Annotated in this window: 54 protein-coding genes; 45 read left to right on the top strand and 9 right to left on the bottom strand. The window is 58.3% G+C overall.

Annotation, left to right across the window (positions count from 1 at the left end; translation table 11 throughout):
• Positions 1–44 precede the first annotated feature (44 nt).
• The 9 genes from IC232_RS04120 to IC232_RS04080 all read left to right on the top strand — a co-directional run bounded on the left by IC232_RS04120 (position 45) and on the right by IC232_RS04080 (position 4,822).
• The gene (locus tag IC232_RS04120) at positions 45–458 is read left to right on the top strand and encodes a hypothetical protein (protein WP_190843651.1); all 414 of its coding nucleotides are present in this window, start codon (positions 45–47) and stop codon (positions 456–458) included.
• Positions 459–1,036: 578 nt separating this feature from the next.
• Positions 1,037–1,699 (top strand): hypothetical protein, encoded by a 663-nt coding sequence (locus tag IC232_RS04115; RefSeq protein ID WP_190843650.1) that lies wholly within the window; start codon positions 1,037–1,039, stop codon positions 1,697–1,699.
• Positions 1,700–1,792: 93 nt separating this feature from the next.
• Positions 1,793–2,215: a hypothetical protein gene (locus IC232_RS04110; protein WP_190843649.1), complete on the top strand. Its 423-nt coding sequence runs from the start codon at positions 1,793–1,795 to the stop codon at positions 2,213–2,215.
• Between the two features lie 44 nt (positions 2,216–2,259).
• Positions 2,260–2,649, top strand: a complete 390-nt coding sequence (locus IC232_RS04105) for a hypothetical protein (protein ID WP_190843648.1) — start codon at positions 2,260–2,262, stop codon at positions 2,647–2,649.
• An 84-nt stretch (positions 2,650–2,733) separates the two neighbouring features.
• On the top strand, positions 2,734–3,069 hold the full coding sequence (locus IC232_RS04100; protein WP_190843647.1) for a hypothetical protein: 336 nt from the start codon (positions 2,734–2,736) through the stop codon (positions 3,067–3,069).
• A gap of 11 nt (positions 3,070–3,080) precedes the next feature.
• The gene (locus IC232_RS04095) at positions 3,081–3,512 is read left to right on the top strand and encodes a hypothetical protein (protein WP_190843646.1); all 432 of its coding nucleotides are present in this window, start codon (positions 3,081–3,083) and stop codon (positions 3,510–3,512) included.
• 69 nt (positions 3,513–3,581) lie between these two features.
• Positions 3,582–3,836: a hypothetical protein gene (locus IC232_RS04090; protein ID WP_190843645.1), complete on the top strand. Its 255-nt coding sequence runs from the start codon at positions 3,582–3,584 to the stop codon at positions 3,834–3,836.
• Between the two features lie 140 nt (positions 3,837–3,976).
• A complete protein-coding gene (locus tag IC232_RS04085; protein ID WP_190843644.1) occupies positions 3,977–4,420 on the top strand; it encodes a hypothetical protein in 444 nt (147 codons plus the stop codon).
• 45 nt (positions 4,421–4,465) lie between these two features.
• Positions 4,466–4,822 (top strand): hypothetical protein, encoded by a 357-nt coding sequence (locus IC232_RS04080; RefSeq protein WP_190843643.1) that lies wholly within the window; start codon positions 4,466–4,468, stop codon positions 4,820–4,822.
• A 198-nt stretch (positions 4,823–5,020) separates the two neighbouring features.
• Here IC232_RS04080 and IC232_RS04075 read toward each other — a convergent pair whose 3' ends face one another.
• Complete coding sequence (locus IC232_RS04075) at positions 5,021–6,007, bottom strand: hypothetical protein (protein WP_190843642.1); 987 nt, start codon at positions 6,005–6,007, stop codon at positions 5,021–5,023.
• A gap of 2,220 nt (positions 6,008–8,227) precedes the next feature.
• Here IC232_RS04075 and IC232_RS04070 point away from each other — a divergent pair.
• Entirely contained in the window at positions 8,228–8,455 is a 228-nt protein-coding gene (locus tag IC232_RS04070; RefSeq protein WP_190843641.1) for a hypothetical protein, read from the top strand.
• A 78-nt stretch (positions 8,456–8,533) separates the two neighbouring features.
• A complete protein-coding gene (locus IC232_RS04065; RefSeq protein ID WP_312895102.1) occupies positions 8,534–9,022 on the top strand; it encodes a DUF2867 domain-containing protein in 489 nt (162 codons plus the stop codon).
• A 63-nt stretch (positions 9,023–9,085) separates the two neighbouring features.
• On the opposite strand, the gene IC232_RS04060 is transcribed toward IC232_RS04065, so the two are convergent.
• Complete coding sequence (locus IC232_RS04060; protein WP_190843640.1) at positions 9,086–9,793, bottom strand: LysM peptidoglycan-binding domain-containing protein; 708 nt, start codon at positions 9,791–9,793, stop codon at positions 9,086–9,088.
• A gap of 646 nt (positions 9,794–10,439) precedes the next feature.
• Here IC232_RS04060 and IC232_RS04055 point away from each other — a divergent pair.
• Positions 10,440–11,072: a cell wall hydrolase gene (locus tag IC232_RS04055; protein WP_190843639.1), complete on the top strand. Its 633-nt coding sequence runs from the start codon at positions 10,440–10,442 to the stop codon at positions 11,070–11,072.
• 83 nt (positions 11,073–11,155) lie between these two features.
• Here the strand turns inward: IC232_RS04055 and IC232_RS04050 are convergent, their stop codons facing one another.
• Positions 11,156–11,743: a hypothetical protein gene (locus IC232_RS04050; RefSeq protein ID WP_190843638.1), complete on the bottom strand. Its 588-nt coding sequence runs from the start codon at positions 11,741–11,743 to the stop codon at positions 11,156–11,158.
• Between the two features lie 272 nt (positions 11,744–12,015).
• On the opposite strand from IC232_RS04050, the gene IC232_RS04045 reads away from it, so the two are divergent.
• The 18 genes from IC232_RS04045 to IC232_RS03960 all read left to right on the top strand — a co-directional run bounded on the left by IC232_RS04045 (position 12,016) and on the right by IC232_RS03960 (position 32,047).
• A complete protein-coding gene (locus IC232_RS04045; protein ID WP_190843637.1) occupies positions 12,016–14,541 on the top strand; it encodes a MobA/MobL family protein in 2,526 nt (841 codons plus the stop codon).
• A 93-nt stretch (positions 14,542–14,634) separates the two neighbouring features.
• Complete coding sequence (locus tag IC232_RS04040; protein WP_190843636.1) at positions 14,635–15,420, top strand: hypothetical protein; 786 nt, start codon at positions 14,635–14,637, stop codon at positions 15,418–15,420.
• Between the two features lie 328 nt (positions 15,421–15,748).
• A complete protein-coding gene (locus IC232_RS04035; RefSeq protein WP_190843635.1) occupies positions 15,749–16,642 on the top strand; it encodes a DnaB-like helicase C-terminal domain-containing protein in 894 nt (297 codons plus the stop codon).
• 21 nt (positions 16,643–16,663) lie between these two features.
• The gene (locus IC232_RS33200; RefSeq protein WP_190843634.1) at positions 16,664–16,879 is read left to right on the top strand and encodes a helix-turn-helix domain-containing protein; all 216 of its coding nucleotides are present in this window, start codon (positions 16,664–16,666) and stop codon (positions 16,877–16,879) included.
• A 93-nt stretch (positions 16,880–16,972) separates the two neighbouring features.
• Positions 16,973–17,329 carry a TrbC/VirB2 family protein gene (locus tag IC232_RS04025; protein ID WP_190843633.1) on the top strand — a complete coding sequence of 119 codons (357 nt, stop codon included), beginning with the start codon at positions 16,973–16,975 and terminating at the stop codon, positions 17,327–17,329.
• Between the two features lie 158 nt (positions 17,330–17,487).
• Positions 17,488–17,787, top strand: coding sequence for a VirB3 family type IV secretion system protein (locus IC232_RS04020; RefSeq protein ID WP_190843632.1), 300 nt, complete (start codon positions 17,488–17,490; stop codon positions 17,785–17,787).
• Between the two features lie 41 nt (positions 17,788–17,828).
• On the top strand, positions 17,829–20,279 hold the full coding sequence (locus tag IC232_RS04015; RefSeq protein WP_190843631.1) for a hypothetical protein: 2,451 nt from the start codon (positions 17,829–17,831) through the stop codon (positions 20,277–20,279).
• Between the two features lie 29 nt (positions 20,280–20,308).
• Positions 20,309–21,133 carry a hypothetical protein gene (locus tag IC232_RS04010; RefSeq protein ID WP_190843630.1) on the top strand — a complete coding sequence of 275 codons (825 nt, stop codon included), beginning with the start codon at positions 20,309–20,311 and terminating at the stop codon, positions 21,131–21,133.
• A gap of 36 nt (positions 21,134–21,169) precedes the next feature.
• Entirely contained in the window at positions 21,170–22,468 is a 1,299-nt protein-coding gene (locus tag IC232_RS04005) for a hypothetical protein (RefSeq protein ID WP_190843629.1), read from the top strand.
• A gap of 148 nt (positions 22,469–22,616) precedes the next feature.
• Positions 22,617–22,793, top strand: a complete 177-nt coding sequence (locus IC232_RS04000) for a hypothetical protein (RefSeq protein ID WP_190843628.1) — start codon at positions 22,617–22,619, stop codon at positions 22,791–22,793.
• 31 nt (positions 22,794–22,824) lie between these two features.
• Positions 22,825–23,637 carry a VirB8/TrbF family protein gene (locus IC232_RS03995; protein ID WP_190843627.1) on the top strand — a complete coding sequence of 271 codons (813 nt, stop codon included), beginning with the start codon at positions 22,825–22,827 and terminating at the stop codon, positions 23,635–23,637.
• 41 nt (positions 23,638–23,678) lie between these two features.
• A complete protein-coding gene (locus IC232_RS03990; RefSeq protein ID WP_190843626.1) occupies positions 23,679–25,358 on the top strand; it encodes a TrbG/VirB9 family P-type conjugative transfer protein in 1,680 nt (559 codons plus the stop codon).
• 11 nt (positions 25,359–25,369) lie between these two features.
• Positions 25,370–27,124, top strand: a complete 1,755-nt coding sequence (locus IC232_RS03985; RefSeq protein ID WP_190843625.1) for a TrbI/VirB10 family protein — start codon at positions 25,370–25,372, stop codon at positions 27,122–27,124.
• 11 nt (positions 27,125–27,135) lie between these two features.
• Entirely contained in the window at positions 27,136–28,158 is a 1,023-nt protein-coding gene (locus tag IC232_RS03980) for an ATPase, T2SS/T4P/T4SS family (protein ID WP_190843624.1), read from the top strand.
• Between the two features lie 12 nt (positions 28,159–28,170).
• Positions 28,171–28,476, top strand: coding sequence for a hypothetical protein (locus IC232_RS03975; protein ID WP_190843623.1), 306 nt, complete (start codon positions 28,171–28,173; stop codon positions 28,474–28,476).
• 70 nt (positions 28,477–28,546) lie between these two features.
• Positions 28,547–28,993: a hypothetical protein gene (locus tag IC232_RS03970; protein ID WP_190843622.1), complete on the top strand. Its 447-nt coding sequence runs from the start codon at positions 28,547–28,549 to the stop codon at positions 28,991–28,993.
• Between the two features lie 510 nt (positions 28,994–29,503).
• Positions 29,504–31,429: a type IV secretory system conjugative DNA transfer family protein gene (locus IC232_RS03965; RefSeq protein WP_190843621.1), complete on the top strand. Its 1,926-nt coding sequence runs from the start codon at positions 29,504–29,506 to the stop codon at positions 31,427–31,429.
• A gap of 294 nt (positions 31,430–31,723) precedes the next feature.
• Positions 31,724–32,047: a hypothetical protein gene (locus IC232_RS03960; protein ID WP_246812029.1), complete on the top strand. Its 324-nt coding sequence runs from the start codon at positions 31,724–31,726 to the stop codon at positions 32,045–32,047.
• A 79-nt stretch (positions 32,048–32,126) separates the two neighbouring features.
• On the opposite strand, the gene IC232_RS03955 is transcribed toward IC232_RS03960, so the two are convergent.
• Both IC232_RS03955 and IC232_RS03950 read right to left on the bottom strand, forming a co-directional pair.
• On the bottom strand, positions 32,127–32,939 hold the full coding sequence (locus IC232_RS03955) for a hypothetical protein (RefSeq protein WP_190843620.1): 813 nt from the start codon (positions 32,937–32,939) through the stop codon (positions 32,127–32,129).
• 1,150 nt (positions 32,940–34,089) lie between these two features.
• Positions 34,090–34,491, bottom strand: coding sequence for a hypothetical protein (locus IC232_RS03950; RefSeq protein ID WP_190843619.1), 402 nt, complete (start codon positions 34,489–34,491; stop codon positions 34,090–34,092).
• A gap of 215 nt (positions 34,492–34,706) precedes the next feature.
• On the opposite strand from IC232_RS03950, the gene IC232_RS03945 reads away from it, so the two are divergent.
• Both IC232_RS03945 and IC232_RS03940 read left to right on the top strand, forming a co-directional pair.
• Positions 34,707–36,608 carry an ATP-dependent helicase gene (locus IC232_RS03945; RefSeq protein ID WP_190843618.1) on the top strand — a complete coding sequence of 634 codons (1,902 nt, stop codon included), beginning with the start codon at positions 34,707–34,709 and terminating at the stop codon, positions 36,606–36,608.
• A 32-nt stretch (positions 36,609–36,640) separates the two neighbouring features.
• On the top strand, positions 36,641–37,234 hold the full coding sequence (locus IC232_RS03940) for a VUT family protein (RefSeq protein WP_190843617.1): 594 nt from the start codon (positions 36,641–36,643) through the stop codon (positions 37,232–37,234).
• Between the two features lie 300 nt (positions 37,235–37,534).
• Here the strand turns inward: IC232_RS03940 and IC232_RS03935 are convergent, their stop codons facing one another.
• Entirely contained in the window at positions 37,535–39,082 is a 1,548-nt protein-coding gene (locus IC232_RS03935) for a hypothetical protein (protein WP_190843616.1), read from the bottom strand.
• A 456-nt stretch (positions 39,083–39,538) separates the two neighbouring features.
• Positions 39,539–40,690: a hypothetical protein gene (locus IC232_RS03930; RefSeq protein ID WP_190843615.1), complete on the bottom strand. Its 1,152-nt coding sequence runs from the start codon at positions 40,688–40,690 to the stop codon at positions 39,539–39,541.
• A gap of 166 nt (positions 40,691–40,856) precedes the next feature.
• On the opposite strand from IC232_RS03930, the gene IC232_RS03925 reads away from it, so the two are divergent.
• The 13 genes from IC232_RS03925 to IC232_RS03865 all read left to right on the top strand — a co-directional run bounded on the left by IC232_RS03925 (position 40,857) and on the right by IC232_RS03865 (position 55,544).
• A complete protein-coding gene (locus IC232_RS03925) occupies positions 40,857–41,765 on the top strand; it encodes a hypothetical protein (protein ID WP_190843614.1) in 909 nt (302 codons plus the stop codon).
• A 45-nt stretch (positions 41,766–41,810) separates the two neighbouring features.
• Positions 41,811–42,887: a Rad52/Rad22 family DNA repair protein gene (locus tag IC232_RS03920; protein WP_190843613.1), complete on the top strand. Its 1,077-nt coding sequence runs from the start codon at positions 41,811–41,813 to the stop codon at positions 42,885–42,887.
• A 106-nt stretch (positions 42,888–42,993) separates the two neighbouring features.
• Positions 42,994–43,989, top strand: coding sequence for a hypothetical protein (locus IC232_RS03915; RefSeq protein ID WP_190843612.1), 996 nt, complete (start codon positions 42,994–42,996; stop codon positions 43,987–43,989).
• A 113-nt stretch (positions 43,990–44,102) separates the two neighbouring features.
• Positions 44,103–47,459: a hypothetical protein gene (locus IC232_RS03910; protein WP_190843611.1), complete on the top strand. Its 3,357-nt coding sequence runs from the start codon at positions 44,103–44,105 to the stop codon at positions 47,457–47,459.
• Positions 47,460–47,533: 74 nt separating this feature from the next.
• Positions 47,534–47,962 (top strand): hypothetical protein, encoded by a 429-nt coding sequence (locus IC232_RS03905; RefSeq protein ID WP_190843610.1) that lies wholly within the window; start codon positions 47,534–47,536, stop codon positions 47,960–47,962.
• Positions 47,963–48,099: 137 nt separating this feature from the next.
• A complete protein-coding gene (locus tag IC232_RS03900) occupies positions 48,100–48,513 on the top strand; it encodes a single-stranded DNA-binding protein (protein WP_190843609.1) in 414 nt (137 codons plus the stop codon).
• On the top strand, positions 48,510–48,986 hold the full coding sequence (locus tag IC232_RS03895) for a hypothetical protein (RefSeq protein ID WP_190843608.1): 477 nt from the start codon (positions 48,510–48,512) through the stop codon (positions 48,984–48,986). The genes IC232_RS03900 and IC232_RS03895 overlap by 4 nt, the downstream gene beginning before the upstream one ends.
• 3 nt (positions 48,987–48,989) lie before the next feature.
• Positions 48,990–49,310, top strand: coding sequence for a hypothetical protein (locus IC232_RS03890; RefSeq protein WP_190843607.1), 321 nt, complete (start codon positions 48,990–48,992; stop codon positions 49,308–49,310).
• A gap of 14 nt (positions 49,311–49,324) precedes the next feature.
• On the top strand, positions 49,325–51,478 hold the full coding sequence (locus IC232_RS03885) for an ATP-dependent helicase (protein ID WP_190843606.1): 2,154 nt from the start codon (positions 49,325–49,327) through the stop codon (positions 51,476–51,478).
• A 75-nt stretch (positions 51,479–51,553) separates the two neighbouring features.
• Positions 51,554–52,111: a hypothetical protein gene (locus IC232_RS03880; RefSeq protein ID WP_190843605.1), complete on the top strand. Its 558-nt coding sequence runs from the start codon at positions 51,554–51,556 to the stop codon at positions 52,109–52,111.
• 103 nt (positions 52,112–52,214) lie between these two features.
• Entirely contained in the window at positions 52,215–54,143 is a 1,929-nt protein-coding gene (locus tag IC232_RS03875; RefSeq protein ID WP_190843604.1) for a hypothetical protein, read from the top strand.
• A gap of 197 nt (positions 54,144–54,340) precedes the next feature.
• Positions 54,341–54,682 (top strand): hypothetical protein, encoded by a 342-nt coding sequence (locus IC232_RS03870; protein ID WP_190843603.1) that lies wholly within the window; start codon positions 54,341–54,343, stop codon positions 54,680–54,682.
• Between the two features lie 124 nt (positions 54,683–54,806).
• Positions 54,807–55,544 carry an SH3 domain-containing protein gene (locus IC232_RS03865; RefSeq protein WP_190843602.1) on the top strand — a complete coding sequence of 246 codons (738 nt, stop codon included), beginning with the start codon at positions 54,807–54,809 and terminating at the stop codon, positions 55,542–55,544.
• Positions 55,545–55,621: 77 nt separating this feature from the next.
• Here the strand turns inward: IC232_RS03865 and IC232_RS03860 are convergent, their stop codons facing one another.
• Both IC232_RS03860 and IC232_RS03855 read right to left on the bottom strand, forming a co-directional pair.
• Entirely contained in the window at positions 55,622–56,578 is a 957-nt protein-coding gene (locus tag IC232_RS03860) for a tetratricopeptide repeat protein (RefSeq protein ID WP_190843601.1), read from the bottom strand.
• 469 nt (positions 56,579–57,047) lie between these two features.
• Positions 57,048–57,554, bottom strand: a complete 507-nt coding sequence (locus IC232_RS03855; protein ID WP_190843600.1) for a hypothetical protein — start codon at positions 57,552–57,554, stop codon at positions 57,048–57,050.
• Positions 57,555–57,671: the final 117 nt, after the last annotated feature.

Here is a 57,671-nt window from a genome sequence, read left to right as displayed (position 1 = left end):
CCGGATTACCAGTTATGATCCCGAAACTTCATAAGCTTATGCTCATGAGTTCTCTGCTCGGAGCCACTATCAGCGCAGTTGCGATCAGGCCGGCTGCCGCCGGCGAGCTCTATATCTATGAGCACAACCTCTCGGTGATCGACTGGTTCGTCGTCGGCGACAAAATCAAAGCAACCTACTCCAAACCAAAGGCCAGCCTTGCGGCGGCAGGGGTTAAGGAAGGAGCAGTTCTTTTCGAAGGTGACTATGAAGGAAACCGGATTATCGGCACCGCATACGCCTTCAAATCCGGCTGTGCCCCTGCCCCGTATCAGGTGATCGGTATGGAGCAGGGAAGCCAGATCGTCCTTCGCGGACCCGGCCCCGTCAGGTCCAAGACTGGGTGCGACGTCGTCGGCTATTCCGCAAAGAGCCCTCATGCCGAACTGAAGTTTAACTATTCGGCCACTCACCACTGACCGTCAGGGACATGCCAGCCTGCGGATCCGGCTCGGTCAGCTTGTGTTATGATCCGCAGTGATTCAAACGGACAATTGCGGTGAAGGAGGCGTCAGTCCTTAACAGCTTTGCCTGGCACGATGGCCAAGACAGCCTCATCCTAGGCCAGAGGCCGGACGGCTCAATCGCTCACATCTCTGAGGTGTCGAGAGGGGCGGCCTGTGGCTGCGTATGCCCCGGCTGCGGGGCACCACTTGTCGCTCGGAAGGGCGAGGTCCAACACCACCATTTTGGCCACCAAGGAACGGAGGACGGGCGGCCCTGCAAAACAGGACCGGAAACCGCCCTCCACAAGTTCGCCAAGGAGGTTCTGGAGCGAAACCTTCATCTCTTCCTACCGACCCTCGACCTGAGTGACGGCCAGGAGCGATGGGTCGGCTTCGAGGGAAAATCCTACCAGTTCGACTCAGCCGTCCTCGAGAACCGTCTGGAAGGGATTGTTCCCGACGTAATCGTACGAAAGGGAAGCAGGGATCTCATCGTCGAGTTCGCCGTCACGCACGAATGCGGCCCTGCCAAAATCGCCCAAATTGCCGAGATGGACATCAGCGCCATTGAGGTCGATTTATCTAAGCTGCCCCGCGACATCTCGCGGAAGGATCTCGAAGATGCCATCCTCGACGCGGCTCCGCGCAAATGGCTCCACAATCCGAAGCTTCGCGATGGGCAGGCTGAGTTGGAGTTCAGACAGCGTCGTCGCCAGGAGGCTCGCTCCCAAAGAGCCCTCGCTCTTGCGAGTGCCTATCGCACGGCACTCAACAATATCCGATCGGCTCGCAACTCCTCCTTGGCCGTGGGACGGATCCATGCCGATGGGCTGGACCGGGCCATAGGCCACGAAGTTCCCGGATCAGGATGCTTTATGGCGCCGCCTGCCGATTGGCAGGCTGTCATCCTGGCAGATGTGATCGAGATCGTCCTTTCCGGACATCAATCGCCCATCACCGTGAAGGCAGCGCTATGGAAACTCCGGCAGCGACGCTGGATCAATCCTCGTTTCAGCCGCCTCTCAGAGGCAGACGCGCATGAAATCAAATCTGCAGTTAGTGAATTCGATCTTCCCGCTGGCGCAATCCTGACCTGGGCAGCGATACTATCTCGCCTCAGCATTCTCGTGCCCGTACTCGGCGATCGCTGGATTCTACATCCGATGATCATCAGCCAGGTCTATGCCACTCGCTCCGCCAACAAATTGAAGTAGACGCCCTTCGAACTTTCTCAGAGAACGGTCAACTCGCTTCATTCCAAATCATCACGGTGATCCAATGATTTGAGAATCCCCGAAAGGTTCGTCATGACCGACGTCGCCACTGCTGAAACGCCGAACCTCCCCGTCGATCCAATGACCGATGTCGGTCACCTCCTGATCCGGGCCTACAATGGCGACCAGTTCGACCCATTCTTCGTGAGTGGCCATCCCAGCCGCACGCTGGAACCCGACGTGATCATCCGGTCGTGCTTCTACTACTCGATCCTGATGACGCCGAAGATCACGATGATCTATGACAATTGCGGCCGCGGCGGCATGTGCGACATGACCCCCGACGAGATCTCCGTCATCTGGAAGACGCCCGCCCTGCTCGATCAGCTCGGCACCACCTTCGAGGCGCTCCAGGCCGGTACCGCCGTCATCACGGCGACCGAAGCGCCCAAGCCCGACATAGACCTTTGGGCCCGCCTCGCCGAAGCCGAAGGCAAGGTGCTCAAAGTCGCCTGACGCAACCCATCCGTCCCAGTCACCAGTCCGGAATAGAGGCGACCATGAAGATCGACGTCACGACCTATGAAGACAGGTTCGTTGCCACTCTCAACGGCAATCACCGCCATCTGGATATCGGCCAGACGCCGGTTGAGGCCATCGGTGCCCTGGTTCAGAGCAGAGCGACCGAAATGGGAATCCTAATAAAGCAGCCCGACGGCACATCCATCGGTTTGGAATCCCAGACGCCCTCCTATTCCGACCTGCTTGAGCAGAACCGCCGCATGGCCGAGGCCCTCCAGAACCTCGAAAAGGAGGTGCCCAACTGCATTTCTTATGCGGAGATGCACGGCCTGAAGCCGAACTTTGGCGGATCGTCCGTTCACATTATTCTCTGGAGATGCCAGGGCATCATCAACGACGGCCTCGGCAAACCGCCTCTCAAAGGCTGACGGGCCAGAAGGGTCCATCGGGTTTCGTTTCTCCGGTCATGTCCATGAAGAGATGTCGGACAAATCCCCGGAAAGGATCCTGTTATGGACGCGAGCCGCTACACCCTAAGGCTTCACAAGGACTTCCCGGGCAAGGGCTGGCTCCTGGAACTTCATATGAAGGATTCCGACGAGGACGACATCGCCTTCGTCGATACCTTCCGGGCGACTGCCTTTCGCTACCTTGGCGCCGCACCCCACGGTTTCACCCGTCATGACGACGGCAGGCGCTTCGTCGACACCTGTTGGTTCCTGCAGGGCGACAGCTCCGACTGGCTGATGTTTGAGTTCTGGACCAGCGACCAGACCGCAATCCTCGATGGCGTGATCCGCGTCATTGATGCAATGAACATGCAGGGGATCCCGGTCGTTTTACAGTGAGAGGGCATCCCATGGCCGATCACTTCATCTCGATCTACTACGTGCTCGATCCCAAAGGGACCGTGCACCGGATCAGGACCGAAACCATCGGGGACCTCCGGGCCCTCGATAGCTTCCGCCGCCAGTGCCTGATCCATGGCTATACTGCCAAGGAGCAGGAACAGGTTGAGGCCGAGATCCACGCCAAGATTTATGAGCAGATCTTTGGCGGCGACGTGATCAAGCACGAGATCCAGCACGCCTTCCTTGAGGCGAACGGGACGCTGGTCGATCACGACAGTCCGAAAGCGTTCTTTGAGGCCATCGGCTACAGCCGCACCTTGAGGGACCGCTGCAACAGGCAGCACAAGCGATATATGGAGGACGGGAAACTTCCGGGTGGCGGCTTCGTCTGCAATGACCCAGCCCCCTACCATGTCGATCTGCCGGGGTTCTCCGGTTAAAAGCAACGTCTCCTTTCGGGACATGTCCACGAACCAATGATCGGACAAAACCCCGAAAGGAAATCGCAAATGCGGATCAAGCGCTTCACTGCCTTCGAGAAGACCATCCGCAGCGATCGCGACACGCTGGTCAGCGAGTTCCTCGATGTCAGCACGGCCGCTGACCATGAGTTCAGTAACGAACTCGATCGCCAGCGCTACGCCCGCTACATCCACGCGGTCGGCTCCCTCCAGTACGGCGACAAGTTCCTCGCTGACCTGGAAGCGGTCTACGCCCGCGGGGTCGTTCCGCGTCCTGCCTTCCCGGTAGGCGAAGGCGCCTGACAAACCAACCCGCCCTCACAAGGGGCGGCTTTCCTTTTGCTCAGATTTCCAAACCCCATCGCCTTGGATCTCGGCTCATCTCAATTCTCGAGTTGGATTGTGAAGAGATGATCGAAAAATCCCCGAAAAGGAAAATGGCGATGGACAACCTCGAGCTTTACACAGCCCTGTCCGGCATTCGCATCCAGGTTCTGGCCCAGGCTGTTGCCTGCAAGACGGCCTTCGCCCGCGACCTCCACCAGCGCCTCGCCCAGCGGCTCAACTACATCTGCAAGAAGCTGCGCCTGGAGATCGCCGTCGCCGCCCGCTTCGGGGAAGAGGCCGAGGACATGACGGGCTGGCAGGGCCCGGAGGAAATCCACCTGCTCGACACCCTCTACATCGATCATGGCACCCAGGAGTACCTGATCAACAATGACGCCTGGTACTCGCTTGACGGCGACGGCGCTCCGTTCCTCTCCCCGGCCACCGACGAGATGACCGAAGGCCTCGACCGCTTCATCACGGAACTGGCCGAGTACGGCATTGGGGTCACCGCCCACTACGTCTTCATCCCCTGCGAGGATGAGCAACTGGCAGCCTGAGCCGTCCCGCTCCCCATTGCATCCTCAAGACTTCGGAGAAACGGCATGACCGCCGCATCGCTCAACAAGCCGGCCCCGCTCATCTGGACCGACCGGATCTCCACCGGCATGAGCCACGACACCTACTTCGGCAGCCGGACGCCAGGCGACCAGATCGTCTATGTCCTGAGAACGGATCTCTTCGGCGATGACGGCAAGATCGAGCGCTGGGAGGTTTGCTGGAACACCGGCTGCTATCCGCGCCGGGTGCCGGAGGCTCGCTACCACCCGACCCTGTGGGCCGCGATCGAAGCCGCCGAGGCCGAGGTCGCCACTATTACCGCCCAGCCGAAACAGCCCTGCCGCGCCTGCGGACCGCATTGCGGTATTTGGCAGGACGAAGCCGTTGATATCGCCGCCTAAGAAAGAGGATCAGAGGAATGTCAATTACCGTCAAACGCCCGAGGAAGCGGTTCCCCTGGAAGGGGCTCCTCCTCAAGCGCGACAGCTATCGGGACCTTAGCACCTGGTGGGGCGAGAGCTTCTTTCGGAGAAGGATCAGCTGACGGACGAAGGAAGGCCCCACGGGGCCTTTTTCATGCTCGCCTCCACAAACCCCAGTTATTGAACTGCCAGTTCAGCCCACAGTTGTTTAGAGACCTCAGTCATGTCCTGATCCAGCCGGACGACCTCATCCCTTACATCTTGCGACCAGAGCATGCTGTTTCGGCCATGCTGCTCGATAAGAGCATCCATTCGTCGATCCAACTCTTCCTCCCGGTCTCGCAGTTCTTTGAGTTTCGGTGTCTCAATCCGTTTCGGGAGCTCTTCCAGATCGGTGCGGCGTCGCAAGCGGTAGCTCACACCGTCCGGGACCGCCTCATACAGATGCTCCGGATAGTCATCGCCTTCGATCCATTCGTCAGGATTGAAGTCGGACCAGTCGCTATCGCTAAAGGGATCGCCCGCCTTCTCATCGGCTGCAGGCGAGATTGTCACCGACGCCTCGATATGGACCGGGGCACGATTCACCGCAGGAGAGACAACACCTTGAGGAACAGCCTCGGGCTGTACCCGGTCGTCAGTGCTCCCCCCGACAACAGTCTTCAGATCCTGCTGCGGAACCACTTTAGGGGCATCGCTCTGTGGGCGGACCTCAGATACCTCACCTACAGAGGCTTCTGACACATTCGATCGCGAGGCCTGCCTCGGCATCCTGGAAAGGATGCGGAAGATCGCCTCCTCATCAGCGTCCGGGTTCCTGGCCCTTACAGCCGCAATCTCGGCATCTGAATACCCGCTCAAATCAACCTGATAGCTGCTTACAGGTCGAAACCGTTTCGTCCTCACAAGCTCTTCATGCTCGTGCAAGAGCGCCTTCTGATCCTCCAGGAAGAGCCGCTCGGCTTCGACCCTCGCCATCTCGGCAGCCCGAAAGCGAGCAACACGCTCCTCGACCTCTTCAATCTTCTTCGGCAGCTGCTCCATGCGAATTTGCACACGGCGCTTGAGCACGCCCGGGCGCTCGGAGCCCCAGAAATACTTCTTGCCCTGCTTGCGTGCAGAGCCCTTGGAAACCGCCGCGGCCGCCGGTGCGCCCATGATCAAGCCTCTCGTCCTTACCTGAAGCGAGGCGCGAGTTAAGACTCACACCTCCGAATTAAACCGGACGCTACCATCGCTACGGCCAAGATTCAACGAAGGGACAGGCAGAAGGGACCGCTCCGCCTGACGGGACAGGTCAGCTTTTGGAGCTAAGCCCACATGACCTACCGGCAGCGGCAGGACAGGTCGCGCTAACGATTAAGCCTTACGGGACAAGGGCAGGTGGTCGAAAACCGCGCACCTGCCCTTGCAAGTAAAAGGCATGTCAGATTGTCGAATGGCATCCACCTTACACGATTTATGAGTGTGTAAGATATCCACAGTAATTCGACCTGACGCCCCGATAAGGCCGCGGACAGGTTCCTCTCATAACCGAACCGTCCGAGGATAGATCCCCGTCAGTCAGACCGCACAGATCGAAGATACGCCTGGAGACCTCACCAGATCCGGCAGGAGCTTCATCCGGCTCATCTGACAGCGGATATGGCCAGACACCAGAGCCGGGGCGGCAGCCGCGCAGGGGCGTTCGCCTGACACACCTGCCTGTCAGGGATGTCAGGTCTGGGCTATTTTCAGACCTGACATCCCGCCGGAGCCGAATGTCAGGTCACGGGCACTGAGAGACCTTTCCTCTATAGGTCAGGTCATCGGCAGCCTCCGGCTGACACTCCGCGCTGAACCCCTTACAGACCAAAGGATTCCGACCAGCACCAGCGAGGCCAGAACAGGCAGGGGCATGGATCACAGCACATGCCCTACCCTCGCCGGATCGCGCTGCGACAGCTGGACGGAAAGGGCATCGTCCGTCCCCGCCTGTCACGGCCAGCGTCAGGTCGGACCACAAGCAGACCTGCCGCCTGTGCCTGTCGACCTCCAGCCCTCGACCACTCGGGAGCCACACGGCGATCGAGCCGCCAGTTCCACAGCCTACCGGCCAGGAAGCAGCAGATCGGAGACAGGTAAGGTCTCAGCAAACACGAACCTTCCATTCGAATGTCAGGTCTGATCCCGTCCCACACCTGACCGTCCTTCGGCCGACAGGATAGGTCGATCCTGGTCGCCGCAACTCCCGGATCTCCCCAGCGCCCCGGCCGAACTCGCCAGCTCACCGGCCGCACTGCATACGGGCGAAGTAAAACCTCTTTGTTGAGCGTTCACAGAACGCCATGGTTCTTTTGCTTGGCCTGATTACACATCCTAAGCTTGACGCTCAGCGTAACTCATAACAGCGGGTGTTCCCCCGCGATTAAGCTTGAGCGTATTCATGTCAGTTTGTGCTGCCGGAATACATTTCAGCGGCAGAATGAGACGCGCTCTCACTGTGTGCGCGCCCCCAAACCCGCTAGGAGCGGCCTGGAGGCCGATCGAGGCAGGACAAGGCTCAAAAGGGGCCCTCTTCCAGCCCGGGAGGGGCCACAGGCCCCGTTTCACGTCCCGGATCACCCTACCCCGCCGACGGTCATAGCCTGCGGCTGTCGGATACCTCTGAAGCCAACAGACCCCACACAGGAGGGGTCCAGAGGGAGGTTTAGGGGCAGGATATTTTTTAGGGGCCCAATACCTCAAATCTGATGCACCTATCGGTTCATCGAGATTTGCTGTCTCTTACATTGGTCTCTGCGAGGCTGTCCCGGCGCGCTTTGGGTGAGCCCAAAGCGCACGATCCAGTGGGATCGTGGCCGGGTAGGAGCGAGGCTCGAGGTTGCTCATTGCAACCACGCCTCGCAATCCGGACGCGAAACCCGCGTCCATCGTGATTACTATGTGAATACTTGCCGTCGCAGAACGCTCCGGCTGCGGGCGGTCGACAAGCGTCCGCATGCTCTTTCGGCCTGCGCTGCTCTCAGGAGCAACTCGGCCAGGCTGACAAGCAGCCTCTGTGACCGTGAGAATAGACGCGGCGAGAACCGCCGCGGCATCAGCCGACACGTTTAAGGGGCCATTCGGCCCCTCCCTAATCTACCCGCCTCCCAGTCTCAGGGGTCGACGTCCACCGAGGCGATCTCCGCCTGGGATTGGACCCGAACCAACGGACCAAGGCTGCCCCGCCGATCCCGACCTTCGGCTGACCATCACGCCCGCTCAGACCTGAATCTCCGTCTCACTCTGGGCCGCTGTCTGCAAATTTGCATGTGGCGGATACAAGGGGCTGCCCAAGTTTCGTCCGAATGCTCCGCCTTTGGTGGGGTCCGAACTGTTCAGAGGACCCAGACGGAGACACCCATGGGTGAAGCAGAACCACAGGTTCAAGGCGCGCTGGCCTTGGCATCGGCGCCAAGCGGTACCGGCGGGGAAGGCCCTCCGCCTTCAGACCCCGGTCTCAAGAGTTCAACCATGAGGCGGCTGGGCGAGATCCTGCGTGCCGATTACGCCCAACTCGTCCAGGAACCTGTTCCGGAGGCTCTGCTCGCTGTCCTGGGTTTGGGGAACGATCCGAGGCGGCCTACCTAGTGGTATGTTCTCAGCGTTGATGCCGTCGAGCTATTCAGGCCCATGGCTGGAGGCGGACCTTTACCGAACCCGGTTTGAGTGCCGCCTCTGACAGGGGGGATCATCATCAACAAAGCCGTTGCTCCGACCACTCCAGTCAATACGCCCCTCCCAGGGTCCGACTTCACCGACGCCTATTCCATCCATGTCGCCGAACCCCTCAACGCGCTTGAAGCGGCCCGGCGGATGATGGAACGGCGGCCCAGGTGGGTGAGCGGCCTCCTCGTGCTACGCAACCTCGCCGTCACGCCATTTGGTCTCAAGCGTGGACCACCGGCGGGGGCCGAGCGGATTGGAATCTTCCCGATCGTGAGCGCGTCGCCGGATCAGGTTGTGATGGGGTTCGACGATGCCCATCTCGATTTCCGAGTGGTGCTCGAAGTTGCCCCGGAGGCAAGCGGGAAGCGGGTCACCGCAACGACTTTTGTGCGAACGAGAAACCGACTCGGCCGCGTCTATCTGGCCACGGTGAAGCCGTTCCACCGTGTGATTGTCAAAGCGATGCTGGCGCAAGTCGGCCGGAAATGAGACCAGGGGCTTCGTTCCAATACCTCATCCCCGGCTCGCGTCACCTGCCGGACCGTAGATCCCTTAGAGCTTGGTGCCCGTGATCTGAAGGGGAGCAGAACGTATCTTCCACTCTGCCTCCTCGGCAGCGACGGTCACCACAAACCGCTCTTGCCCGGTGCTCCAATCAGGAATTCGCACGGTCGCGTTAAGGGTCCCGCCCGCCGTTGTCTTCGCTTCCTCGAGAACCTCGTAGGCGGTCCGGGGCGCTCCGCCGCCGATGACCACCGCCGTATTGGCAGGAAGCCCCTTGGCGGATACCGTTACCGTTGTGCCGACTGTGCCGTTCCCAGGCGCAAGCGAGACCTCGGCCTTGCTCACATCAACGTTCGTGGACTTGATGCGGTCCCCAATGCCGCTAAGCCGCTGGCGCAGATCTGGGTTCTTGTCGAGGAGGCTGTCCACGGACGACGTGACATCCTTCGCTATTCCGCTCAGCGCGCTGCCGGCCTCGCGGGCAACCGATCCCAGCCGCTCGGCTGTCGGCTGACCAGTCGAGGCGGTCAGTTTCAGCTCCCGGCCAACCCGAAGATCATCGGATCCCTCAACCGCCGGGTTGGCCCGCAGGATGGCGGATTCGGATATATCGCAGCGGGCAGCGATGCTGCTGATGGTATCTGACCGGCCCACCTTAATTGCATCGCCACAAGGGGAGGATGGCTGCGCCCATGCCGGGCTGGTGCCAACGAGCGCAAGGGCAAGGGAGACGTGAAGGCGATAACGAGGGCTCATAAGGTTTCCTTGTGTCCGGCGTCGCCAAGGCCATGATGCCCTTGCCTAAGGGCGCCAAAGGCCTGCAACGGGTCAGAACTTCGGATGAATAACCGGCCCCGGCGAAATTCGTTGCCCGACCGCAGTGACACCGACACCTGCTATAGGGACGCCCTCGAAAGCGCCTCGGAAGCTTGCTCCTGACCCAGTAGGCTCTTTTCAGATGTATTCCGTAGAGGAGCCCCTGCTGGGAGCTTTCCAGATTGCCCGGTCTTCCCCAGTCAGTCTGTTGTGACTGCTTTCCCGTTTCAGCAGGATCAATAGAATGTTTCTTTTCTGCATCCGCAACGCCGGAACTTGGACATTGAAGCTCCTGCGGAGATGAGGGCTGGATGTAGCCTCAGCGCCGCAGGCAGAGCCCCACTTCCGGAATGCAGTGCCCCTCACCTCCAGACCTAGCGAACTCTCATTCCTCAGTTACGCCGGTCGCTTGGCCTCAAACATCTCAACCTCAAGCCGAACGAGTTTCCCGACCCGCATTAGAATGGCACTCACAAATCTGTAAGGGAGCCATACTGCCTCCGCTCCAAAACGTGATCTGGGTGATGAATTAAAAATAGATGAATCCGAATTTGCGTTCGCTTGCGCCCCTGCGGTAAAAGGGTGCATGACCTATTTCGCAAATCATTCCACTTATTCGCGACTGGCCCTGACGGCTGGAATCACACTGGCTCTGGGAGCCTGTCATAGTTCGATCCTGAAGCAGATTGGGGTCGTGGAACCGGTCGCGTTACCAGCCCCCACAGCACCAGCTCCAAAGGTTGCTCTTCCGACACCGAAGAAGGTCGCACATCAGGATCCACGCGAGCACGAATGTCTCGCGCGTGCGATGTATTTCGAGAGCAATCGGAACAGCACCGACGGCATGATAGCTGTCGGAACGGTCGTTATGAACCGTGTCGCGTCACCCAAGTACCCTTCAACGATCTGCGAGGTAGTCGGTCAGCGGCACCAGTTCGCGGATGGCGTCCTCACCAGAGACACTCCGGAACCCGGATTTGCCAGAGCCCAAGCCGCCGCGACCCAGGTTATGAACGGCGCCAGGCACGAGAGCGTTGCTGGATCGTTGTATTTCCATACGGCGGGTTTCCGGATTCCCTACAAGGATGCACGCTATTTGGTAGTGGCCGGCGGGAATGCCTTCTATACCAGGGGCGAGCCCCAGGCAGATCGTGCGCCTACGTTCACAACCTTGCGCCTCGCCTCGCTGCAATTCACTTCTCTCGTCATCCTCGATTGAGCAACGCAAAAAGGCCGCCCACCGGCGGCCCCTTGCGAACATCCCGGGAGCTATGCTCCTCAAGGACCAGATGCGCTACGGGTTCATCCCTGCGCAGTTTCCAGCACGTTAATATGACTGGCGACGAGAGTCAGCGACACAACGCGCTCTTCGTCTTTGTCTTCCAAGTACGCGAATGGAACGATCTTTCCACGTACTTCGATCAGATCACCTATGTTCAGCAAGGACATCATATCCTCACACTTTGCCGGATCCCGAACGAGGACTGTCATCTCGCACGCGCCCGCGTCTGGTATCTCGTCCATCGCCTCAGTTGTCGCAATCGCAATTCGGAGATTGCGCCCATGCTTCATCTCGAGGACTCGGCCAGAAAGGTTAAAACCCGCTCTGAACTTTGGTAGATCCCCGAAGACCTCTTCTAATCGATCGAGATCAAATCGTTGATACTTTCCCGGCAGCAAATCACTAGCCGCTGAAACTGCATCGGTGAGCCGAGCAAGGTTTCCACTTACAGCGATCGGCCGGAAGACAGAGCTCTTTATACTGTCGTCAAGTGAATTTCCCATGTTCCTGGTTGCCCCTACTTTGGGATTGTTATGCTCTTTCAAAGCGCGATCCTTATACGCTTTAATTCGGAGCCCACAAAGCTGAATCTCCGGGATGGTAAACATGTGAACCGTTCTTCGAAGTGTGGTTAAAAATCTGTAATCAGCACCAGCGCAACCACCTTTCGACCCCCAATGTTCAATAGGCACAATGTTTTACGCTGCGGCGGGTTCAGAAATTTTGATCTCTCGTCAAGATATGCTGAGACAAAACGGGCCAGCCAGCGGACCCAAAAAGGGCCAGCAAATCTAAAGGCGAATTAAACCATACTTGTAGTGTCATGTAACTCGGTGAGTGTGGTATACGTGCCTCACCCGTCACGAACTCAAATCACACCATGACCGAAGAAGAAGCCCAGGACATTGTCCGAAGAGATCTGGCGCGCTCGCTCGCAATGTCCAGCAGGATCGCAGAAGCAGAGCGTAGGGCCAAAGAACGGCTAAAACGCCGTAGCTCCTCATCGAAGAACCTGGCGGCTCTGGTTGAGGCGTTCAGCACCCCTGGGCTGCGATCTGCCAGGGATTTCAACGCGTCGATGGCGTTCAAGGTGGCATCCCGCCCGAAGGCTCCGGATACGGGCGGAGTTACCTTCCATTTCTCTGTGACATCCGTTTCCAAGACTAATCACACGGTTGCGGCATATGCTGGCCGCGCCCCTTCAGGCAGCGCGGCACAGCACGAAAGCTACATAGAGCGAGAGGGCGCCGCGGAGACCTTTGTCGATCCTGAATCCGCTAGGTTCGCAGGAAGCCACCACGCTCAAGGGGCTCACGCGGCGCAAACCTATATTGAGAGGGACGCCGCCTCTGAGAAGCACGAGGAGGAGAATGCCATTGTTATCTCGTCCTTTGGCAACATCGGAGACACTCGGGACGACCGTCTTTCCTTCTGGCAAAAGTTAGAGCAAGCAGAACGGAGCCCGAAGGACCACCGGTTCATCATCAATCCCTTTCGGGGATCGGAGTTTTGGGCGGCTATCGAGCGCCACGCTAAGGCTGGGCATGAAGTACCAAAGCCCCTAGCTAATGCGATCAAGCATAGCATGGGTGAAGTTAGCCCCTATGAAATACAGCTCAAGGACGAAGAAGCGATCGCCGTCCTCAAGTTCGCGCATAGTATGGGCGATTTCCAAACCGACGGCGCAATAAAGGTATCCCTAGGTCGTGGAGGAAGAGTTCAAACGCGAATAATTGCTGAGTTGCCGCATGAGATTACCGCGGCTCAGCGGCTCCAGTTGGCCAAGCAATATTGTAAGGAGTTCGAGCGGCAAGGTTTACCATACTGGGCTGTCATTCATGCTCCTGACCAACATAATGACTCCCGCAACTACCATATCCACATCGCTCTTAGTGAACGTCCAGCAAAGAAGATCCAAGATGAAGCGAATGGCTCGTGGAAGTGGGATTTTGAAATCGTAGAGACGTTCAAATCCCAAAGCCGAAATATGCGAACCCGGCGCCCCTTCATGCAAGAGCGAGTAAGGGAGATGAATAGTTTAGCCTGGATTGGATCCGAGCGCCGCCGTTTCTGCAATACGCTTAACAAGGTTCTAGAACAGTCCGGTAGTAGGAAACGGTACGATCACCGTTCCTACAAAGCCATGGGCCTGACTCAGAAGGCTAAAAAGCGGATCGACCCGAAGATCTACGCCAAGGAGCGCAAAGGCCAGGTCACGGAGCAAGGTATCGAGGCAGCTCGCCAGCAATGGGAGGCCGCTGCCGCAGACACCCAGCGCCAGGCGACCAAGGCAGCGAGGGATATGGTCGAAGCCAGTTACAAAAACCGCTTCTTCCTAACTCGGCTTTTTTCGGAGGAACACCCTGATACCGGTGCGTTCCAGACCGCCATGCGGAAGGCCGCTGATCTCCATGCTCTTGTCATCTCGGGGACTGCCGCTCAGTTTGCTGCTAACTTCGTGGCCGACAAGATGGTGTCGAGAGCCCGCCTGAAGGATCCTAAGAAGCGCACAAAGGTGGACAGAATCCTCATCGAAGTCGCCGCTGAGATCCGTGCGGTTGAAGTGAAACAGCTCAAGGCAGTCACTGACAGGTTTGGGGCCGAGTGTCGCGAGCAAGCTGTCAAGATCGCAAAAATCCAGTCTGACTACGTCAAACAGTTCCAGAAGCTGATGTTCGACCAGATGCTAGGCTCGATAGCTCCGTTGCAGAGTGCGGCGCAACGGGCCCGAAAAGCCGCTCCAAGGATGACAATGCAGGACATTGAGGCGATGGCCGCAAAGCTGTTTCCTAAGCGGAGCAGCCTATCAGACCCACTCCCAGAAGCACCCAAGAAGGTGGAGGAGACCTCGGCAATCGACCGGTACCTCGGCAAGAACTTCTTCAACCCGAAGAACGTCGGCAAAAAGCCAGTGCGTACCCCAAAGGCCCCCGCCCCTCCGTCGCGCCAGTCTTCTCCCGCAGCGCCATCTCAGCAGGCTCCAGCCCCGGCGCCCCCGGCTGCTGCCCAGAAGCCGGCCGAGATCCAGGCGCGCCCGTCAGATCCAACCCTGCAATCGACCGAAGAAAGATCCCCCGCTGAGCGTCCTGCTACCTCTGTAGATAAGCCCCGCACTCCGAGCCCTGCCACTATCGAAAGAGCGATCGGTGAGAGCCCGGGGACCCTGGCAACTACCAAGACCAAGGTCACACCCGCCCCTACGGTGGATGAAGTCAAGAAACCGGCTGTCCAGACTGCACCTCCAGTAACTCCGGCTGATGCGATGACAGATCTCAAGAAGCGGAAAAAGCGTAAACCGGAAGCCATTGAGCAAGCCCCTGCGGAAAAGCAGCCGGTGCCCGATCGGGAGGCTCGCCGTCGCGCAATCATCGCCCAGAGGAACCGCAATCGCGGCAAGGGTCGCTAGCGCATCACTTTAATTCTCGTTTTGTTCTTGTAATTCGGGAGAGGGTTGATACCTTGGCGGGTATCAACCTTCCTCGATCTGGAATCAGCACGAATGTTTGACGCGCAAGCGCTGGTGGATCTTTCAAAGAAAGGTCAGAAGCAAATTGTCGTGGCCATACGGCTCGCAGCGGCCCTCGCTGAGAGGGGACGGAGTATCAGCCGCCACGAGGCCGCCGCTGTGTGCAAGGTTTCCGAGCTCGTATTCGAAGAGGTGAAAAAGGATCTCGAAGAGTTCTTCACCATCCATGCCGGACGCATCGGGTTCAAGGACAAGGATAGCCAGCCTGCACCTTGGGAGATTGAGGACCCAAGGGCTGACCAGCGGGTCGCCAAGCACCTCGAGAGCCTCGCCAGAAAGCAGGAGAAGATCAATGCCGACACACCGCGGGGCCGGGCTGTCCGCGATCTGATCGCGCTCGGCCGAACCGAGCAGGAGGCCTTAAAGGACTATCACTGGCTATCCCACGCCCACGGGCATGATCGGTTAGTCCAGGCGATTGCTTACGCAATGCCTCTCAAACCTGCCGAACCGATCGCCATGATCCTATCCTGGCTGAAGCGCACACCAAGCACTCCGCCAGCTTCTCTCCGCGTCCCGAAGCCGTCAGTCGTCTTCAAATATGTCAGGCCCGCCAATCCGGAGGCGGCAAAGACGGAGTTCATCGGCTGGGAGGCCCCGCCTGATGGAGCTGACCTTTCCGCGCCCTCATGCACTTGGCCCCAGGGTGAGCGGCGGCGGATCTTCCGCCAGCGCACAGGGCATATCCGACTGGAGCTTCCCCCGCCGGGAATGCCCGTCCCGACAATTCACCAGGACATTGGCGTCCTCGTCCGCTGATCCAAGCCTACCGGGGCAGTTTGCTATGATGAATCCTTACGAAGAAATACTCGGCGCAGTTCTGCGTGATTCCAGCCTCTATGCGAAAGTGCGATTTCTCAATCCCAATGACTTCACCCAGGACGATCACATCCAGATTTGGACTGCGATCCGGGAAAGCGTCTCCGAAGGTCACGACCCAACGCTCGGACGCATCAACGCATCCACATTTCTTGAGGATCAGGATCTTCCCCGCCGGCTAGCCCATCGAGCATCGGCAAACGTCGACGCCCTTATCCGTCAAGCGCGTATCATTGCAGAGGACCGGAGTAGAGGCAGAGCCATAACATTGACCCGTGAGGCCCTGAAAAAGCTCGAAGACAAATCCGTTGGAGAATGGCGGGATGTCACCAAGAGCCTTTCCGACAATCTCGTCAGCGAGGCCCCAACCGGGCGATCGCTGAGCGCCAACGAGGTACAGAGACAATTGCTGTCCCGCCTGGACCGTCAGGAGGAGGTCAGGATACCCACAGGACTGCGCGCCCTCGACTCACGGCTCGGAGGCGGTTTGCACCCCCGCACCCTCACCATGCTGGGAGCGTTCGGCAAGACCGGCAAAACGGTTCTTTGCTCGACCATCAGCTACAATATGGAGCTCTCGGGGCATCCGCACCTGATGGCCTGTCTGGAGAGGGGCGGCACAGAGGTCGAGGCCCTTAAGACGGCCCGACGTGTCGGATGCAAAGCGTTTGATCTAGCCACTCATAAGGACCGGATCGCCGCCCTTCCGCCGATGAAGCGCTACTGCCACTATGTCCATGATACCTCCATGACCGTCGAGGATCTCAGGCACGAGATCCTGTATCACCGGAGGCGGCACGGCATCGTCGCAGCCCTGATTGACTTCTGGCAGCTGATCCAGGGCCGCGAAAAGGGCGAGACAGTCGATACGCACCGCACCAGGGTTGCCCAGACGCTTCAGGCCACCAGCGTCGATGCCGATATCCCGATTTTTATGACCTGCCAGCTCGACGACAAGGGGCGGAGCCGAGACAGTTCCTCTGCCCTGACCGCTTCCAACCTGTTCCTCATTCTGCATCGGGATCAGGATTCTGCCGAAGCCTGGATGGAAACCATCGTCAGCAACATCACCGACGAGATCGATATTGGAGGGATCGGAACCCCTCAATTCGCTTTGGACCGATCTGCCGGCCCCCATTTTAAAGACATCACCAGCCACTAGGCTGGCCATAGGCTCATCACGATGCACCAGGCGCCTCAACTGGCTATCCTCAGAACCGCTGCCGGCCTGTCCCAGCGGGACATGGCTGCACGGCTGAACACCAGCCAGCCTTGGATCTGCCGCCTTGAGGCGAACCCTGAGGCGGCAACCTACCGGTCGATACGCCGCTACCTCGATGCTCTTGGGTATGACCTGGTTCATGTGCCCGTGTTAAAGCGCGTTTGCACTTCATTATAATTCGGAACCGGGCTATAGATCGATGACCGGTCTTGATTTGAGAACCGTTCACGAATCATGGGTGGCCCGCCACCTACCAGCAGAGAGGGTCTAATGAGATACAAAACACACCTGGCAGTGGCGGCCTGCGCCATTGTGGCGATCGCAGCAATGACCATTGTAACCCCCGCATACGCAGACGTTTTCGGCGCCCTGGAGAAAAAGGGCAGCAACGCATTCCAAAATATCAAGAACCTGTCCTTCCTGGTGGGCGGCTTTGGCGTGATCGGCCTTGCCGTGATGGCGTATTTTGGCCGCTTCCAGTTCAAATGGTTCTTCGCCCTCATCGGTGGGCTTGCGCTGATTGCAGCTTCGGGCAGCATGGTTGACTACATCACCCAGGGCGGCGCCGATACATCCCAGGTATCGATCACTACAACCGATTTCGGCGACACGTTAACCGCTCGCTGATCCCACCGCAGGCGACTGTTCATGAAGGGGCCTTTTCGGCCCCTTTTTCTCGACCATTGCTTCGGAAACCGGGTACAAGGCATAATCGAACTATAATTCTCGAATCGTGAATGAGAATTCGCTGATTTCTTAAAGGTGATGTCGTGCAAGACATTGATATGAAGATCTTTCGGCCCGTTTCCATGCCGCAGAAGTTTGTCGGGGCTCCCCTGCTCCCGGCCGTCTTCTGCGTAACCTTCTCGGTCCTGAGCTTCCTCTTTCTGGTCTTTTATGACTTTGGCCTCGACAACGTCGTCATCGTTGGGGGCTTTCTCACCGCTCTTATCGGCGGCCAAATGGCCTTGATCATGCTCGGGGCTAAGGAGCCTCACATGACAACCCTGATCCAGACAATGCGGTATTCGCTCCAGAAATGCCGCCGGATCGGCGGAAAGCCCGGCCGCCGGTTCTGGGCCTAACCTCTTCCAACTCTTCCACACGCTCACGAAAGCGGCGGCCCATGAGCCAGACCCTCGATTTCCTCCTCACCTATCAGACCAGCCTTCGGACGGCTGCCACGGTTCTCGGAGCCGGGGCCGCTGCGGCAGGCCTTGCGTTCACCATTCCATCTATCGTCGACAGGCTCAGGCCTCCTGCGCGCCAGGATACCCTCGGGGACTTTCTCCCCTTCCTCGAGCTTCTGCCCAACCGCAAACACATCAAATGCATCGCCGACCGATATATTTCGATCGTTGAGATCGGTGGCGCCGAGTTAAACCTTAACTCCTTCGAGAACCGGGCAGAGCTATTCCTCGCTCGGAAATACATGCTCGACGAGGCGCAGAGGTCAGCCTTTGCAGAACTGCGGCTTTTCACGGTCAAGGAGCGGCTGCCAATCAAGGCATCGCCCAATCTGACCAACCCCCTGCTCCGGGCCATTTCTGAGGAGTGGAACAAGGACTTCAGCCACGCCTACTCTTTGCGGCACTTCGCCCTGCTCGTTGTCAAGGCGACGGACGACCAGGAGGCGTCAGAGCAGCTCAAGCAGGCGGAGGACTTTATCCTGCGCACCTTGAGCGCCTACGAGTGCCGGGTTCTGGAAGAAGGGGTTGATCCCGCTACAGGACCGGCAGCCGTTCTTGCTCGCCTTATCAGCCCAGTCACCCGCCCCAGCCCCAAAGTGCATGGCCTGGAAGAACGGGCGATGAACCGGATGATCGCCGTCGATACCATTGACTTCGGCTCCGATGACCGTGGGATCCTCCGGTTTTCCAACGGCCGTGAGGAAAAACTGGCGACGGTTCTGGGTATCCGCGATTGCGGTGAAAAGACTTCGGAAAACGTCTACCGAGACATTCTCGGGATCGATGCCGAACTCGTCATCCATCATGCGATCCAGCCCCTGAATTCCTCACTTCAAATGGCGAAGTTAAAGCAGGAGCAGATGGCAGCTCCCATGATGACCCTCTCCCAGAACGCTGGGTATGAAATCATGGAAGCCATCAGCCTTCTGGACGGCCAGTCAGAGATGAAGGCCACCCTCCACAACTACGCCATGAACATCGTCGTCTACGGGGAGACTCCTGAGGAGATCGGCGACATTGAAAACGAGATCCTCTCGATCATCTCCCGTACCGGCGCCACCTCTGTCCGTGAGCTGATTTCTGCCCAGGCTGTCTGGTTCTCCATGTTCTCCTTTGATCGGCTCTGGCCCCGCCAGTTCCGGTTCATGAGCCAGAACGTCGCCACGAACCTCCTCCTCCACAAGCCGAACATCGGCCTGCGTAAGTCCGACTGGTGCGACGAACCTCTCAGCTACTTCCGCTCTGTGACCGGCGAGGCCTATGCTTTCCAGTTCCACGCGACGGACGACAAGGAGGCTGTTCCTCATTGCGTTTCTATCGGACCGACGGGTACCGGCAAGACCACCCTGGTCAGCTTCTTGGCCGCTCAGGCACTCCGATTGCCGGACCTGCGTGTCTATCTTTTCGACCGTCTTAATGGTTGCGAGGTCTTCGTCCGGTGTGCCGGCGGCGACTATGTGACCTTCGACGGTGACGGATCGTCTGCCAAGATGAACCCGCTGCTCCTTGAGGACACCCCGGATAACCGCCAGTTCCAGCAGCGCTGGCTCCGTCTACTTGGCGATGCCAAGGATGCCTTTGACGAGGAGGAAATTACCCGGGCGCTCGACATTAACTATGCCCCGAGCCTGGATACCAGCTTCCGTAAGCTTGAAACACTCCACAAGGCTGCCTTCTCGCCGCACGGCAACCTCCGCAAGTCACTCCAGCCGTGGGTGGAGCCCAATATGCTGGGCGGCTACTTCAATGCGAGCGAAGATACCCTCGATCTGACCAAAACCCGCCTGGCCGGGTTCGACATGACCAAGATCCTGAACGATCAGCGCCTTGCCCCACCCATCGTGGATTACATCATCCACCGCATCCGATCGAATGCCACCAAAACGGGTTCGCCCTCGCTGGTCTTTGTTGATGAGACCGAGCCGATGCTCCAGAACGAGCTCTTCCGGAACAATTTCGTCAAGGTTGGACTCCAGGAGGCCCGTAAGCTTCGCCAGGCCTACATTCTGGCGTTCCAGCGCCCAGAAGCCATCAAGGCAACGGGAATGTCAGAACTCATCCGCGGACAGTGCCAGACAGTCTTCTTCTATCGGAACCGGAACGCGAAGCCGGAAGACTACGATGATTGGGGTCTCAATGAGAGCGAACTGGCGTTTGTGCTCGGCAAGGACTTTGCCGGTCCGGAGCACAAATACGCGGTTCTGGTGAAGAAATACTCAACCGGCCAGTCAGCGATCCTCGACATCAACCTGTCCGTCCTTGGGCGGTACCTGAAAGTGTTTTCGTCCGGCCGCCCTGCGGTCATTGAGCTCACCAAAGCCATCGAGAAGTACGGTCAGGATGCGTTCCTTGACCCTTACCTTAATGGCGAATTCGCAGCCCGCTAACCCTCCTCACCGCAACCCGAGAGGTAAACATGACCCTCCGCTTTTTGAAATCCCGTGCTTCTGCCATCACTTCAATGCTGGCTGTCATGCTCATGACCACCTGGCTGAGCCTCTCGGGCGGCAGTATGGCTGCCGCCGGCGGCGTGCCTGTCCTGGACTCCAGCGTCTTCGGGCAGGTCCAGCAAACCATGAAGACCGTCGGCAACCAGCTAGGGCAGCTCCAGAACATCCTCGGCACGGTTAATCAGCTGCAACAGGCAATCGGCCAACTTGGTCCAAGTCAGATCACCGGCATCCTTGGCCGCCTGTCGTCAATGTTCTCGGAAATCAAAGGCGCCGGCGGCATCGGCCAGATGGTCAGCTCCCTCCACGGGATCAAGGCCACCCTCGGGTCGCTTGAAAGCTTCGGGAGTATGGCAAAGAACGGCAACTTTGCCGCTTCCTTCAATACGCTCCAGAACGCCTTCGGACAGGCTTCACAGGGCGTGAACGCAGTTCAGGGAGGCATTCAGCAGGCTCTCTACGTCAACAAGGCGAACGGCACCCAGGCTGACGTTGAGGCTGTGAACGTCATGCGGGCAGTGAACACTCGCAGTGCTGCCACCAGCGCCATGGCCATTGCGATCCAGGGCAAAGATCAGGTCTCCAAGACCTCTCAGGACATCCAGAAGATCGCCGATCAGGCCAAGCAGTCGCAGGACATGCGTGGGGATCTGGCGGTGAACAACGCCATCATGATCAAGATGCTGGAGCAAGTGATCCAGAGCAACGCTCAACTTTCCGCGATGCTCCATCTCCAGTCTGCCAGCGCCATTGGCAACGACAGCTACAACAGCCAGACCACCGGCCAGTAAGCCGGCCGATACCCCGCCAACGGAATGAGAAGTGCCATGGGACGCATGAAGGTATTCCTCGCCTCGACCGCTATCATCGTCGGACTGTTCTCCAGCGACATGATCGGGCAAGCGAACCGGTCTCTCATTTCGGAGGCGGAAGCCAAATGGAAGACCCCATGCCAGTGGGCGTCCGGCGGTGCGCTTTGGGGATGGTTCCCGTGCCCGATCTTTGACGGGAGCCGCATGGCCGACGAGGTTCAACGGACCCTGGACGAGAACCTCAAGCTGGGGAGCATGATCGAACAGCTTCAAGCGTGGCAGAAAACTCTCAGCAGCGTCACAGGCAGCATTGCCCAAGTCCGTGCATTCCTGAACAGCCTGTTCTCGTTTGGCTCCTCCGCAGGGCCCCTAAGCACCTTCAAGGATGACGGGAAGCTCGCCCTGCCCCAACTCATGGAGTCAGCCAATCCCATGAACGTCCCGCAGATGTCCAAAGCCGTGGCAGAATTCTATATGCGGCCAGGGGCTGCCACCCCAGCAGAGCGCGTTCAACTCTCCCGGTCCGTTTATTCGGATGGGCTAGGCGCCGCCGTCGCTGCGAAATCTGTCGTGACCAAGAACCAGGACGAGATCAAAAAGCTCTCTGACGAGATCGCCCGCGCAAAGACATTGCGGGACGACTTCGTGGTGAACGCAAAAGTTCGCCTTACCCTTCTTCAAGCCCTCGATCAGCGTAACCGCCTGGTGGCCCGTCTCACGTCTACTCAGGCCGTCGATCACCTACGCCAGATGGGCGAGGATCCGATCGCCAGCAGCAGCAGTTGGGGAACTGGCTCAAATGCCTATGGCAATCCCCAGGCTTATGCCAACAGCGTCGAGCAGGAGGCCCGGTCCGAAGATGCCATTACCACCCGGGCCAGATCACAAGCTCAGGATGCCGTTAACGCCGGCCGTCTGTCCCTGAACTATGCAGTTGAGCTTCACAATGGCCTTATCACCGGTGCCACGCTGAACCAGAGCATCCAATCCGGTGGCGGATCGGACACCAATTATCTGCGGGAAGAGCTCCAGACCCTCAGCCAGCGCTATGGCGCGACCCTAGACACCCCCGAACAGGTCCATGATTTCATCGGCAAGCTTGCCAGTGAGGCCCGAAAGGGTCTCCAGACCGCTTCTCAAATCATGCAGAAGTACCCGGCGCTCGCCTCTGACCCGGACCTACGCCGAGCGATGGCGGATCAGAAGACGATTTTGGACAACCTGCGGGACGATTCGAGTTACCAAAATTACATCTCGGTTAACGCCAATGTGCCTCCGGCCCGTGTGACTCAGGACATCGGCGGCACTAATTAACCATCTAAAACTCTTAGATTTTAACTCACCTGACCATTTCCTACGAACAACCCCAAAGATTGTTCCATCCGGCGTCGAAATAGATTGGACGCACGAAATAGAGGGTATAGAAGCGAATTAAAGAACATAGATCACCAGGAAAGATCGAATGTTGATTCGCATTCTTGTCATTGCCTTCACCGCCGTTGCCCTGACCGCCTGCGGCACCCTCACCCAGGAAGATCCCATCGGCATCGGGCGCTCTCCCAACGACCTAAAAAAGAGCCCCTGCGCATGCATTCAGCTGCCGAACGCAGCGAATGATCTCCCCGTGCAGGCCGTCTGACCCCTCCTCTTAGAACAGCGTCGTTTCAGCCATGACCGCAGTCTCCCGCCTCGACCGCCTTGCCAGCCGTTTCGCTCCGAACAAGGATGCCGATGGTGGCGCTTCGACCCCGGCCGCCCCTCAGGTTCATGCTGAGCGCGTCACCCCGTTCCCCGCGGCCCCCGCACAAAAGCCGAAGGATAATATCGGCGGATACTTGCGCGACCACGACGCTCCCCATGCGGGAGCCCGGCGGGCCACAGTCACGGACAAGCTCCTGATTGCGATTGCCGGCATCTCCATGGCTTTAAACGTGGTCCTTGCCATCGCCGTGATGCAGCTCATTCCGCTCTACCGCGTGGTTCCATTCTTCGTCACGTTCTCCGACAAGTCGGATCAGGTGGTCCGCATCGAGCCTCCCACCGGCAACCTTCGGTCTCTGGCTATCCTCGAAGAGGCCAACGTCCGTGAATACATCACGATGCGCAACACGATCACGGACGATCCCCAGCGCACCGTCTATCAGTGGGGCACGATCGTTCGCCTGATGTCGGCGAAGGCTGTCTACGATCAGTTCCTCGCTGAAACCAAACCCGTTTACGACACCCTTAAAGAACGCCGGTTCACCCGCAGCGTCTCGATCAAGAGCCTTCTGAAAATCCAGAATGGCTACTGGCAGGTGGAATTCGACGTCATCGACCGACGGATCGGCTCCGGCCTCACAGACAGCGGCGACGAGCGCAGGACCTTCGTGGCCCAGCTGCGCGCCCAGAACGTCGAACAGAATATCTCTTACGACAACCGCTTCCTGAACCCGCTTGGGTTCACGGTCACAGGCTACACCGTAGCCTCCAAGAAAGATTGAGCCGCCGCGGCGCCAACAAAGAACACCAGGACAGAACCACAATGACTTCCTCGCGCTCTCGCTATCTATCCACCGCTGCGCTGGCTGCCTTCATCGCCGCCACTGGGCTGAATAGCGCCCTGGCACAGGGCACTCCTATGGGCCCTGCAGGTCAGATCACCCAAGCGCAGGCAAACGTCCCTGCGGCGGAGTTTGCTGCTCCGGGTGTGCCCGGTCTGGCTCCTGAGCCGCTCGACATGCCATCGCAGTCGGCTTCCCGTGTAGCGACGGCCGCAGCCTCGAAGCCCCTTGGTCTTGAGCAGAAGGCTTGGCTTGATCCCAACAAGCATAAGTCTGCCCGTCAGACCCGCCCTGGGTTTGTGAAGATTTCCTGGCGCCCCGACGACGTGATGGAGGTCAACGCTCGCGAAGGCCTTCTCAGCGTAATCAAGTTCCCGAAGCAGGAAGAGGTCGTTCAGGTTATCACCTCCGACCCAGGCTCGTTCGAAACTTCCACAGCGCCCAACAAGCGCTCCGTTGCGATCCGGGCGATCTATGCCGGTGTGGACGGTAACCTGATCGTCTACGGCTCCAGCGGCAACGTCTACAACTTCTATCTCCGCTCCCTGCCGTTCAATGCCGACAAGCTTCCTGACGCGACCGTCGAAGTCGTAGTCGGCGGCATGGAGGTTGGTACCGGTGAGACACTAGCCTCAACCGCCCCGGTGTCGATGCCTTACGCCAACTACAAAGAACTCTACGAGCCTTCAGTGAACAAGGCGACTGCCTACTTTGACGCCGGCGGCCGTGAATATGCCCGTGGCGCTCCGGTCAACCCGGGCGATATGCGCAACAACATCAGCATCGAGGCCCGTACCCAAGACGACGCCGTCATCGCTCCAATCCGCGCGTGGCACGATGGCCGGTTCACCTATCTCGACTTCGGCCCGAATGCCTCTTCCATGACCGAATGGCCGGTGGCTGCGCTCGTCATCCAGGGCGTCGAGAGCCCCGTCGGCACCCGTGTCACTGGTAAGGATCGTTCGATGATGGTCATTGAGGCCATCGGCAACATTACCCTGCGCAACGGCAACCGCCTCATCTGTCTCAGGATTGCCCGCCCTCTGGACGACAATCGCTACGCCAAGGATGCCCCTGTCATCGACCCTCGCCGGACGGTTGTTGTCGAAAAGCCTGTGATCGTCGAGCGCGAGGTCCCGGTCGAAGTCCAGAAAACCGTCGTTATTGGAAAGCCGGTTCCGGCCCCGGTGACGACGAGGCCAGTTCCGCCTCTATCTCAGCCCCCGCTCGTCCGGAAGGGTGCGGTCCAGCCGGTCGAAAAGACGGTCGTTGCCTCGGCCGGGCCTCTCCTCGCACCTATGGCAATCCCACCGGCGGCTGTTGCCCCGACTGCAGCTCCTGCTGCACCCGCTCCGGCTCCTGCTCCTGTTGTGGCGCCTGCGGCACCCCCTCCGCCTCATGCTCCTGTGTCGAGCGCCATCATCCTCGGCCCATACACCAAGGCTGAAGGCGAGCAGGTCTGGAGCCTGTTCCGTACCGACAGCCGCCTTCAGGGCGGCAAGGCGAAGCTCTCTTGGCAGACCCAGACGGGAAGCTCCCTCAAGACTGCGCCGGCTTCCGGCCGCGCCATGATCCGTATCAGCGGAGTTGAGCCTTCCGCTGCAAGTTCGATTTGCGATGTCCGTCGTCGCCACGGCGATACCTGCCTGGTTGCGGAATAAGGAGCCAGACCATGAGCGACGATCCTAAGCGCAAGATCAAAAACCGCCTTCTCGCAGCGACCTCTGCGCTCGTCCTGTTCGGCGGGGTTTTCTTCGTCCTTTCCCTGCCTGAGCGGAACACGGCTCTCTCAATGAGGCAGGCTGCTCTGCCGCCGTCCGAGCCGGTCTTTGCTCCGGCTCAGCCCGAGGCTCCCAAGGCTCCCCCGAAGGAAGGTGACATCAGCCCTGACCGCTCAACCATCGAGGCGCGGGACATCCCCGCCGGTAAGGAGAGGTTCACCTCCACATTCTCGATCCGGGCCACCGACATGCCCGCGACCATCAAAACGGTCAGCATGCCCTATGCCCAAGAGGCAGGCATCCGGCTCGACGCAAGCAATTGCGAGGGCGTTCGTCTCGATATCGATCAGGCCTGCCTCGTCCAGTTCGTCTATGACCCTGCCATTCCCGGCAGGGTTGACGGCCGCATCCTGATCGCCGCCTCGTCGGAACGCTCCGATGGCTCCATCCGGACCATCACCAAGGTTGTGACGGTCGATGCCAGTGCCATCGTCCCAGTAGACACGACCCCTGTGGTCGTTGCCGCCCCTGCGCCTGTCGAGCCAATGTATGACCCGGCAGCCGAAGCCGTTCTCCGCAACCGCCGCTCAGCCAGCCTCCTGACGGGGCAGTCCGATCCAGAGTCCCTGACCTATCTTGGCCCACAGCGCCCACGTGAGGATGATTGGGAGGCCATCGGATACAAGCGCAACTCCTCGACCTACCCGGTGGATATGAGCCGTGTGGTTACGATGGATAAGCCGATCCCGGCTGTCATCAAGATCCCGATTGATACTCGCAATCCTTCTCGCGCCGTCGCAACAGTCGAGCGTGACATCTATGGCGGAGACGGCCGCCTCGTCGTAATCGAACGGGGTTCAACCATTATCGGCTCGGTTCAAGCTATCAGCTCAACCGGCGAGGAGAAGGTTGCCATTGCGTGGGAACGTCTGGTTCGTCCCGATGGAGCTGCCTTCGCCTTCGAGGCAAGCAGCGGCGATGCCATGGGCCGGTCTGGCATTCCTGCCCACATGAACAATCGCTGGTTTGAGCGCTTCGGCACCACCATGCTGATGTCAGCCCTCAATGTGGGTGTGACGCTCGGGTTGAATGGCAGCCAACAGACCATCACCAGCGTCAGCCCCTTCGGCGCAGGCTCGGCAAACGTTTCGCAGGACGCCCGCAGCGTCGCAACACAGCAGTTCCGCGAGGACACCCAGCCACTGATCCAGCAGTTCACCGAAGAGCAGTTGGCCCTTCCGCCGATCCGGACGGTTCCCGTCGGCACCCGCATTACTGTGTTTCCCAGCACGGACCTTTGGCTGAAGCCTATCAACCCCACGGAGGCCATGCGACAGGAACACGCCAGCAAGGTGCGCTCCTCTCAGGAGTACCAGTCCGCCCGAAGCCGCATTCAGGTCAATCAGCAGGGCGGAGCAGATGTCGCCAATCGGTTCAATGCGCCGATTGGAACCAATGTCCCCCAGTACAGGCAGAACAATGGGGTCATTGCCAGCCCGACCGGTTCCATGGACAGCCCCGTGGTTCAGGGGCTCGGACAGGCTGGTTCCCAGAAAGCATCGGGGAAGGCAGACAACAGCCTGAGTTTCATCACGGCCCCGTCAGCCTCCCAGAAGCTCCAGACGCAGCAGCAATCCCGCCAGAACGTCATCCAGCAGCAATCGGCTGCCGGAACGCCCATGGCTCCGAACTGGTCGCCTTTCTAAGGGTCCGTACGATGACGAATTCCACCACTCAGATGCTTCTCGAGAAGTTCATCCAGCCGCTCTACGAGCGTCTTCTCCACCCCGACGTGGAGGAGATCGCGATCAACAAGCCAGGTGAGATCTGGATCCGCCATCGAACCCCGGACGATAAGGGCCGCCAGTGGATTCCCGAAGAAGCTCCTGACCTCAACGCGCGGTACCTTCAGAATATCTGTCACATGGTCGCCAACGTGCAGAACATCCCGAACTTCGGGCCGACCGGAATGCCGGTTGTGTTCGGCACGGTTCCAGGAGGTCACCGCTTTGCAGCAGGGATCGGTCCCAACATCCAATCTGAGACGCCCGAGGGCACCAGCGAGGACGGCTCGATGTGTCTCTGCATCCGGCAGTACAACAAAGAGCAGACCGTCGACCTCCAGGACTACGGAATCACGCCAGGCCAGAAACTTCGCCCTCCGCTGGCCTCAATCTTCACCCGTGACACCGATCCGGACGATCCCTTCGCTCAGATCGTGAATTCTCTTACCCGCGGCGATCATATTCTCCTGTCCGGCGCCACCAGCAGCGGAAAGACCACGTTCCTGAACCGCCTTGTTTCGTTCCTGGATGAGCGCAAACGCATCCTCACGGTCGAGGATACCCGTGAGATCCGGGTTCTTCAGCCCAATCGGGTTCATATCCTGATGAGCCGTACCCAGCAGGCCAACAGCTTCGACTACCGGGCCGTGCGCGATCTCATCGTCCGCATGACCCCCGATGTGGTGATGGCCGGCGAAATCTCGAATTCGAATGCGGCAACCATCTGGGAGCTCATGACGACCGGCCATGGCCACTTCATGACCACTATCCACGCCCGGTCTCCGGACGAGGCGCTCACCACCTTCATCAACTGTATTTCCAATGCCCGTTCCATGGCTGGGAATACTGACGCCATCGATCGTGACGAGCTCCGCGCGCTCATGGCCGAGCACATCCGTGTCATCCAAATCGAAAAAGATTCTCTCGGCCAGCGCCGTATTACCGCTGTTGCCTAAAGCGAGGCTCCAATGATTTTCCTTATCGCCATATTCGTTCCCCCTATCGCTCTTGTGGTCCGCGACGCGAAGTATGATGCGATCGCCAGCCTGGTGATGCTCTGCCTCGGAATCCTTCTGGTCCCTGCCCTGCTCCCTCTGCTCTGGGTTGCTGGGATCGTTCACAGCTATGCGGTGATCTTCCGCCAAGACGCCGATCGCAGGACACAGGATCTCGTTGCGGCTGTTCAGGGCCGTCAGTTGGCCCCGGCTCCGGCCTCATCCCCCGCCACCGATCACGTGACACCTCATCAGGTGGCTCTCAACGGACAGGTCTGACGCAATGGCTACCAAGCTCCCTGACGGACAGGACTTCAAAGGCACAATCGCCGTCGTGAATTCCCTGACAATGAACACGATCAATGCCCAACACTATGCACCCCATCTCCTGCCGGCCAGGATGATCTTCAAAGGGCTTCTGCTTACATTCATCGATGAGCACTCCCGGAAGCCATCTCCGGATGATGAAGTGGCATCACCGCCCGACCTAGGGGCTTTCGCAGACGCGCTGGTCGCTGAGTTCCACGGTTATCTGGACAAGGGAGCGACGGTTCCCCTGAAACAGTGGGTGTCCGCTAAGTGCTCCAAAAGCCCTTCCGGTACGCAGCTCCGCCAGTTGGCTTCAGCCCTTCTCGTCGCGGTCCTGCAGGATGAAGAGGCTGCACGCTTCGGAATGATGGCAGTGCTTGATGCTCTTTGTCCCTATGTGACCAACCAGTTTGGCATTCCAGCGGCCAGCGATGCCGTAGCCACTGCCTGGGCCTCTACCGGATCCATCCTTCAAGCTGCCGCATAGCACCATCACCTGCCCGGACACAGCATCCGAGCAGGTTCTCGAAGCACCTACTGAGTCTATCCGCGCCTTTGCCGACCAATTTACTCGGGCACCGTCATGAAGCTTCATAACCCGCTCAAAACAGAATACCTTCCTGAACACATGACGGAGGGTCAGCGGAAGCACTACCGCTGGCTCGGCACAACGGCCGCGATCGCTTTGCCACTTGCTGGGGCGACCACTCTCTGCACCCCCCTATTCCGGTGGGTACTCGACCAACCGTTCAACCAAAGAACACTGGAGGGCGTCGGCTCGTTCTTCGGCAAGGTCTTCGGCGGTGACATCCTCTCGATGAACTATGCCTTCGTGATGGATCCATATTATGGGGGCTTTGGAGCCCTGAAGGCATACCTCGGCGTCGCACTTGCCAGCACCGTGGTCTACATGGCGCCGGCACTCCTCAATCCCTACCTCCGCCAGGTCATGAAGGGTGGCTTTGCCGACTGGTGCGATGACAAGACCCTCGAGGAGATGGAGAAGCGCCAGCAGGTCGGAATCAAGGGCGGCCATCTCATGGCTTTGGGACGATGGCCGAAAGGCCCTCGCAAGGGCCAGATGGTCAAAATGATCGAGACATTGTCGGCCCTGTGCCTCGCACCGCCCGGCACTGGTAAGACGGCAGCCTTCGTTGTACCCACGCTCGTGACCGGCGATAAGGTGTCGTTTATCGTCAATGACCCGAAGCCCGAACTCTACGAAATGACGGGTGCCTACCGGGCATCGGTCAGTCACGTCTTTATGCTCAACTGGGCGAAAGTAGACGAACCAAATTATATCCTGACCTTTGATCGTGGAAAGGCCGGGACCTTTTGGAAGCATTTCGAGGATCTGCTCAACGCCAGGGAGGTTCCTCTGGAACTCATCTCACCGTACGAGCGGCACATTGCTGTCCAAAAGGAAGGGGGAACCTTCGAGGTTCCTATCGCGCCCGCCTCGTTCAAAGCCATCACCAATTGGGTCAACGCAAACGACGGAGCCCAGGCTTATACCTTCAAAGAGCCGATCTTCTACCCGCGCTTCAACTTCCTGTCCCCGAAGCTTGTGCCGCCTCAAGGCCCCGACCGCGACACTTACCTCGACACGGTCGCTAAGACCCTGATCCCCAACCCGGATGGCGGCAAAGGGAACGACTACTTCGTTACAAAGGGGCGTGCTGCCCTCACCGGCTTCATGCACTACCTGATCACAAAGGTCGGCGACAAGAAGAACTATCTTGGTCTGCCGACGAAATGGCATGGCTATGAGCCGTCGATCCCAATGCTGTCCGACTGGCTCGCGATCAGCCAGTTTGAAAGCACCAAGAAGACAGGTGACGAAGATCCCATGTCTATGGGCGTCGACAAGATGGGCGAATGGATCCGAACCCTCTGCGATGACGTACAGCAGAACGGCAAGTTTCCCTCACCTCGCGCATTCGTGGAACTGAGCTCTCTCGTCAACATGGCCGATAAGGAGCGCTCGGGCGTGTTCGGCACAATGGATCAGGCGCTGCTTCCGTTCAAAAACTCGGCGGTCGCCCAGCGGACGTCGGCTTGCGACTTCACCCCTGACGATATGCGTGGCATGTGGTGCGAGAAGAAGAAGGAGATCATCCCGGTCACGCTCTATATCTGCGTGAACCAGGCGGAAGCGGCCTCGTTCGAAACAGTGACCGCTCTCCTCTATGAGGTGTTCTCCCAATATCTGATTTCCTACGGGCCAGGCGAGGTCAACGAAAAGACCGGCCGCACGCTGGGTGAATTCCCGGTGTGCTTCGCGCTGGACGAGTTTGCGAAGCTGCCCCGCATTGAGGCGGTGATCACCGGTCCCGATCTTGGCCGTTCGAAGAAGGTTAGCTACCTCCTTGCTGCCCAGGACTTCGGCCAGATCCGGAAGAAGTACACGGCCGAGGACGAGTCCGTCATCATCACCACTACCGCCGTGAAATACGTTCTGGCTCAGAACAACACCGATACCATCGACAAATTCAAGAAGATGGTCGGCGAAACGACAATCCAGAGAGCCCAAAAGACCTACAATGAGGGCCTTTCCAAGTCGGCCAACCCCATGGCCTGGAGCCGGTCGGAGCAAGTCGAAAACATCAGCTTCCTTCGGAGCGAAGACATCGCCTCCCTTAAGCCGGGCAAGAACATCGTTTTGGTACAGAACTTCCTTAATCGTCCGATGCAGCTCGACACTCCGTTCTTCTTTAAAGATGACGAGATGATGAAGAAGGTTCGCTCCCGCGGTAAAGGCGAGGTTGCGACCCAAACTGTCCCGGAAAAGATTTATAACGAGCGCCTCCATGGTATCGATCCTGGAGAAGTAGCTAGGATCAGAGAGGCCCAACAGAAGAAGCTGCGCGATCAAGAGAGCACAGCCCACATCACTCCTCAGGTTGTTGCTTATGCCGGCTAAGGGGTCGGTATAGCCCGCGTCGATGCGACTAAGGCACGCTTTCCGTCAGATGGCCTCGATCTGCTAAAGCATAGACCTTGGTTGCTTTGCTGCCCCTCGATGTGACAGAGGAGTCCCAGAGTGAACTTGGAGAAGACGATGATCCGCTTGCCCGTCACGCATGTCGCAGTTGCAGCATTCCTATGCATTTCGTCTGGCCAAGCCCTTGCATCTGGTAGTTTCCCGGTTGCCTCGTGTGCGGGCTGGAGCGGGACTGCGGTTGAGCAGGATGGAATAGACACTGCCTCCGCCACAATGACCGGCATGGTCACCAAGGCGGATCTGCAGGAATACTGCGAACGCGATCCAGGTGGGGAGACCAAGCAGAACGGTGGCAAGCTCACCGTCGCCCAATGCGTTGCAAAGTATCAGAAGGAGGAAGGGCGCACGGTCTTGACCTCTAAGGCCAACTGCAGGACTGGCACCATCGAATTCCGGTATGGCAACAATGCCCCTCAGCGGGCGCGCTTTCCGCTTAAGGACGACGAAGATACATCCTGCGCATCGGGCAAGCCTCCGCTGATTGCCCAGTTCGTAATCATGTGTCCGACAGCGGCACGGCGGATGAAACTCGACTAATGCGGTCAATCCTCCAATGCTCATGAGCGCTTGAGTGAAATCCCACCTGGTGCTGCTGTATGTAGCTCGAACCTATCTTTCAGAGGTCCCAGTATTCCCAGTGGCTTTCGTTTTCAACAACGGCGCCGACCCTCTCCGCAAGTGATTGGGCCAAGTAGGCTTGGATCTGCTTTTCATCTGTAAGACAGCCAATAAGCTTTTCCTTTGCGGCCTTTAGGTAGTCTGCGATTGCTGCCGCAGTCGCAGATCCACCAGTAGCTCCTGCCGAAAGAACATCTAAGCCGAGCCCAATTATACCTTGAACTATATGGCGTGTCTTATCGTCATTCAGAGCACGGTCCACACAATGAGCGACATAATCTTTAGCGACATCCTTCGCGTCTATAGGTCCAGTCACAGTAAGACGGATACAATGTCTTAGCTTCTTCATCCTTGTTTTTACGGCTTGGTAGTCCCACCGCACAATCCACTTTTGGGAATGTATCTGATGTGAGTCATCCCAGCTTATGAGACATCGTTGATGAATTGGGCCGCTGGTAATTCCTCCACCCGTCACTATAGGTTGAGCGTTTCCTTTAACTTCTACTTTTTCCGCAGTTTCCCAAACAGATCTTACTGAAGCCGCGTTCTTCTCGAACCCTTGAGTTTTCAAGTATGCCTCTAAGGCGCTAAGATCCGCATCCGATTGAATGGCGTCGAGAAAAATAGGCTCGTTTGACTTTAAGCTCTTATCTATACTCGCGCAGCCATTATATTTCTTGGAATCTAATCGTGCTTCCCCGACCGGGGTTTTTGGAATCACCACCCTGACAAGTTCTCGTCGACTTTGTTCATTTTCCATCCAGCACAGGAAGATGATTTCATCCAGGTCTCCTAACCGAAAGCTGTTCAAGGCGTATCCGTCCGAGGTCGCCCTAATCACCATACCTCGGCGCTTATCCGGAGCTAGTTCCGATTTGTTGAGCGACGCTAGTGCGACACAGGTATGAGCAAACACTACCACCTTGTCGATGTCGCTCGCAGACAACTGGTTAAGCCTTCGCATATCCCTTACGAATGCGAAGGATTTCGAACAATTGAGATCCTTAGGCGTGAGATCCTCTAGGCGCCGCGTCTCCAGAGCAGCACCTGGCTTTGATGCCAATCCAGCCGGGGTTGCGGCAGCTTTCTGCGGGGAAGTTTCTCCGGACGACCTTCCTGCTGACTGAGTTGTCGAGCGTTGTCTGGCGCGGACAGGTGGCGGCTGGTCCGGCCTTGGCTGTCTGTAGACGCGGGGCCGTCCTGGGCATTGAGGCATGTACGGGTAGTACAACTCTCTCTCGTCACAGTCGAGGGTTGAAGGATCCGGCAAGTAACCCGCAGGATACGGTGGTCTAGCTGGTCGGTAGCCGTGGGGTGCGGGAGTAAACTGTGCCCAAGCAATGGTCGTGTCGCTGAAAAACAAGAACAGCAATGCTAGGGTTGACTTGGATAGACCCATAGGCTGACCCTCTGAAATGATCTAGTTGCTAGAGTGCTGCCAGATGGCGTCGAATTGATAATAGCACCTCATTCGGAGAAGCAAATACTCATACTAATGCCTTACCTCGTTATCGAAGGTTAGGCGGTTTAATTTCCGAGGTTTAGGTCTATAATCTGTTTAGTAGCATAGTAGTGTACTTAAGATCTTGATTGAATTCCGGATGAATATTTTATGGATGCCAGACTCGGTCGTGTAGGCTTGCCCCTCAAAGCTGAGTGGGCCGTGTCTATGAGCGCGGGCCCTGGTTGAGGAACACTGGCGCTTTCAGATGGGGCTTCATTTCCACGAGACGGGCCATCTGAACCCGACGGTGAGTATTTGGCTAATGGATCCGAATTCCTCAAAGATTGGCTCGTCATCAGATCCCCGAGTTTAGAAGGCATGGGGCAAACCCCAGAAAACCGAGAATAGCCCGCCGTCAGCGGACTCCTTAGTTGATGGTAAAGAACGTCTCTTCTAGCCACTCTCGATAGCTTGCTTTTGACTTTGCAAACGGTGGCAGAAAGAGTCTCATCTAAGCCTAGTTCGCCCGCTTCCTCAAAGGCTTCCACTTTTCAACGATGCAATGCCCTTTCGCGATCCGCTTGCTCCAGTCAAGGGTTGAGATCGAAGTGAAGGTTGCTTCAAGCCGCTTGGGATCCTTCCCTGACTCGATCAGATCAAAATACAGAATGCCGATTTTACCCTGGAGTTCGACATAGTTGTACCCGTCGACCAGGTTTCCGATCATCTCGCCGTGAACGTTCGCATTGTAATGCTGCGGGAAGTCCGGAACGCCATAGCAGCGCATCTGCCGAGGCTCCCGGTAAGCCGCCGGATCATCCGGCCCGTTGTACGTACCGCTGATTGCTGGCCCCCCAGCACACAGGACGAACCCGAACAGGGCAACCTGCCCGATCGTCTTTTGAATTTGGCTTTTCATTGTTCTTACTCACTGTCAGTCATCGTCTAGCATCCGAAGTGCTATCGCCGATTTATTCGTGCTTTAGCCTCTATGTGTCTAGATCTCGGACGCCTCTGCTGCGCTCGTTGAGCGATGAATCAACAGGCAAACGAGTGAGCCGTGCAGAGTAGGATTTCCATTCCAAGTTCTCATTGAACCCGAAATGCTTGACCAAACCCCGAAAAGAGAAAGCCATGCCAGATTTAGCATCCACGATCTCGGCAGATTCTTCGCTTCAATCTGTCCTGACACAAGGACTGAACACCCAGCAGAAATGGGCGGTCGAAGAGTTCGGCAGACCTCTTTTGGTCCTTTCCAGTTCGGGAACGGGCAAAACTCACGTTCTGGCCACGAAGTTCATCTATGCGGTCCAGGTCCTTGGCTTTAAGCCCGAAGAGATCATGGCCGTGACCTTCACCAGGAAGGCTGCTCACGAGCTTAAAGACCGCATCGGCAACAAGATCAAAACGGACCTCGACAACCTCTATGTTGGGACGTTCCACTCACTCTCGTCTCGGATGCTCAGGATCCACCAGGCGATCCATACCGGCGAAAAGCCGTTCACCATCGTCGAACCTGAAGAAATCAAGATGACCCTGACGGGCATCCTCGCCAGCCTCGACGGCTTTGCCAACTCATCGAGCAGCCGGGAGATTGATAAGCGGATCAATGGTCTCCTCAAGACAATCGATGCCGCCAAGAACATCGGCGCGGCGCTCAGCCATGCCGCTGGATCGTCTTGGGTAAAGTCGGCTCCCGGACTTTCGAGGGAAGATGCCGATATCTTGGCCCAGTATGACCGGACAATGAGGGAGAACCGCTGCCTCGATTACAATGACCTGATCCTCGACTTCGTTCGGCTGACCGGCGCAAATCCGATTGTGGCCCGCTCCTGGAAAAAGAAATTCAAGCTCGTTCTCGTCGACGAATACCAGGACACAAACCCGGTTCAGGAGCGCTGGCTTCAGATTTTCACCGAAAACGGCTCCAATCTGGCTTGCTTCGGCGACGACGATCAGGCGGTCTACGGATGGCGCCACGCTACGGTCGATAACATCCTGACCTTCGAGAAGCGGTACCCTGGCTCTGTCGTCATCAAGCTCGGAATCAACTATCGCTGCCCTGAACAGATCGTCCGGAAAGCAGGTAAGCTAATCTCCGCAAACCAGAAGCGGCACGCCAAAACGGTGAAATCGGGAAAGGCCGCCCAAGGCGATGTCGTCAGCATCTCCTGCAATGGCCCGGGTGGCATGCTCAACCAGGCCCTGATGCTGGTCCAGTCGGTCGCGAAAGCCCCGCCGAAGGATATCACCGTCCTCGCCCGAACCAATAGTGACGCCGATGAGGTGGCTCAGTTCCTCCTGCGCCACGGGGTCAACGTATTCAGGTTCAACCCTGATGCCGATTCCTCGCCCCAGCTCCAAACGTTCCTCGCCTGGCTCCGCCTTCTGGCAAACGAGCAGGACAGCCCCGCAGCCACCAAGATCATGACGAGCCTTGCCGGCCTTGGCACTGCACAGGCCGTCTGGCGCGCTGCGCGGATGGAGAGCCTCCCCGTGATGCAGTGGCTCAGCAAAAGGGCGGACAATGGGACCCTCAAGCACGAGGGACTATCCCGCCTGGTTGACACCTATCGGGCGCTCCGGAGCGCGACGATGATCTCGAGTACGTCCGAGATGGTCGAACTGGCTCTCTCCTATACGGATCTCGACAAGGACCTGGAGGCCCTCAACTCCGCCCGACGCTCCCGGTTCTTCCGTCAGTACATGGCCATTTCAGAGCACGCACGACGAGTCGAAGACCTCGCCACAGTTATCGCGACGGCCCAGACGGATATCGCCGATGTCGCCGGCCGCCCTGCGAATGCTGTGGCTGTCTCGACGATGCATGCCATGAAGGGGTTGGAGTCTCCGATCGTCATCTCTCCTGGCTGGAGCAAAGGAAAATTCCCCAGCGGGTTTGACAAAGGCGACGAGATTGATGAGGCCCGCCGCCTCGCCTTCGTGACCGTTACCAGGGCATCGGCGCGCTGCTACCTGCTCTGGGAGAGCCAGCTCGGGCCGTCGCCATTCCTATCAGAAATGGGATTGGCATAAGCCATCCCCCTCAATCCCCAAAAGGACCACACATGAAACAGAACCGCATCTGGGGTTTTGCCAGCCTCGCTGGCTTTTTGCTGACCATTCCCCTCGCCAACTATTTTGTCGCGTCCATCGGCACGGTCTGTCCACCAGAAACGCCCTGCCTGATCCCGGTTGCACCGGGGGTCATGTCCCCTAGCGGGGTGGTTTGGGCTGGTCTCGCCCTGATCCTTCGGGATCTCGTCCAGCGGCAGATCGGGGTGGCGTGGAGTACCGTCGGTGTCCTGGTTGGAACTGGCCTCAGCTACCTCATCAGTCCATCTTTGGCTCTGGCGAGCGCGATCGCGTTTTTGATTTCGGAACTTCTTGATCTGGCTGTCTATACGCCGCTTCAGCGACGGGGCCTTATCCTGGCCGTTGTCGCCTCGTCGGCCGTAGGCCTGATGGCAGACTCCGTTGCGTTTTTGTGGGTAGCCTTTGGCTCATTTGATCATTTGCTCGGTCAGGTTCTGGGGAAAGCGTGGATGATCCTTATTTCCCTCCCGATCCTCTATTGGCTGCGAAACCGGGATGCACGAGAATTGATCTCAAGCGATCGCCTCCCGAACGGGTCCGCGACCGCTCATTTCCAGACATCGTAGTTTCAGCACGCCGGGGGAGCCCTCCTGGCTCCTCCGGGATCTTGATTGATGACCCACTCTTCCCACCTGCGCCTTTGCGTCATTGTTTTCGCTGCTCTCATTGGAGCCACATCGGCAAACGCAAAGCTGGCGAAGAAGGAAGTGAAGGTGGCCCAAGCACCGAAAGTTGAGACGGTCAGCGCAATTCCGGCTGTACAGCCAGAGGCATCACCGTGCCGCAAGGCTCGCCGACGTTTCTGGGTTGAGGAGCAGGGATGGGTCGTTCGCCAGGTCTCAAACTGCTCTTAAGATCAGTGCCTCTCAGGGCGCGACCGTTACATTCGTGAGAACGAGTTTACCATCCGCGTCCTGCACCAGTCCCTCGACCCGAGTATTGCACTGAGACTTAGGAACCGGGCCGCTACAGTTTGCCAGAACCCACTTCATGCTGCCCAGATCTAGCGTACCTCGGTCGAGAATGATGTCGCCCACCCGTTTTGCGCCATCGTATACTGCACATGAAGGCGTGCTCATCCCAACCATGTAAACGGTGCAGAATTCGACTGCGACGTGTTCCCCGACCACTTCCCGCCACAACCTGATGAAGTTTCGGCTGTCGATCGATCCGTCGGATGCTCGCTCTATCTTGAGGGGTTGGCGTGTTTGGTCTGTCTCATCAGGTTTGGTCGACTTCACCACACAGTCGGTCCCATTGACGGTCTTTAGATATCGAAAATCGCTTCCGTCGAACACGAAGTAGTGCAGCCCACCTTTGCCGCCGCTCGGATCGTTCCAGGTGTCCTCGTTGTACTCAAACTTACCAGTCATCACGATAAGGGAGCTATTTAGCTCGAAGCCGAAATCTGGCCCGCCTGCACATGATTCCTCTTCCGAGTTCGACCAAGCAGTGACAAGACCAAAGGGAAGCATTTTCACCTTTCCGGTCGCCAGGTTGATCACAGCTCCCCGATTGCAACCAGTTCCGCAGCCCCACGTCGTGATGACGTATCGGCCGGCGAAGTTCGCCTGCTGCTGAGCAGCCTCCCGGATCCGTGTGCGGTAGGAGTTTTTGTTCGGATCGTCCAAAATCGGCTTTGCGTTGGTCCCTTTGTGAATTCTGTTGACTGGATAATCCGGGAATTGTGGAACAGACACCGGAATTGGCTTCAGCCGAGCGGCCTCAGTCTTTGGTGCCGCAACCTGCTCCTTGGCAGACCTATCCGTCGCCTCGAGTGTATGCGCCAATGAAGGATCTGGCCCACTCGGCTTCGCCGTCGGTTCAGGATTCCTGCTCGCGGCTTGAGAATTATCTTCGACCACCTGGACGCTGCGACCGGTTCCGGACGCAACTTCGGCCTGGCGCATGGTTTCGCAGCCCGTCCGGGCCCAATGCCCATCAGGCGGAATGTCCGACGTCTCCGGCTCCTGATCATTCTGAATCCGGAACCGCTTGAAAGCCTCCGCTATCGCATTGAGGCTCACCGAACCAATCTCCCCGGCTGCGTCCTTGTACAGGCGCAACTCTCCCCCGAGACCTCTCCCCGCCTCGGATGCTGCCACCGGAACGAGCACATCCTGATTGTCGCCCTTCCGTCTTTGCTGCCGGAACTGGAAGGTTTCGCCCGTTTCGATGATCCTCAGGACCCATGGTGCGTCGGTTTTCCGGGGATCGGAGATCAGGAAGAATCCGAAAGCGTCCTGGATCGGCGCAAAAACGATCTGATCCGCAGTGCATGGATAGGGACCTGGCGCGTACCGAAGCCGACCACTCATTTGGTCAACCGCCCGTGGCAGGTCCTGCAGGTAGGCTCCCGACACAAAGCCAGACCCGGTCCCCTGGCCGAAGATGCGGTCATGCTCGGCTGACATTCGGTCGATTTCAGCCTTACATGCTTTGAGACCCTCGCCGAGGCGAGAGAACACGTCCTCTGGCTGATGCTGCCGATTAAGGGTCCGCTGTACATGTTCGGCGACACATTTCGTAGCAGTCCTGACAAAGGGCACATGAGCCCTCCGCTTGGCCTCTTCAGACATCTCCTCCGCAGACAGGCGAGCGCCCGTTCCGGTAATTGCGCAGAAAGTTAAAGAGAAAACACTAAGCACGAGCCCTTTGGATAGCATCCTGCCCCGCCCCTACCCGTCATCCTTCCAATATGAATCTTGTCCGGAGGGAAGTAAACGGATGTAGGATGCTCCAAAGGGTGCATTGGCCGGGATTTTCTTGGGGAGCTCCTTTCGGAGATGCCATGCCTAGAAACGCCCTGGCCATATAAAAAGAGCGGCCCACCGGACCGCTCTCTCGAAAAGCTAAAAAGGAGTTCTGGTTTACATCCCAGGGCTGTTCCGCTCCATCATCCGACGGCGCATCTGAAGACGCGACAACTGACCCGCCTGATCGGCCGGCTTATCGGCCGCCGTCTCGCCTGCACCAGCAGGAGCAGGACGGCTTTCGGACTGCAGAGCAGCCTTATAGACCCCGCCCTCGGAGCGTCCGATGGTCAGCCGAAACCCCGACGGCATTCCGAAGCGCTCGACGTGGCTCTTCTCCAGGGCATTAAAGCCCCGGCGCAGGGAATCCATTGGCATCTTGTCTTTCGGGTCCAGCACAATCCCGCCGCCGAGACGCTTCTGGTCATCGAATTCGAGCCGCATGAACGCGCCCCGGAGAACGAAACGGGCTTCCTTGTTGTTGTCCGATCCTGCCGACTGGACTGCAGAAGTGATTTTGTCCTGGAAAGCTTGCTCGTGATCGATAGCCCGCGCCAGCTTCTCTAACTCGGGGAGGTGGTTCTTGAAGGCGTGATCGAAGCGGGCAAACTTCTCCTTGTTGTCGAGCTCCTGGAACCGCTTCACCGTCCGATCCATGACCTCGAGGATTTCCTCGCGGGAGGCCTCGGAAATCATCTTTAGCTGCTGATCCCGCCTCTCGGCATTCCGATCACCCGCGAGCATCAGCCCGCCCCGGATATAAGCGGCCACCAACTTCAGGCCTTCCTTTGCTGCGGCCTGGGACCGGGCGTAAAGAGCGGCGTCCCCCTGGGTAACTTGGGATTCAGCCTTCCGTTCGGGGGTCGCGACCACCTTGGGGCTTACCGTTTCGGCGACCGTCTCCTTAACCTTTGCCATCTCCGGTGCATTGCTGATTGCATCGGCGGCCCCAAACAGGATGCTCTCAAGGTGAAGCTGACTCTCGCGATCCTCCTTCCAGAGGGCATGCGATTTTGAGTCCACACCGAAACGGCTGACTGCCGGATGGTTAACGTCCGGAATTGCTCCAGTCGGAACAGCGTAACATCCGTACTCCTCGTTATACGTCGCGCGGATGCCGGCCTGCCCCAGCTCCTTGAGCATCGTATCGGCTTGGGTACGGGGCGCGAAGAACCCGGTCAGCCCGTCTCCGACAAACCCAAGGGCCGAGACGTCAAGTCCTGACTTACCACTCACACCAGCTTCTGCGCTCACCTGACTTGTCTGCATCGCGGGATCTCCGTCTCCGATGGCGAATTAAGAACGCATTACCTGTATCATAATTTCTGGTAGATTGCACCTAATTCGAAACGATTTGAGAAACTCGAACGCCCGAAGGGCACGAATGCATGTCTGGTCAAGTAAACCTAATGGCTTCCAATCCCCGGAAAAATCGATGAGCCAAGACTATGTGATTCAGTCCCGCTATGTCCCAACTCTCCTCGGGCTCAAAAAGAACCCGTCCCCATGGGAGCTCTGGCATGTTCTCAAGGGCAACATCCCCTCAGCCCAAGTCGAGTCAAGCCGCGGCTTCTGGAGCCGTCGCCTCCATCGTGAGTTCGTGATGGGGCTGCAGGAACGCTATTCCTGCATCCTGTTCGATCGCAGCAAGGAACACGTAAACCCGATAAAGCAGATCCTAAGCCGCAATCTGATCGAAGTCCGCTCAGCAGGCCAGCTGCCCCTGAGTCACGACACCAAACACATCCACCTGGTCCAGATCTCCTCGGAGAACTACGCGATCAACTGGAACGTCAACAGCGTGGTCCAGCCCCCTCCTTATATAATAGCCGAAGTCCACCCGATCATGGCGGCGCTCGGCGTTGAGAGTATCGCGGTAGCCCTGATTGTGGCCGGCGGCGACTTCGAGGCGTTTGTCGAGATCGATTTCGATCCGATCCTTTGGAACGAAATCAAGACGGCCACGACAGATTTCATTTTCTCGCTCGATATGGACGAGGAGCCCGCGCCTGATTTCACGATCGACGCCGACGCGATCGAAAAGCGCTACCGCCCGACGGACCGCAATCCCAAGGATTATCAAGAGGATCGCGCCTTCAACAAGATCGTGGCGGACTATGAGTCCATCACCCAGGAGATCCAGGGCCTCGAGCGCGATGTTCGGGAGAAGCAGAAAACCAAGAGCAGGCTGAAGGCTCAGATCATCACAGCCCTTGGCAACCATGCTGCCGCCCAAGGTCGTGGGTTCAAGCTCCTCCGAAACGAGGTCAGGGTCGATGAGCAGCTCCGGGCTGCCTACTCGTTCTCCACCCTGAAAATCGAACGTCAGACGCCAATCGCCTGATCTGAAATCAACAGCGCCACGCACAACACCCAACAAGAGGATCCGATGAGGGCGAAAACAAACGCAGAAGCGACGGTCTACCTTAAGGAAAAGGTCGCAAACGAAAACAAGAAGGACCGTCAGGGCGACAACCGCTCGAAATTATACTACGTCAAAGCCGAGTACGACGCCACGATGCTCGACGACATCTTCGGGCCCGAGAACTGGTCCGTGGAGATCCTTAATCAGGATTCACGGGTTTGGGAGCAGCAACTCATCAGCTTCTCCCAGAACAAGCGCGAGGAATACACGGCTCGTGTCGCTTCCGCTTGGGTATCGGTTCGTCTCACCGTGACATTCCCTGACGGCAAGAAGGCCTCTAGGGATGGCATCGGGTCGGGAGACGCTATCCGGAAGAGGGACAATCCAAACTCTGTTGAGACGGAAGGCCTCGCCCTCAAAGCCGCCGGAACAGACGCCCTTAAGCGGGCCGCAACCCTCCTTGGTAACATCTTCGGCCGCGGCATGGAGAAGGACGGCACCCAGCGTTACGATTACGACTACGTTCCGCCAGAGGGCGACGAAGCTGACGAGGAAGCCCGGCCGACGACATCGGTCGATTTGGGAGCCTCCACTGCGCCTCAACTCCAGGCACAGCCCCAGGCCTCAATCCAACCTCAACGTCTGTCCGAGCCGCCGCAGCACCGGGAGCCGGTGGTCACCAGCGGGGTCACCCGCCCTGTTCAGCCTCAGCGACAAGTCGATAACCGAAGCGACCTCTCTGATGATCCCTTTTCGGCAACCCCTTCAAACAGCAACGGGGCCGAGGACGACCAGGATATCCTCACCCCCGAACTCCGCCGGATCATCCCGCAAGGTCGGCTGATCGAGGTTGGAGCGCCTGACAAGTGGCGCTCGATCTTCTCCCAACTCAACGAAGCTCGGAAGAACTGGGTCACGACTGAAGCGCATGTTCAGATCATGAAAGATCAGATGGCAGCCTTCAGGAAGCGGGCAGAGACCGAGAACATCATCTCCGGCACCTCCGCCGGCGCCAAGGACATCAAGCACTTCTTCGACACGATGGATAACTTCGTCGAGAAGCGCCGCAAAGAGATCCTCGGCATCCCACAAGCTGCCTAAGGCCTAAACGGGCCCCGCATTCTCGTGCGGGGCTTTTTCTGTACCTGCATAAACAATCCCTTGAAACCAGGGGAAATGAAAACCCCAAAAGAGCTCGTTGAGTACCATGTCTGACAAACCAAAGCTCTCTGCCGGTGACCTTGCCCGAATGATCGGGGACAGGAAGGAACGTCGCTACAACGACAATGAATACGAAACCCTGTGCCCCGCCCATGACGACCGGAAGCCGTCCCTGGTCGTGACCCAGAAGGATGACAGGATCCTGCTGTATTGTCGGGCCTCCTGCCCTCAGTCACTCATCCTGGACAGGCTCAGGGATAAGTACGGGGTCGAGCCACGCCAGCTGGGTAGAACCCAGAAGCGAGAGTTCCGCTGCGATGGGTCCCAGCCCCGCCAAAGGGTCGCCCCAACGGAGCGCCGGAAGAAGAATGGTCTGCCTGAGGGCGCGGTGTACGTTGGGACTTCCCAGCAGGGAAAGCCGCCCGAATATCGCCTCCAAGGGGCTCATGGCGTCTGGGCATGGCACGATCGCCACGGGCGGGAATGTTTCTACACCGCCCGCTTCCCAAATCCTGAGGGCGGCAAAGACATCTTTCCCTTCACGCCCTGGATGGTGAACGGCAAGGTCAAATGGCTCAAGGCCGCCCCGCCGGACCCGCACCCCCTCTATGATCTTCACCTTGATGATGGCGAGGGCCCGATCCTGGTTCTCGAAGGCGAGAAGACAACGGAGGCCGCAAAGCGGTTCATTATCGGGCCGTCAGAGCTTTTCGGGGGCCGGATCCCGTGGATGACCACGACGCTCGGCGGCTCTCGAAAGGTCCACATGGCAGACTTGGGGCCACTCGCCGGGCGAGACCTCTATATCGCCCAGGACATGGACGCTGCCGGCCTGACGTACGCGTCCCAGTTTCTCAGAAGTGAGGCCAGGTCCATCACCCTTCTTCGAATGCCCCGATCCGCTCTGCCGAACCGTGGAGGGTTCAGATCTGAGGACATCGGAGCAGGCTACGACCTCGACGACTTTGCCGCGGAAGGCTGGAAACTGCCCGATCTGGAAGACATCGCGCGCAAAAAATACCTGCTTTTCTGCCTTAGATAACAGCTTGAATGACGAAACCGATATGAAAAGCGGCAAAACTGAGTTATAATTCGATTTGCCGGGATACCCCATCCACCCTTCGTTCTTTTCATCGTGCCAGGAGCAAACTCCCGATGAGCGCCAAGTCCTTCCTGAACCACTCCGATGCCCCGTTCCGGCGAGACATTACCGTCATCACCATCGGTGACCGTCACCCCATTCAGGACCCCAATCGTCCCCAGTTCGGTAGCGAGCGCGACAAGGCCGCGTCCTTCGCCTTCCATATCGAGCAGTCCCTGACTCAGGACAATGACCTCGCCCGCGCCGCCTACTGGAATGAGCTCCGTGCGATCGCAGCCGTCGCCACCCGGGGTGTCCTCTCGGCCGAGCAGGGGCGCCGCCAGGTTCAGGACCGCGCCAATCAGGCCCTCGGCGCCAGCGACGTGGATCTGACCGAGCGCCAGATCGACGGCACGATGAATGTCACTCTGGCCAAGCGCCAGCTGACCGACCTCATGCCAAAGTCCCTGACTGTGGCGCAGACCAGCCAGGTTCTCAGCCGCCTCGTCAATGAGGCCATCGGCTCAGCCCAGGGTCACACCATCACCGACGACAGCGATGCAACCGTTGTCCGCCTGCGGAACACCCAGGCCTACCGGACGCTGACGAAGGCTGTGGCTGACATCTACGCCGACACGACAGTCCCCTTCAAGGACGACGAGGACGAGCTCGGCAACATTGTCGACGTGTCCGCCGACCGTCGTGAGCAGATGACCCGGCAGATCCTGCGCTCCTCGTTCGCTCCGGAGGGGAAGGCCCCTGCCCAGCAGGCTGCTGACCCGTTCGCTGGCAATGAGACTTTCGAGCGTGCCGTCTATAACCGCCTGCGCCTTGTCTCCCGTATCACCGACGCGATCTCGGACGAGAAGGACCGCCGTATCTTCACGGCCTTCATCGATAATGCCGCTATGGGTATTGTAGACGGTACCAAGGATCGCCCTGACTGGATCGTCCGCACCGATATGGAGCGGCAGAAGGAAAGCTACGAGAAGCTGGCCGCCGGCTCGGACCGCGGATCGAAGCCCGCTTTTGGGCCCGACCTGAGCGCCCTTGCTAACGAGGTTCTGGCCTCGGACCTGTTCCAGAGCCAGAAGCAGGCGCTGGCCGACCTGCAGGCGAGCGGTCACGACAAGGCCTCGATCACCACTGCCATGAGCCGTCATGCCTCGCAGCAGATGGACCGGACGGACTTTGTGATGGCTTCCCGCCCTCAGGCCCTGATTGCCGAGGCCTGGGTTTCCTTCGCTGCTTCCGCTGGTCCCAATGTTCCGTCCCGTACGGCCATTGCCAATGCGGCGAAGCAGATCCGTGAAGACTTCTCCCGCCCGGTTGAAATAGCATCCTACAAGAAGGCCGACGACGGCAAGATCGTCCCGGTGAAGATGACCATTCGTCCTGCCCTCTTCGGGGCTGAGACCAGCGGCCTGAAGTTCCCCACTGTCGCCGTCGAGGGATCCCGGTTCTACAAGAATGCCGGCGCAGTCAACGACTACGTGGCCCAGATCGCGGTTTCCAACAAGGCTCTGCCTCCTCATACCCGCACCAGCCTTGTCGTGACCGTCGACGACAAGTCTAAGTCCTATAAGGCTCTCACGGACGCGGCTGAGAAGAACGGCTTTGCCGTGATCAACGCCACTGTGTCGGCCAAGACCACCCGCATGAAGATCGTGGGCGAGAACGGTGCCAAGAGCTTCAATGACCGCAAGATGCAGATCACAGTTCCGAACCCGTCCAACCCGGAGGAGGCCTTCGATCTCTATTCCCGCGAGGGCCAGCGCGCCGCCCGCGGCAAGCTCATCGTCCTGCATCCGGATGGCAAGTCTGACAACCAGGCCCGTATGATCGGTTGGCAGGTGGCTCAATCCATTTCGAACCGCATCGCAGTCTTTGGTCTTGAGCAGAACGACTTCAACACCTGCCAGCATGTCCGGCGCGGTGTTGAAGGCGGCAAGCAGGTCGAGGTCCGGGACAACAATGGTGCTTCGGTCAACCTGGATGAGGCCTATAAGGTCGCTGTTATGGGTGCCCCGACCCCTCAGGAGCGCGCTCGCCGCGAGATCCAGAGCTGCTCTGCGGGTCTGATCGACCCGGCCACTCCTGGCCTGAGCAACGAGCAGAAGACCATCGCCACGGTCAACAGCCTCGCTCTAGCCCAGATCACGGGTATCCAGAAGCTCTCCGTCGTTCAAAGCCAGTTCAAGACCCTCGGCGAGGTTGTCGAGTTCGCCTCCCGGTCAGGCAACAAGGTTGTGTCTCTGACCAAGGAAGAAATGGCCTCGCTGCGCCCGGTTGCGGCAGCCCTTCGCCCGGGTGTCGAGAAGCTTCGCAATCCTGCTGCTCTGGAAGCCCTGCTCATGGATGCATCGATCAAGGTCGAGGCCGCCAAGCAGAACGACATGCGCTATGATCTCACCTCCGACTTCGCCAAGGCCCGTGGGCTTCCTGTCGTGGTCTTCGGCGAGCCGTCGGTCGGCAATGCTGTCGCCATCATCGGCCACAACAACGAGATCGGTGAGAGGACCAAGGGCGCCATTGAGCAGGTCGTCAAGGAAGCTGCCGAAAAGGGAGCCGTCATTCACACAACCGCCGAGAAGGGTATCGGCGAGGCCGTGATTGAGGCTGCCGCCAAGCACGGTGCCAAGTTCGTGGCCTTCTCCCCCGATAAGGATGCAACCGGCATCTCGGACAAGGCCGTGGATGCTCTGTTCGTCGCCATCGAGAACGGCAGCGGATCGATGATCTCGGCCCAGGGCTTCGGCAAGAACGAGGGGCCTGCCAACCGGACCAAGGTCCTGCAGATGGCCACCGAGACGTCGAAGAGCGTGGTGCTTGCCGCTGCCGGCGAAAAGGACGTGTCTGCCCTGATCGCCGTCGAGGCTGGCCAGACCCGCCCTGTCGCTACCCTGTCCCCGAACCCGGAGGAGTTCCTGAACTTCACGGCGAACGTGCGCCTCACCCGTGAAATGGGAACCATCTCTGCCCAGACGGGACGCGGCGGTAACACCATCAGCCCGGTTGGCGTCGGCTTCCAGGGCGCGGATGGCGTGTTCGAAAGCAATGGCTACAACGCCGATGGCGGCATGGATCCCCAGTCCAGCCCCATGGTCCGCGTGGCATCCTTCACGCGGCCGGCGACGGTGATCATGAAGAGCGGCGAAATGGGAGCGTTCATCGAGAACGTGGAGTCCGGAAAAGCCAAGTCGCTCACCCGTGATGACCTGAACGGCCTGACGGCCGCTCAGATTGCGATCAAGTATGGAGTTGCTAGGCACCCGACCGAGTATGAGCAAAAGAGTGCTAAATCCCCTGAAGAGATCTCCGTTGTCGTTGCTGATAAGGATCGGCGCGAGATGGAAACGAAGCTCTCTCAGCTGGCAGCAAACGATAAGTTCCGTGTTGCCAGGTCCCAACAGAATGGGATTGGGATGTAACCGCTCTTAAGACAATCCAGCGATCAGCAGCCCTGGCCAAAAGCCAGGGCTTTTTCATTCCTAGGAGACAGAACATGATGCAGGACGTTCAGCCCCGTCAGAAGGCTTTCCTCACCGTTGGTGAATGGGACGGCCGCACAGTTCATGTCACCCGTCGGGTCTACCAGCAGGCAATCGGCACCGACCCGGACTTCACCGGATTTGATGGTGCCACCATGCGGGCTCTTGCTCTGGTCGAGGCTTTCGCCGCAGCCGCCTCCTCGGAACTGCGCAGCAATCCTGAATCCCGGTCAGTAGGTTTCTCTCACAAGTTCGCCGATCGCGACTGGAATGGCGATCCGGAAAAGATTGAGGATCAGCGGATTGCTCTCGTAGCGACTGTATCCAACCGTTCCGTCACCATCGATTTCAACGTCCGCCGGGTCTCGTTCGACAAGTCGGATGAGGCACGCTGGGTCGAGATGTGCTCCAAATCCCGGCGCAGCTTCGCCAAAGACGTGTGATCCGGGCCACATTTAACCATCAATCCTGTTGCTCGAAATAGTTAAAAGCTTTTCCGCATTACACTTCGGCAGAAAGCGGGATATACACGGCTTAAGAGTAACCGAGTTTCTTGATTTGCGAATCAACGGAGAAAGCCGTGTCCTGGCTTAATCAGATCTCACTCTGCGGAGTCGTTAAAGGCGACATCAGCATCAAATCCTTCCAGGATTCAGGAGGCATGATCGCAGAGTTTACCCTGACGACCCGAGCCTCTTTCACTCGTGGCAAGGGCACGGCGAAATCCTCCACGGTGGAGAAAGAAGAAAACCACCGCATCGTCGTCTACTCCAAGGAAGTCATCACCGACGACATCCAAGGCGTTCTTAAGGATGGCGACTGGATCACCTTGAGCGGCCGACTCCAGTATCGCTCTGAGGTCGAGGGAGGCCCAGAACTTCCCTACATCTCCATTAAGCGCGGCAATCACTTCAGCCGCTTCCTTCCCGTTACCCTCAATCCCGCTGCCGAGCCTAATGCGTCCTCGCCGGTCTCGCGTGGGCTTGCAGCATGACCCTTCGCCTCGTCTCCTCGACGGATCGAGTTCCCCTCCCCTCCAACAAGCCCCGTGAAGGTTTTCTCAAAATGGTCGCCCAACCCAAACCCGATGACTCCGGCGCCCGCGTCATCGTTACTAAAGTCGTTGTCGAGCAGTACGCCGTCGACGGCCAGCGCAAGCCCAGCGATATCATCTCCAGCCTTGAGCAGCAGCTCGGCGATCAGTTCACCCTCAAGCGCATTTCGATTGCTGAACCCTCCGAAGGCGGTCTCATGGGGGCACACGTTCTTAAGGAATACGATGCCGGCGGCAAAGATCTGGCCCGGCGCAGTGCCGATATCCTCGATCGCGAGAACAAGCTGACGGTTCGTCTGAAGTTCGACGGCGAGGAAGTGGCCGGGTTCGAGTTCAAAGGGAACGGCAGCGCAAAGGCGGTGATCGCCCCCCAGCTGGCTGCTCTGTGGCGTGACGGATCAATCGAGTTCTAAAAAGTGTCGGGAACCCAAACCCCAAAAGTCCTGGTGGCGGACGGAATTATCGTCTTCGTCGATTTCGACGCAAAGACGGTGCATCCGCCCACCGCAACAGGATCGGCAGACACCGTCATCATTGGCGCTCTCACGCCAGAAGGTGCGGTGAACGTGGGCGGCCGGGTCTACCGATTTATCGACATCGCTGGCAAGCGTCCTGACCAGGCGGTCAGGACGGGCCGGCTGATTGCGCTCATAGCCGCCGAACAACGCCAGGAGCCGGTGGCTCCCAAGGCCACCATAAGAAGTCCCGAGAGGGCCCTCGCGCCCGCCGGAGGATAAAAGGAACCCCTGTCATGGCTCTCGATCTCGTTTCCAACCCGTTCGATCACTACGACATCGACGAGTCCGAGGCCCCGTTCCAGCCAACAATTCCCGACTATGCCCTCGAAGACGACGTTTTCTCAGAAATCGAGGATCACAGCGCCCTTGGGCACGCTGCTGTTTTCAATGCCGACGAGTCCCGGACGAGAGCCCTCACCAGCCTGATCGAAATTCAGGAAGCGGCCGTCACCCACGGCGAGGAACCGCTCCTCATTCTGGCCGGCGCCGGAACGGGCAAAACCAAGTCGCTTACCTCCCGCATCGGCTTCCTGGTCGGATCCCAGCGTGTCCAGCCCCACCAAGTCCTCGCCGTCACGTTTACCCGTAAAGCCGCCCAGGAAATGAAGCACCGTCTGGCCAATATGATGGGCCCGGTTGCCAAAGCCATGGACGTCGGCACCTTTCATGCCATCTCCGCCCGTCTCCTGCGGGACAATGCCGAGCGTGCCGGACTGGAGTCCAACTTCTCGGTTCTCGACGCGGACGATCAAAAGAATGTCGTCAAGGACTGCTATGCCAGCCTCTCCTATGGCGAGCATATCGTGCCGCCCGATTCGGGCGACAGCCGCCGCCAGGTCGACTACGCCTTCATCCTCGACTGCATCGAGGGCAAAAAGACCGGACGCGGCTTCCCGCAGAACTTCCACCGGGGCACATTTCTGACTCCCCATGGCATCGAGCAGATGTATCACCGCTACGAGCGCGCCAAGGAGCGCATGAACGCGGTCGATTACAACGACATTCTCATTAAAGGCCGGGATCTCCTTCGGGATGACGAGGCCGTCCGGCGCTACTACCAGAACCTTTGGCGGGCCGTTCTCGTGGACGAGTACCAGGACACCAACGACGTTCAGCAGGAATGGCTCGACCTCATTACCGATAACGGCCAAGGCTGCTACTACACATGCGTCGGCGATGACGATCAGTCGGTCTACAGCTTCCGTGGCGCCAATATCGACAACATCCTGAGCTTCGGGAACCGCTACCCCAATGCTCGGATCATCCGCCTTGAGCAGAACTTCCGCTCGACCCGGGCCATTCTCAACGCGGCCAACCACGTAATCGCCGGAAACGAGAGCCGCCACGGCAAAGCACTCTTCACGGAGGGGGCCCAAGGTACCCCGGTGCTCGTGCACGAGTTCTCGGAAGACCGGGGCGAAGTCTCCTGGATCGTCGACGACATCGAGCGCAAGCTCAAAAAGGGCATCCGGCCGAGCCAGGTCGCCATCATCTCCCGCGCCTCCATGGAACTGAACGGCTTTCAGCCTGCCCTCACCATGCGCCGGATCCCCTTCACAGTCACGGCAGGCCGCAAATTCAACCAGACAGCCGAAATCAAAGTGCTGTCCGCCTATCTCCGGCTGATGCTCAACAGAGCGGACAATGCGGCCTTCGAATATGCGATCGATGCCAAGCCCAGGGGCTTCGGCAAGGAAAGCCTGTCGAAGCTGTCCGAGACCGCCCGGGTGACGGAACTCCCGATGATCGACATCCTGAGTAACCAGATCCAGACCGGCGCGATCCGCAAGGCTGCCCTGGAGAAGGTCAAAGCCTTCGTCGATTTCATCGACGAGATCGGGGACGATTACCGCCTCGGCGTCCCACTGGATGAGGTGATCCAGAAGGTGATCTCCGAATGCGGCATCAAGGAGCATGTCGAGGAGCTCCGGGAGAAGGCGGAACACCAGGCCGACAAGCGCAAGGGCGATCAGCTTCGCAAGCAGGCGACCTCAATCGAGGAGCGCGTCGAGCAGTACCTGTTCGTTGCCAAGGAGCAGACCAACATCCAGGACTTCGTCGATTCCATGAGCCTCCTGGAGACGGACAGCTCTGTTGATGATGCCGTTTGGCTTGGCACGATCCACGCGGCCAAGGGCCTGGAGTTCGATTACGTCTACCTGGTCGGCTGGGAGGAAGGAATCTTCCCTGTGGTCCGTCCGGACACGGATCTCGAGGAGGAGCGTCGGCTCGCCTATGTCGCTATGACCCGCGCCAAGCTCAATCTGATCATCAGCTATGCGAAGAGCCGGTTCAATCGCTCCCAGGATGGCTCCGAGCGCCGGCCTAACGTCTATATTAACGATATTGTCGAGGCTGATCTGTGCACGTTCAGGCAGTTTCACTAGAAGACTGACACTTGCTTCCTTTCCGAAGCAGGTGTTGAGGATATGACCAATAAATTCCCCGAGTAGGACGACACGATGTTAAAGAGGTTTCTGGGTTTCGCTGCAGTCACACTGGCTCTCACGGGCGCTGCTGCGGCACAGGATTGGAAGGCCATGACCTTCAGCGATCTCCTGCAGCCGTCCGCGGCGACGCCCCAGATGGCACAAATCTGGGCCGATGTGATCGACAGCAACAACCGCTATTTCCGCGAGACCCTTAAGGAGGAGCGGTTCATGAAGGGGAATGCTCCGGCACAGTTCCTGTCCCATACCTTCACCGAGGGAGCCGAACAGATCACGGTCAGCCTGATCAGCGTCGCCCGGGACTGCGATGGCGGCGCGAACTCCTTCTCCAGCACCGATCTTCATAGCATCTGCCCTGTCCGTGTCACGGTGACCGGCCCTCAGGGGACGAAGACCACCCGCTCGAAAGCTTGCTTCCTCTACGCCTATCAGGATGTTCCCGACGCTCCTGACCCGCGCACCAACGCGACCTTTGTCGCCTATGACGAGAAGCAGGGTGCTGTGACCATCCGGGCGCTGCGGAATGGCCGCCCCGTCCGCGATTGTACCACCACCATGAAGATCCGGTAGCCTGCGGCGAATTACAATGCTTGCATAAGAAATAAAACGCTAGATCCTTATAGAAAGAGGGCTGACGCCGTGGTACCCACGGGATGACGTCAGCCCTCTTTCTTTGTGCGCTGATGATTTGAGAACTCAAGCACGGCCAGGCGGAATACGTATGAAAGCGCCCTTTCGTTGGATTGCCCTTCTGACTTTCCTGTTCATCGGCATCGCCACGGCAACAACCCAGGCCAGCGCCAAGATTTCTCAGATCGGGCCGAAAACCAACTACACCTCCCAGCAGATTGCCGATGCTGTGCGGCGGTCGTCTCTAGACCCAAGTCTCAGAGCCTACGCGGATCAGATGGGCCAACTTGGTGTCTATGAATCCTCGGGCAACGCCGGCGTCTATAACGGCTCGTGCTGCACAGGCATCTTCCAGATCAATCAGAGCAACCTGAGGGCACATGGCCTGACACCGGCGCAATATGCCAATATGGGTCTGGACCAGCAGGTCGAGGTTTGGGCGAAAGTCACGAACGGCGGCGTCAACACTAGCGTCGTCAAGAAGCTCCAAGGGATGCAAACCTTCGACGGGCAGCCGGTCGACGGCGCGTTCATCATGGCGTGCATCCAGCTCGGCACCGGAAACTGTCAGAAGATGGTTCAGTCGGGTAGTTGCTCTGGCTTCTCGGATATCAACGGCACCACGATCTGTAAAATGGCGAACGCCATGCGGGGGAAGTCAGATCCGTCAAAGTCCGTCTCGGACCCCTTCGAGAACATCCCCGGCGATGTCCAGAACCCCGACCTGTTCACCAAAGCCGACCTGCAGATCCAGGAGTGCTGGAGCTGCGATGCTGCCGCCCGGGTCATCGAAGTTACCTCCCAGATCGGGCCGCTGCTCGTAAACAAGCTCGGTTCCTCGGCCGCAAAACTCATGGGGATCATCTTCATGACGGTCTTCTGTGTGCTGATCGCCACCCGCCTGTTCTGGATTTCCAGCTCCGGCGGCTGGAACGACATCTTCTGGCTTGTGATGCGGTTTACCTTTGTCATTGTCCTGATTGGCGGAGGCACCCTCTACACGGAAATGGTGCGGCCCTACGTCCTTGTTCCGTCCATGGCTATAGGCGGTGAGGTTGGAACCAAGCTCTCTGCCATCGGCAATCAGGCGTTTCACAACAGCCCTTCGCGCGGCGTCTGCCGCTATGACCGTATCCAGGGCACGGACCAGGAACTCATCAAAGCCGGAGAGTCCGTGATCAATCTCGTCTGCGCGGTCCATCTGACGATCAACGAGGGAATCACAAAGGCGGCGATGCCGGCGAGCCAGATCAAGGCGGAGGACTCGTCTGATCGCAGCAAGGCCGTGATCGCGATCCTGTCGATACTTTCCATGTTCGTCCAGGCTACCTTCTGGCTGGCTCTCTTGCTCTTCGCCTTCCAGATCGTGGAAGCGTTGATCCGGATGGGCTTCTTTGTCGCCTTCGCTCCGTTCCTGGCTTACGCCTGGGTCTATAAGAGCACCCAAAAAACGTTCCACAACGCGCTACGGAGCTTCTTCTACGGCGCCGTTCTGTTGATCATGTCCGGCATGATGTCTGCTGTGGTCCTGTTCATCCTTTCCGAGGGAATGAAAAAGGCCGGGAATCCAACCACCCTTGGGGTCAGTCTCGAACTGGTAGGCGATACGGTCTACTTCCTGATCTACTCCTTCGCCAGTGCCTCGATCGCCGCCTCGTTAATGAGGTCCGCTCCCGCTCTGGCCGCTGCAATTACGAACTACCAGGGTATGAGTGGGGAAGGGTCATTCGCTGCAGCTGGCATCTCTGGGATCTTCCATGGTGCGAAAGTCGCAACCTCTATCGGGGGCACACTCGCCCTTGGGATAAGCAACCTCACAGGAAAGGGTGCGGGCAATCTCCTTGGGAAGGCTACGGATTTGGCTCAGCAGCAACTTAAAGGGACATTTGGCGGCGCGGCGAAGGGTATTGGCAACTTGCCCGGGGCCGCATCGCCAGCGCAAACCATCAAAGCGCTCTCGGGCGCTCCATAGCCGAGACCTCTTTCGACAGCCACTTGCCCTCGGTGCACCCACACTGAGGACATTTGAGTTTCAGGATGGCTTGACACCTTCGGCCATCACGAACTTTATTGATAGGACCACTTTGTGGGTCAGGAACAAGCCGGTTATTTTTCGAGAACTTGAAGTGGAAGAGGGACGGTAGAATCCCCATTAAGAAAGATAGTTACATGATTGCTTTCACCCTTATTGCGGCATTCTTTGCTCCGATCTTTTGGCGCGTCTTCTGGAAGAGCTTCGACGAGATCGGCGACTTGGAAGATCGCGCTTTGCGAAATCTCCCTAGGGTTGTCGATGAAGTCCTCGCTACGCTGTTTCTCAGCGGCATCCTCGCCCTGGTTCTCTACAACTATGTAGAGCTCTCCATCGAGACCACCGTCGCGATCTCGATCACCGCTGGTGCGGTTTTCATGCGCCTTGACAAGGGCACGTTCGACAGCCGGTTAATCGGCCGGATCATTGGCTGGTGCTACTGGGGCGCTGTTTCCTTAAAGGCGAAGTACATCCGGTAGTATAACTCCCATCGATAACCACAGGGGCGGTTTTCACCGCCCCTTTTTTATGTGTTCTGCTATAAAGCCATCACCCTGCAGCCGGCTTGGCCGCAGGGTGAAACTCGATCCAAGGTCAGCCGAAATGCGTCCGCTCATCATTGCAACCCTGGCACTCACCGCGACAACCGGCGCTGCCCTTGCCACAGCAGACGGGCCGGATTTCTTTGACGTTCGTAACGTCAGATCTGATGATGTCCTGTTCCTACGGGAAAGGCCCACTGCCAACTCGCCTAAAGTCGGCCAAGTGCCCCATAACGGTAAGATGCTCCGGAACGAAGGCTGCTCTGCGGTGAGAGACGGTAAGATCCTGCCCGACTCCGACATGAACACCGGGCCGTTTTGGTGCCGTGTCCGGTACGGACCTGTCGAAGGCTGGGCGAACGCCAGGTATCTCGCGGAAGCTTCTGAAGAGCAACCGACTAGGTCTCAGGCTCGCAGGCCTTCCTATCCTGCATCGGTTGCCGCAGCGATCAACACGAACACGGCGACTTGCAGCTCATTCAAGGGAATGCCCGGGTTCACGCGGAATGATCTCGATCTGAACGCCGATGGCGTGAACGACTGGGTCGTCGACTATGGACACCTCGAGTGTGACGGCTCCACATCCATGTTCTGCGGCAGCGGCGGCTGTACGCTTCAAATCCTCATTTCAAACGGCCGGAATGCATGGGAAGCGAAATTTGAGGATACGGTTCGGGAATACAGCTTCAAGCCCGTCGGGGGTAAAATGCTCCTCCGGCTAGAGCAACACGGGATCGCCTGTGGCAAGCCCGGAATACAATCTTGCCCTAAGGACATCGATTTCGCTAAGGGCCGTTGATTATGCAGTCGAGTAGGAGGAGGCATCCCATCGCCTCCTCCAGTGGCCAGGCCTCTATTGACCCCAGGTTCTCACTATCAATCGCAGGAACCGGATTGGCTCCCGACCCTGAAAATTTCCTTCGGCAACCTGTCGCACCAGTCCGTGAACCAGACGTCCGTACTGCCAACCCAGTAGTCCACCACTCGCCATAATCCCCGCACCCGCCGGAGGACCGCTTCAGTGTGCACGTCGTCACCCATGAATTTATGAAACTCAGCCATGGGAGTATCAAGGACGCGAATAGGAGTTCCGCCCGGGCGCTGAGGCACAACTTGGGCAAATGCCCAGTCGCCGGCAACCTTCAGTTCCGTCACACGGAATTCGATTGGGGCGTAGAGCTTGCCCTCAACCACCGGCCGCAAAGCGTCCAGGATCTCCCGGCGGAGAACCGTGCCATGCTCCGGACGGAAGACCGCATCGTAGCGAGTTTGAGGGCGCCGTGCGCCTAGCGAACCATACAGCGCCTGAGTACCAGGGTAGCCTGCATTACTTGCTACGCCCAATAGCTCCTCAACCTCTTTGCGATTATAAGAACCTGACTTGATCAGGAGTGAGGCCAAGTTGTAGGCGGCTTCTGGGTAACCAGCCTCTGCAGCCTCCCTGAAGTATTCGGCAGCTCGGGACTGATCGCGAGCCAGCCCCTTGCCCTGCCTATGGAGCTCACCAAGATTGTTGGCACCTCCGGCATGCCCCTCTCTTCGGGCCCTGTGATATGCGTCGACGGCCTCCGAGATCCGATTTGCCCGTTCGAGAGACCTACCATACTGGAACCAAAGGCGACCTGTTGCAGGGAAATCCTCTACAGCGTTAGCGCAAGCCCGCACGGCTTCGCCTGCACGGATCCTGTCATATGGAACGCCAGCAGCAATCCTTTCGGGATCGAACGGGAAAGTCGCTAGATCGTCACAAGGGGTGCGGCCTGATTGAGCGCAAGCCTGACCAAGCGTAAGTGCCAGAACGGAAATCGCGAAGAAACACTTGCGAATAAACATTGTACCACACAACTTCGTAGACGAACTATCGATACGGAAAGGTGATCAGAGAGGCTTTGACGGCCCTAGCCTATCAAGGAGACACTTTCGGGCGCGTACCCATACGCCAGGCGCAGATTCGGGCCTCAGCGTTCCCCCAGCAAGCTCCTGAGCGCGTCATCTGGCCAAGTTGCTCATGAGCGTGGGACTCCGGGACTACTCCGTTCCAATTTGCGGTGGCAACGCGATTGTCGGCATCCAGACTAACCATGGCGAAATGCAAGTCCTTGCCAATACCGTTGATTTGGAATGATCCGCCTGGGTATAAGCGGATATCGCATTTGCCGTCGATATATCTAACGCCGGAGACGTTCAGAAGACACTCTCCACGAATCTTCTCATCGGCATTCGCTTGTGAAGTTCCCAGGGCTATGGCCGAGAGTGTCGCGGCAACCACAATGTTTCTCATAATTCTCTGATCCTAAGCCTATTACCGCTTGGCGTTTGTTTTGGCTGGCATGCGTCCCGTGAAGCCTGTTTCACAAGCCTTTGGACCAAGTGCTTTCCGAACTCCTTCGAGTGAGAACGTGGATGTCCGCCCGTCCGCCAATAAAACGCGCATCGAGCGCCCTTTGCGAAGGGCCTCCCAGAGAACATCAAAATTTGACTGCGCCGCTCGGTTGTTGATCAGAATGCCATCTTTGTCTTCAAAGAATGTGAGTTCCTCGTCATCGACAAATATCCGGATCTCGCCGTTACTAGATGGAGCTCCCCGGTCCCGGATCGTGATGCTCAGGCCAGTTCGTTCGGCATCCTCCGTCGCGCCGGTGTCGCAAAGGATCATGAACTCATTACCTGGTCCGTTCCGAACAGTATGTTCAACCATTCCCTGGCCGAACCCAACCGTCCATTTGCCAGATCGGAACCCTTGTGCCGACGCTGCTTGTGTTCCAAGCATCATCCCTAGCAACGCTATCGCTGCCACTGTTGCTTTCATGGAATTCGCCCCATTCACTTGCTTTGTTTTTACGATCAGCTTCCTGTCTGACCTTACTGGCCCCACTATCCAAGGCGATAGTCGAGCACCGGTAGTTATAATCGTCGGCCGGTTACG

The sequence above is a fragment of the Microvirga sp. genome (assembly GCF_014699075.1).
In the GTDB taxonomy this organism is placed as follows: domain Bacteria; phylum Pseudomonadota; class Alphaproteobacteria; order Rhizobiales; family Beijerinckiaceae; genus Microvirga.
The sequence above is the reverse complement of the archived record's forward strand: the minus strand, read 5'-3'. Positions and strand labels throughout refer to the sequence as shown.

What these genes read in the sequence shown, in the direction of transcription:
- IC232_RS04005 (WP_190843629.1), top strand. Translation starts at nt 21,170, where the DNA reads ATGGGACGCATGAAGGTATTCCTCGCCTCGACCGCTATCATCGTCGGA.
- IC232_RS03860 (WP_190843601.1), bottom strand. Translation starts at nt 56,578, where the DNA reads ATGTTTATTCGCAAGTGTTTCTTCGCGATTTCCGTTCTGGCACTTACG.
- IC232_RS03870 (WP_190843603.1), top strand. Translation starts at nt 54,341, where the DNA reads ATGATTGCTTTCACCCTTATTGCGGCATTCTTTGCTCCGATCTTTTGG.
- IC232_RS03915 (WP_190843612.1), top strand. Translation starts at nt 42,994, where the DNA reads ATGTCTGACAAACCAAAGCTCTCTGCCGGTGACCTTGCCCGAATGATC.
- IC232_RS03950 (WP_190843619.1), bottom strand. Translation starts at nt 34,491, where the DNA reads ATGAAAAGCCAAATTCAAAAGACGATCGGGCAGGTTGCCCTGTTCGGG.
- IC232_RS03895 (WP_190843608.1), top strand. Translation starts at nt 48,510, where the DNA reads ATGACCCTTCGCCTCGTCTCCTCGACGGATCGAGTTCCCCTCCCCTCC.
- IC232_RS03990 (WP_190843626.1), top strand. Translation starts at nt 23,679, where the DNA reads ATGACTTCCTCGCGCTCTCGCTATCTATCCACCGCTGCGCTGGCTGCC.
- IC232_RS04050 (WP_190843638.1), bottom strand. Translation starts at nt 11,743, where the DNA reads ATGTTTACCATCCCGGAGATTCAGCTTTGTGGGCTCCGAATTAAAGCG.
- IC232_RS03980 (WP_190843624.1), top strand. Translation starts at nt 27,136, where the DNA reads ATGACGAATTCCACCACTCAGATGCTTCTCGAGAAGTTCATCCAGCCG.
- IC232_RS04020 (WP_190843632.1), top strand. Translation starts at nt 17,488, where the DNA reads ATGAAGATCTTTCGGCCCGTTTCCATGCCGCAGAAGTTTGTCGGGGCT.
- IC232_RS04100 (WP_190843647.1), top strand. Translation starts at nt 2,734, where the DNA reads ATGGACGCGAGCCGCTACACCCTAAGGCTTCACAAGGACTTCCCGGGC.
- IC232_RS04040 (WP_190843636.1), top strand. Translation starts at nt 14,635, where the DNA reads ATGTTTGACGCGCAAGCGCTGGTGGATCTTTCAAAGAAAGGTCAGAAG.
- IC232_RS03940 (WP_190843617.1), top strand. Translation starts at nt 36,641, where the DNA reads ATGAAACAGAACCGCATCTGGGGTTTTGCCAGCCTCGCTGGCTTTTTG.
- IC232_RS04120 (WP_190843651.1), top strand. Translation starts at nt 45, where the DNA reads ATGAGTTCTCTGCTCGGAGCCACTATCAGCGCAGTTGCGATCAGGCCG.
- IC232_RS03975 (WP_190843623.1), top strand. Translation starts at nt 28,171, where the DNA reads ATGATTTTCCTTATCGCCATATTCGTTCCCCCTATCGCTCTTGTGGTC.
- IC232_RS03985 (WP_190843625.1), top strand. Translation starts at nt 25,370, where the DNA reads ATGAGCGACGATCCTAAGCGCAAGATCAAAAACCGCCTTCTCGCAGCG.
- IC232_RS04070 (WP_190843641.1), top strand. Translation starts at nt 8,228, where the DNA reads ATGGGTGAAGCAGAACCACAGGTTCAAGGCGCGCTGGCCTTGGCATCG.
- IC232_RS03865 (WP_190843602.1), top strand. Translation starts at nt 54,807, where the DNA reads ATGCGTCCGCTCATCATTGCAACCCTGGCACTCACCGCGACAACCGGC.
- IC232_RS04055 (WP_190843639.1), top strand. Translation starts at nt 10,440, where the DNA reads ATGACCTATTTCGCAAATCATTCCACTTATTCGCGACTGGCCCTGACG.
- IC232_RS04015 (WP_190843631.1), top strand. Translation starts at nt 17,829, where the DNA reads ATGAGCCAGACCCTCGATTTCCTCCTCACCTATCAGACCAGCCTTCGG.
- IC232_RS03965 (WP_190843621.1), top strand. Translation starts at nt 29,504, where the DNA reads ATGGAGAAGCGCCAGCAGGTCGGAATCAAGGGCGGCCATCTCATGGCT.
- IC232_RS03855 (WP_190843600.1), bottom strand. Translation starts at nt 57,554, where the DNA reads ATGAAAGCAACAGTGGCAGCGATAGCGTTGCTAGGGATGATGCTTGGA.
- IC232_RS04110 (WP_190843649.1), top strand. Translation starts at nt 1,793, where the DNA reads ATGACCGACGTCGCCACTGCTGAAACGCCGAACCTCCCCGTCGATCCA.
- IC232_RS03935 (WP_190843616.1), bottom strand. Translation starts at nt 39,082, where the DNA reads ATGTCAGCCGAGCATGACCGCATCTTCGGCCAGGGGACCGGGTCTGGC.
- IC232_RS03945 (WP_190843618.1), top strand. Translation starts at nt 34,707, where the DNA reads ATGCCAGATTTAGCATCCACGATCTCGGCAGATTCTTCGCTTCAATCT.
- IC232_RS03910 (WP_190843611.1), top strand. Translation starts at nt 44,103, where the DNA reads ATGAGCGCCAAGTCCTTCCTGAACCACTCCGATGCCCCGTTCCGGCGA.
- IC232_RS04045 (WP_190843637.1), top strand. Translation starts at nt 12,016, where the DNA reads ATGACCGAAGAAGAAGCCCAGGACATTGTCCGAAGAGATCTGGCGCGC.
- IC232_RS04115 (WP_190843650.1), top strand. Translation starts at nt 1,037, where the DNA reads ATGGACATCAGCGCCATTGAGGTCGATTTATCTAAGCTGCCCCGCGAC.
- IC232_RS03920 (WP_190843613.1), top strand. Translation starts at nt 41,811, where the DNA reads ATGAGGGCGAAAACAAACGCAGAAGCGACGGTCTACCTTAAGGAAAAG.
- IC232_RS04090 (WP_190843645.1), top strand. Translation starts at nt 3,582, where the DNA reads ATGCGGATCAAGCGCTTCACTGCCTTCGAGAAGACCATCCGCAGCGAT.
- IC232_RS04060 (WP_190843640.1), bottom strand. Translation starts at nt 9,793, where the DNA reads ATGAGCCCTCGTTATCGCCTTCACGTCTCCCTTGCCCTTGCGCTCGTT.
- IC232_RS04085 (WP_190843644.1), top strand. Translation starts at nt 3,977, where the DNA reads ATGGACAACCTCGAGCTTTACACAGCCCTGTCCGGCATTCGCATCCAG.
- IC232_RS04010 (WP_190843630.1), top strand. Translation starts at nt 20,309, where the DNA reads ATGACCCTCCGCTTTTTGAAATCCCGTGCTTCTGCCATCACTTCAATG.
- IC232_RS03995 (WP_190843627.1), top strand. Translation starts at nt 22,825, where the DNA reads ATGACCGCAGTCTCCCGCCTCGACCGCCTTGCCAGCCGTTTCGCTCCG.
- IC232_RS04080 (WP_190843643.1), top strand. Translation starts at nt 4,466, where the DNA reads ATGACCGCCGCATCGCTCAACAAGCCGGCCCCGCTCATCTGGACCGAC.
- IC232_RS03930 (WP_190843615.1), bottom strand. Translation starts at nt 40,690, where the DNA reads ATGCAGACAAGTCAGGTGAGCGCAGAAGCTGGTGTGAGTGGTAAGTCA.
- IC232_RS04025 (WP_190843633.1), top strand. Translation starts at nt 16,973, where the DNA reads ATGAGATACAAAACACACCTGGCAGTGGCGGCCTGCGCCATTGTGGCG.
- IC232_RS03880 (WP_190843605.1), top strand. Translation starts at nt 51,554, where the DNA reads ATGTTAAAGAGGTTTCTGGGTTTCGCTGCAGTCACACTGGCTCTCACG.
- IC232_RS04000 (WP_190843628.1), top strand. Translation starts at nt 22,617, where the DNA reads ATGTTGATTCGCATTCTTGTCATTGCCTTCACCGCCGTTGCCCTGACC.
- IC232_RS33200 (WP_190843634.1), top strand. Translation starts at nt 16,664, where the DNA reads ATGCACCAGGCGCCTCAACTGGCTATCCTCAGAACCGCTGCCGGCCTG.
- IC232_RS03885 (WP_190843606.1), top strand. Translation starts at nt 49,325, where the DNA reads ATGGCTCTCGATCTCGTTTCCAACCCGTTCGATCACTACGACATCGAC.
- IC232_RS04105 (WP_190843648.1), top strand. Translation starts at nt 2,260, where the DNA reads ATGAAGATCGACGTCACGACCTATGAAGACAGGTTCGTTGCCACTCTC.
- IC232_RS03960 (WP_246812029.1), top strand. Translation starts at nt 31,724, where the DNA reads ATGACCGGCATGGTCACCAAGGCGGATCTGCAGGAATACTGCGAACGC.
- IC232_RS03925 (WP_190843614.1), top strand. Translation starts at nt 40,857, where the DNA reads ATGAGCCAAGACTATGTGATTCAGTCCCGCTATGTCCCAACTCTCCTC.
- IC232_RS04095 (WP_190843646.1), top strand. Translation starts at nt 3,081, where the DNA reads ATGGCCGATCACTTCATCTCGATCTACTACGTGCTCGATCCCAAAGGG.
- IC232_RS03970 (WP_190843622.1), top strand. Translation starts at nt 28,547, where the DNA reads ATGAACACGATCAATGCCCAACACTATGCACCCCATCTCCTGCCGGCC.
- IC232_RS03905 (WP_190843610.1), top strand. Translation starts at nt 47,534, where the DNA reads ATGATGCAGGACGTTCAGCCCCGTCAGAAGGCTTTCCTCACCGTTGGT.